The 57,671-nt window shown below is 60.6% G+C and carries 44 protein-coding genes, 2 tRNA genes and 3 rRNA genes (2 of these 49 cut by a window edge); 25 read left to right on the top strand and 24 right to left on the bottom strand.

The window, feature by feature from the left end:
* From HKK53_RS30505 to mrdA, 3 genes are all read right to left on the bottom strand, one after another.
* Positions 1 to 291: the start of an ABC transporter ATP-binding protein gene (locus HKK53_RS30505; RefSeq protein WP_169373819.1), read on the bottom strand. Its footprint begins 1,428 nt before the window's first position; only the first 291 of its 1,719 coding nucleotides appear in the window; the start codon lies at positions 289 to 291; the stop codon falls past the left edge of the window.
* On the bottom strand, positions 291 to 2,195 hold the full coding sequence (locus HKK53_RS30500; protein WP_169373818.1) for a sigma-54-dependent Fis family transcriptional regulator: 1,905 nt from the start codon (positions 2,193 to 2,195) through the stop codon (positions 291 to 293). Before HKK53_RS30500 ends, HKK53_RS30505 begins: the two co-directional genes overlap by 1 nt.
* Before the next feature lie 207 nt (positions 2,196 to 2,402).
* A complete protein-coding gene (gene mrdA, locus HKK53_RS30495) occupies positions 2,403 to 4,295 on the bottom strand; it encodes a penicillin-binding protein 2 (RefSeq protein ID WP_169373817.1) in 1,893 nt (630 codons plus the stop codon).
* A 276-nt stretch (positions 4,296 to 4,571) separates the two neighbouring features.
* On the opposite strand from mrdA, the gene HKK53_RS30490 reads away from it, so the two are divergent.
* On the top strand, positions 4,572 to 5,495 hold the full coding sequence (locus HKK53_RS30490) for a TIGR03571 family LLM class oxidoreductase (protein ID WP_169373816.1): 924 nt from the start codon (positions 4,572 to 4,574) through the stop codon (positions 5,493 to 5,495).
* Positions 5,496 to 5,613: 118 nt separating this feature from the next.
* Here HKK53_RS30490 and rrf read toward each other — a convergent pair.
* The 5 genes from rrf to HKK53_RS30465 form a co-directional block, all read right to left on the bottom strand.
* Positions 5,614 to 5,729, bottom strand: a 5S ribosomal RNA gene (gene rrf, locus HKK53_RS30485).
* 158 nt (positions 5,730 to 5,887) lie between these two features.
* Positions 5,888 to 8,779, bottom strand: a 23S ribosomal RNA gene (locus tag HKK53_RS30480).
* A gap of 234 nt (positions 8,780 to 9,013) precedes the next feature.
* Positions 9,014 to 9,089 (bottom strand) — tRNA-Ala (locus HKK53_RS30475).
* Positions 9,090 to 9,123: 34 nt separating this feature from the next.
* Positions 9,124 to 9,200: transfer RNA gene (locus HKK53_RS30470), tRNA-Ile, on the bottom strand.
* 164 nt (positions 9,201 to 9,364) lie between these two features.
* Positions 9,365 to 10,903: ribosomal RNA gene (locus HKK53_RS30465) — 16S ribosomal RNA — on the bottom strand.
* Together the 16S, 23S and 5S rRNA genes with 2 tRNA genes alongside form the textbook arrangement of a ribosomal RNA operon.
* A 668-nt stretch (positions 10,904 to 11,571) precedes the next feature.
* Here HKK53_RS30465 and rhtA point away from each other — a divergent pair.
* Both rhtA and HKK53_RS30455 read left to right on the top strand, forming a co-directional pair.
* A complete protein-coding gene (gene rhtA, locus HKK53_RS30460) occupies positions 11,572 to 12,459 on the top strand; it encodes a threonine/homoserine exporter RhtA (protein ID WP_169373815.1) in 888 nt (295 codons plus the stop codon).
* Positions 12,460 to 12,629: 170 nt separating this feature from the next.
* Positions 12,630 to 12,911, top strand: a complete 282-nt coding sequence (locus tag HKK53_RS30455) for a hypothetical protein (RefSeq protein ID WP_041069802.1) — start codon at positions 12,630 to 12,632, stop codon at positions 12,909 to 12,911.
* Here HKK53_RS30455 and HKK53_RS30450 read toward each other — a convergent pair.
* Positions 12,898 to 13,476: a TetR/AcrR family transcriptional regulator gene (locus HKK53_RS30450; protein ID WP_169373814.1), complete on the bottom strand. Its 579-nt coding sequence runs from the start codon at positions 13,474 to 13,476 to the stop codon at positions 12,898 to 12,900. The two genes, HKK53_RS30455 and HKK53_RS30450, sit on opposite strands and share 14 nt — an antisense overlap.
* Positions 13,477 to 13,568: 92 nt before the next feature.
* On the opposite strand from HKK53_RS30450, the gene HKK53_RS30445 reads away from it, so the two are divergent.
* Together HKK53_RS30445 and HKK53_RS30440 are read left to right on the top strand one after the other, a co-directional pair.
* Positions 13,569 to 14,297 carry an SDR family oxidoreductase gene (locus HKK53_RS30445; protein WP_169373813.1) on the top strand — a complete coding sequence of 243 codons (729 nt, stop codon included), beginning with the start codon at positions 13,569 to 13,571 and terminating at the stop codon, positions 14,295 to 14,297.
* Positions 14,298 to 14,336: 39 nt separating this feature from the next.
* Positions 14,337 to 14,927, top strand: a complete 591-nt coding sequence (locus HKK53_RS30440; RefSeq protein WP_169373812.1) for a 2-hydroxychromene-2-carboxylate isomerase — start codon at positions 14,337 to 14,339, stop codon at positions 14,925 to 14,927.
* Between the two features lie 45 nt (positions 14,928 to 14,972).
* Here HKK53_RS30440 and HKK53_RS30435 read toward each other — a convergent pair whose 3' ends face one another.
* The 4 genes from HKK53_RS30435 to HKK53_RS30420 form a co-directional block, all read right to left on the bottom strand.
* The gene (locus tag HKK53_RS30435; RefSeq protein WP_169373811.1) at positions 14,973 to 16,781 is read right to left on the bottom strand and encodes an aminopeptidase P family protein; all 1,809 of its coding nucleotides are present in this window, start codon (positions 16,779 to 16,781) and stop codon (positions 14,973 to 14,975) included.
* A gap of 65 nt (positions 16,782 to 16,846) precedes the next feature.
* Positions 16,847 to 18,004, bottom strand: a complete 1,158-nt coding sequence (locus tag HKK53_RS30430; RefSeq protein ID WP_169373810.1) for an aminotransferase class V-fold PLP-dependent enzyme — start codon at positions 18,002 to 18,004, stop codon at positions 16,847 to 16,849.
* Positions 18,005 to 18,167: 163 nt separating this feature from the next.
* Positions 18,168 to 18,782: a LysE family translocator gene (locus HKK53_RS30425; protein WP_169373809.1), complete on the bottom strand. Its 615-nt coding sequence runs from the start codon at positions 18,780 to 18,782 to the stop codon at positions 18,168 to 18,170.
* 101 nt (positions 18,783 to 18,883) lie between these two features.
* A complete protein-coding gene (locus HKK53_RS30420) occupies positions 18,884 to 19,153 on the bottom strand; it encodes a hypothetical protein (RefSeq protein WP_169373808.1) in 270 nt (89 codons plus the stop codon).
* Between the two features lie 387 nt (positions 19,154 to 19,540).
* Between HKK53_RS30420 and msuE the strand changes: the two genes are divergently transcribed.
* The 4 genes from msuE (at position 19,541) to HKK53_RS30400 (ending at position 23,697) form a co-directional block, all read left to right on the top strand.
* The gene (gene msuE, locus HKK53_RS30415) at positions 19,541 to 20,104 is read left to right on the top strand and encodes an FMN reductase (protein WP_169373807.1); all 564 of its coding nucleotides are present in this window, start codon (positions 19,541 to 19,543) and stop codon (positions 20,102 to 20,104) included.
* A 10-nt stretch (positions 20,105 to 20,114) separates the two neighbouring features.
* Positions 20,115 to 21,260 (top strand): FMNH2-dependent alkanesulfonate monooxygenase, encoded by a 1,146-nt coding sequence (gene ssuD, locus HKK53_RS30410; RefSeq protein WP_169373806.1) that lies wholly within the window; start codon positions 20,115 to 20,117, stop codon positions 21,258 to 21,260.
* A gap of 123 nt (positions 21,261 to 21,383) precedes the next feature.
* A complete protein-coding gene (locus HKK53_RS30405) occupies positions 21,384 to 22,571 on the top strand; it encodes an acyl-CoA dehydrogenase family protein (protein WP_169373805.1) in 1,188 nt (395 codons plus the stop codon).
* 22 nt (positions 22,572 to 22,593) lie between these two features.
* Positions 22,594 to 23,697, top strand: coding sequence for a sigma-54 interaction domain-containing protein (locus HKK53_RS30400; RefSeq protein ID WP_133840632.1), 1,104 nt, complete (start codon positions 22,594 to 22,596; stop codon positions 23,695 to 23,697).
* On the opposite strand, the gene HKK53_RS30395 is transcribed toward HKK53_RS30400, so the two are convergent.
* Positions 23,698 to 24,063, bottom strand: coding sequence for an antibiotic biosynthesis monooxygenase (locus HKK53_RS30395; protein WP_169373804.1), 366 nt, complete (start codon positions 24,061 to 24,063; stop codon positions 23,698 to 23,700).
* A gap of 95 nt (positions 24,064 to 24,158) precedes the next feature.
* Here HKK53_RS30395 and soxR point away from each other — a divergent pair, with 95 nt between their 5' ends.
* The 5 genes from soxR (at position 24,159) to HKK53_RS30370 (ending at position 28,911) form a co-directional block, all read left to right on the top strand.
* The gene (gene soxR / locus HKK53_RS30390) at positions 24,159 to 24,608 is read left to right on the top strand and encodes a redox-sensitive transcriptional activator SoxR (RefSeq protein ID WP_169373803.1); all 450 of its coding nucleotides are present in this window, start codon (positions 24,159 to 24,161) and stop codon (positions 24,606 to 24,608) included.
* A gap of 345 nt (positions 24,609 to 24,953) precedes the next feature.
* On the top strand, positions 24,954 to 25,412 hold the full coding sequence (locus HKK53_RS30385; protein ID WP_169373802.1) for a VOC family protein: 459 nt from the start codon (positions 24,954 to 24,956) through the stop codon (positions 25,410 to 25,412).
* 242 nt (positions 25,413 to 25,654) lie between these two features.
* Positions 25,655 to 26,530 carry an alpha/beta fold hydrolase gene (locus HKK53_RS30380; protein WP_169373801.1) on the top strand — a complete coding sequence of 292 codons (876 nt, stop codon included), beginning with the start codon at positions 25,655 to 25,657 and terminating at the stop codon, positions 26,528 to 26,530.
* 111 nt (positions 26,531 to 26,641) lie between these two features.
* Positions 26,642 to 27,940 (top strand): C4-dicarboxylate transporter DctA, encoded by a 1,299-nt coding sequence (gene dctA, locus HKK53_RS30375; protein ID WP_169373800.1) that lies wholly within the window; start codon positions 26,642 to 26,644, stop codon positions 27,938 to 27,940.
* Between the two features lie 20 nt (positions 27,941 to 27,960).
* Complete coding sequence (locus tag HKK53_RS30370) at positions 27,961 to 28,911, top strand: LysR substrate-binding domain-containing protein (protein ID WP_169373799.1); 951 nt, start codon at positions 27,961 to 27,963, stop codon at positions 28,909 to 28,911.
* Positions 28,912 to 29,024: 113 nt separating this feature from the next.
* Here the strand turns inward: HKK53_RS30370 and leuD are convergent, their stop codons facing one another.
* Entirely contained in the window at positions 29,025 to 29,639 is a 615-nt protein-coding gene (gene leuD / locus HKK53_RS30365) for a 3-isopropylmalate dehydratase small subunit (protein ID WP_169373798.1), read from the bottom strand.
* The gene (leuC, locus tag HKK53_RS30360) at positions 29,636 to 31,057 is read right to left on the bottom strand and encodes a 3-isopropylmalate dehydratase large subunit (protein WP_169373797.1); all 1,422 of its coding nucleotides are present in this window, start codon (positions 31,055 to 31,057) and stop codon (positions 29,636 to 29,638) included. Before leuC ends, leuD begins: the two co-directional genes overlap by 4 nt.
* Positions 31,058 to 31,391: 334 nt before the next feature.
* Between leuC and HKK53_RS30355 the strand changes: the two genes are divergently transcribed.
* From HKK53_RS30355 to HKK53_RS30320, 8 genes are read left to right on the top strand one after another with little or no spacing between them, the layout of a single operon-like run.
* On the top strand, positions 31,392 to 32,588 hold the full coding sequence (locus HKK53_RS30355) for a PepSY-associated TM helix domain-containing protein (RefSeq protein WP_169373796.1): 1,197 nt from the start codon (positions 31,392 to 31,394) through the stop codon (positions 32,586 to 32,588).
* Positions 32,585 to 33,127, top strand: a complete 543-nt coding sequence (locus tag HKK53_RS30350) for a thiamine pyrophosphate-binding protein (protein ID WP_169373795.1) — start codon at positions 32,585 to 32,587, stop codon at positions 33,125 to 33,127. Before HKK53_RS30355 ends, HKK53_RS30350 begins: the two co-directional genes overlap by 4 nt.
* Positions 33,124 to 33,453 (top strand): hypothetical protein, encoded by a 330-nt coding sequence (locus HKK53_RS30345; RefSeq protein ID WP_169373794.1) that lies wholly within the window; start codon positions 33,124 to 33,126, stop codon positions 33,451 to 33,453. The genes HKK53_RS30350 and HKK53_RS30345 overlap by 4 nt, the downstream gene beginning before the upstream one ends.
* Positions 33,454 to 33,455: 2 nt before the next feature.
* A complete protein-coding gene (locus tag HKK53_RS30340) occupies positions 33,456 to 34,028 on the top strand; it encodes a DUF6162 family protein (protein WP_169373793.1) in 573 nt (190 codons plus the stop codon).
* A gap of 35 nt (positions 34,029 to 34,063) precedes the next feature.
* Positions 34,064 to 34,990 (top strand): metal ABC transporter substrate-binding protein, encoded by a 927-nt coding sequence (locus HKK53_RS30335; RefSeq protein ID WP_169373792.1) that lies wholly within the window; start codon positions 34,064 to 34,066, stop codon positions 34,988 to 34,990.
* Positions 34,987 to 35,730, top strand: a complete 744-nt coding sequence (locus tag HKK53_RS30330) for a metal ABC transporter ATP-binding protein (RefSeq protein WP_169373791.1) — start codon at positions 34,987 to 34,989, stop codon at positions 35,728 to 35,730. Before HKK53_RS30335 ends, HKK53_RS30330 begins: the two co-directional genes overlap by 4 nt.
* The gene (locus HKK53_RS30325) at positions 35,730 to 36,629 is read left to right on the top strand and encodes a metal ABC transporter permease (RefSeq protein ID WP_169373790.1); all 900 of its coding nucleotides are present in this window, start codon (positions 35,730 to 35,732) and stop codon (positions 36,627 to 36,629) included. Before HKK53_RS30330 ends, HKK53_RS30325 begins: the two co-directional genes overlap by 1 nt.
* Complete coding sequence (locus tag HKK53_RS30320) at positions 36,630 to 37,541, top strand: metal ABC transporter substrate-binding protein (protein WP_169373789.1); 912 nt, start codon at positions 36,630 to 36,632, stop codon at positions 37,539 to 37,541.
* Positions 37,542 to 37,756: 215 nt separating this feature from the next.
* On the opposite strand, the gene HKK53_RS30315 is transcribed toward HKK53_RS30320, so the two are convergent.
* From HKK53_RS30315 to HKK53_RS30295, 5 genes are all read right to left on the bottom strand, one after another.
* The gene (locus HKK53_RS30315) at positions 37,757 to 37,984 is read right to left on the bottom strand and encodes an MbtH family protein (RefSeq protein WP_057713869.1); all 228 of its coding nucleotides are present in this window, start codon (positions 37,982 to 37,984) and stop codon (positions 37,757 to 37,759) included.
* An 82-nt stretch (positions 37,985 to 38,066) separates the two neighbouring features.
* The gene (locus HKK53_RS30310; protein ID WP_169373788.1) at positions 38,067 to 39,479 is read right to left on the bottom strand and encodes an aspartate aminotransferase family protein; all 1,413 of its coding nucleotides are present in this window, start codon (positions 39,477 to 39,479) and stop codon (positions 38,067 to 38,069) included.
* Positions 39,480 to 39,622: 143 nt separating this feature from the next.
* A complete protein-coding gene (locus tag HKK53_RS30305; protein ID WP_169373787.1) occupies positions 39,623 to 40,108 on the bottom strand; it encodes a GNAT family N-acetyltransferase in 486 nt (161 codons plus the stop codon).
* A 211-nt stretch (positions 40,109 to 40,319) separates the two neighbouring features.
* Positions 40,320 to 41,645: an ATP-binding protein gene (locus tag HKK53_RS30300; RefSeq protein WP_169373786.1), complete on the bottom strand. Its 1,326-nt coding sequence runs from the start codon at positions 41,643 to 41,645 to the stop codon at positions 40,320 to 40,322.
* Entirely contained in the window at positions 41,642 to 42,322 is a 681-nt protein-coding gene (locus HKK53_RS30295; RefSeq protein ID WP_169373785.1) for a response regulator, read from the bottom strand. The genes HKK53_RS30300 and HKK53_RS30295 overlap by 4 nt, the downstream gene beginning before the upstream one ends.
* A 152-nt stretch (positions 42,323 to 42,474) precedes the next feature.
* On the opposite strand from HKK53_RS30295, the gene dsbD reads away from it, so the two are divergent.
* Genes dsbD through dsbG form a run of 3 tightly spaced genes read left to right on the top strand, consistent with a single transcriptional unit; the run spans position 42,475 to position 45,808 of the window.
* Entirely contained in the window at positions 42,475 to 44,211 is a 1,737-nt protein-coding gene (dsbD, locus tag HKK53_RS30290) for a protein-disulfide reductase DsbD (RefSeq protein WP_169373784.1), read from the top strand.
* Positions 44,211 to 45,062, top strand: coding sequence for a TlpA disulfide reductase family protein (locus HKK53_RS30285; protein WP_169373783.1), 852 nt, complete (start codon positions 44,211 to 44,213; stop codon positions 45,060 to 45,062). Before dsbD ends, HKK53_RS30285 begins: the two co-directional genes overlap by 1 nt.
* A complete protein-coding gene (dsbG, locus tag HKK53_RS30280) occupies positions 45,038 to 45,808 on the top strand; it encodes a thiol:disulfide interchange protein DsbG (protein ID WP_169373782.1) in 771 nt (256 codons plus the stop codon). Before HKK53_RS30285 ends, dsbG begins: the two co-directional genes overlap by 25 nt.
* 39 nt (positions 45,809 to 45,847) lie before the next feature.
* On the opposite strand, the gene HKK53_RS30275 is transcribed toward dsbG, so the two are convergent.
* From HKK53_RS30275 to HKK53_RS30265, 3 genes are all read right to left on the bottom strand, one after another.
* Positions 45,848 to 46,882 (bottom strand): ParB/Srx family N-terminal domain-containing protein, encoded by a 1,035-nt coding sequence (locus HKK53_RS30275; protein ID WP_169373781.1) that lies wholly within the window; start codon positions 46,880 to 46,882, stop codon positions 45,848 to 45,850.
* A gap of 111 nt (positions 46,883 to 46,993) precedes the next feature.
* The gene (locus HKK53_RS30270; RefSeq protein WP_169373780.1) at positions 46,994 to 47,812 is read right to left on the bottom strand and encodes an alpha/beta fold hydrolase; all 819 of its coding nucleotides are present in this window, start codon (positions 47,810 to 47,812) and stop codon (positions 46,994 to 46,996) included.
* A 196-nt stretch (positions 47,813 to 48,008) separates the two neighbouring features.
* Positions 48,009 to 57,671, bottom strand: the 3' portion of a protein-coding gene (locus HKK53_RS30265) for a non-ribosomal peptide synthetase (RefSeq protein WP_169373779.1). 3,321 nt of this gene lie beyond the right edge of the window; the window shows 9,663 of its 12,984 coding nt (coding positions 3,322–12,984); the start codon falls outside the window, past its right edge — the gene reads right to left on this strand; the stop codon is at positions 48,009 to 48,011.

Genomic DNA, 57,671 nt, shown 5'->3' with positions numbered 1-57,671 from the left:
GTGCAGATAACGGTTGATCCCCGACAACGCGGTGCCGAGCAAACCGGCGACGATCATCAAACCGGCGATCAGCACCAGCACCGGGAAATTGCGCCCCAGCAGGCCATCGTCGATCAGCAGTTTGGTGAGCCACGGTTGCACCAACACCAGCAGCGAAGCGCAGACCGACAACCCGAGCAATCCCGCAATCGCTAGCCGATGGGGCCGCACGAAGCTGTAGAGCCAGCGCAGCGCCGCTTCCAGGGCTTGCGGATTCTGGCTGTCGATCAGCCGCACGATCAGGCGTTGCATCACAGGCGCAACTGTTTGAGTTTGCGGTACAGGGTCGCGCGGCTGATGCCGAGGGCGTCGGCGGCGGCCGAGACGTTGCCCTGGTGTGCGTCCAGGGATTGGCGAATCAGCTCCAGTTCGTTTTCACGAATGCTGCCGGCGTGGGGGCGTTCGGTGGCGGTGAGGTCGTCGAGCATGCTGTCGGGCAAGTGGTCGAGGGTGAGCACGGTGTCGCCCGTTTCGCGCATCGCCAGCGCGGTGCGCAGCACCATCTCCAATTGGCGGATGTTGCCCGGCCAGTGATAGCCGCCGAGCAACTTGCTCAGGTCGTCATGCAGGGTGACCGCTGGCGCATCGAGTTTGGCCAGCAGACGACCGACGAGGTTGCTGAAATCTTCGCGTTCGCGCAGGGCCGGGAGCATCACGCTGATGCCGTTGACCCGGTAAAACAGGTCTTCGCGAAAGTGTTTGTCTTCCACCAGGCGTTTGAGGTCGCGGTGGGTGGCGCAGATCAGGGCGACGTCGATGTCCTGCTCTTCGCCGGCGCCCAACGGGGCGACTTTTCGGTCCTGCAACACCCGCAACAGACGTGCTTGCAGCGCCAGCGGCATGTCGCCGATTTCATCGAGGAACAAGGTACCGCCATGGGCCTGTTGCAGGCGTCCGACCATGCCGCCACGGCGCGAACCGGTGAACGCGCCTTCGCGGTAGCCGAACAGTTCCGACTCGATCAGGCCTTCGGGGATCGCCGCGCAGTTCACCGCGACGAAGGGTTTGTCGCAACGGCTGCCGGCCATGTGCAAGGCACGGGCGATGACTTCCTTGCCGGTGCCGGTTTCGCCGAGCAGCAACACCGGCAGTTCATTGGCCAGGCCTTGGCGGGCCATGCGCAAGGCGCGCGCGTAACGGACATTGCTGCCGGCCAGGGATTCCAGATCGGGTTGGGGTTTGGCGGGTTTGGCCACCGGGCGCGGCGTGGTGCCGACGTTGATCGAACGCTGGGGCGCGCGCAGGGTTTTGTAGAAGAATTCGCCCTTGGCGGTTTGCAGGCTGCCGACGCCGCCCTGTTGCAACCGGGCCAGCAGTTGCAGGCCATCGACGCCGAGAAACTCTTCGCAGCGATGCCCAACCAGCGCCGAGCGCTCGGCGCGCAACAACTGGCAGGCCTGAGCGCTGACCGCGAGAATCTGTCCGCCGAGGCTCACCGCCAACAGGCCCTGCCATGGGGATTCGAGATACTGCCGACGGCTGTGGAACGCCAGGACGATCTGGTCCGGATAGCTCGCATTGAACACCCGGCTTTCGATCTGGCTGACGGCCATGGCCAATAATGCGGTGCTGTCGTGGACGCGGCCGAGCGGGCCTTCGCGGGTCAGGTCGAGGACGCCGAGGATATCGCCTTGGGGGCAGTGAATCGGCACCGAAGTGCAGGAGAAATCGCTCAGGCGATCCAGGTAATGTTCGCCGCAATCGATCAGGGTCGGCCGGGCTTCGACCAGTGCGGTGCCGAGGGCGTTAGTGCCGCGAGCGGCTTCGCTCCAGCAGGCGCCGAGGGTGATGTCTTGCAGGCCGGAACCCTTGAGGCGGTCGGCGCGGCCTTCGACGGCGAGGATGGTCGCGTCGGAATTGGCGAGGATGATCAGCCCTTCTTTACCTTGGCGTTCGGCCAGGTAATCGATGGCCGGCATGGCGGCGTCGATCAGCAATCGATTGCTGGCCAGCAACACTTCAAGGCTGGCGCTCGATTCCAGGGTCAGCTCGTGCTTGCCGTTGAAAGGCACGCCATGGCTGAGGCTGCGCCGCCACGAGGCATCGATTTCCGCACGCAAGACGCCGTTGGGCACTTCGCCTTCCAGGTGCAGTTTTTCCCGGGCCAGCCGGGCTTCCTGATGCGGTTTGGGGTGTGTTGTTTTTATTAGCGTCATCAAGCGCTCCGCAGCGGTCCGCCTGGCGCTTTTTGAGATCAGCGCCCTGGCGTCAATCTTTACGTTAACGTCAGGGCGATGGCAAGAGCCTTACAGCGCTCGCGGTGTATCAGGAGGAGCCCATTATCGTTCTTCGCGGGCAAGCCTTGCTCCTGCGGGGATCGGGGCGAACCGTGGATTCGCCCTTAACCGCGAAGCTTTGGGCACTTAGACGTGAGGATCGCCCGGCGCTTTGGCGGGCGTGGCGTACTGCGGTTTGAGATGGCCGTCCTGATCGAGTAACCAGGCGTCCATGATCTGCCGCACCACGGGACCGGCAACACGACCGCCGGCCTCGCCGTTTTCGATCATCACCGAGATCACAATCTTCGGATGCTCGGCCGGAGCAAAACCGACAAACAAGGCGTTGTCACGGTTACGTTCCAGGGTTTTCGCCCGGTTGTAACGCTCACCCTGCTTGATCGCCACCACCTGCGCGGTACCACTCTTGCCGGCGATACGGTATTGGGCACCCACCGCTGCCGCCCGGGCAATGCCGCGCGCATCGTGCATGACCATTTGCATGCCGTGGTTGACCTGCTCCCAATCACGCGGATCCTTGAGCAGGATGTTCGGCATCGGGTTCTCGTCCACCGGCGCCACGCCATCGACGGTTTTGGCCAGGTGCGGCCGATTCCACACGCCTTTATTGGCAATCAACGCGGTGGCCTGGGCCAGTTGCAGTGGTGTGACTTGCATGTAGCCTTGGCCGATGCCGAGGATCACGGTTTCGCCGGGGAACCATGGCTGACGGCGGGTCGCGCGTTTCCAGGCTTGGGACGGCATCAGACCGGCCGATTCTTCGAACATGTCCAGGGAGACTTTCTCGCCGAGCCCGAACATCGCCATGTAATCGTGCAGCCGATCGATGCCGAGCTTGTGCGCCAAGTCGTAGAAGTAGGTGTCGTTGGAACGCATGATCGCCGCGTCCATGTCCACCCAGCCGTCGCCGCTGTGGTTCCAGTTGCGGTATTTGTGGTCGAAGTCCGGCAACTGGTAATAGCCAGGGTCGAAGACCCGGGTTTGCGGGGTGACCACGCCGGCATCGAGGCCGGCAATCGCCATTTCCGGCTTGATGGTCGAGCCCGGCGCATAGAGGCCGCGCAGGACGCGATTGAACAGCGGCCGGTCGATGGAATCGTGCAGCGCCGCGTATTCCTTGAAGCTGATGCCGGTCACGAACATGTTCGGGTCGAAGCTTGGCTTGCTGACCATGGCCAGCACCTCGCCGGTCGACGGATCCAGGGCAACCACCGAGCCGCGGCGATCACCCAGGGCATCCTCCGCGGCTTCCTGAAGGTGGACGTCGAGGCTCAGAACGATGTTTTTGCCGGGGGTTGGATCGGTGTGCTTGAGCACGCGCAGCACGCGGCCCTGGGCGTTGGTTTCCACTTCTTCGTAACCGACGTGACCGTGCAACTCGGACTCGTAGAATTTTTCGATGCCGGTTTTACCAATGGATTGGGTACCGCGGTATTCCACACCATCCAGTACTTTGGATTCTTTCTCGTTGATGCGACCGACGTAACCGATCGAGTGCGCGAAGTGCGCGCCCATCGGGTAGTGACGGACGAATTGCGGCTCGACATCCAGCCCCGGCAGACGGAATTCGTTGACCGCAAGGACGGCGATCTGCTCCTCGGTGAGTTCGTAGAACAAGGTCACTGGGACGAATGGATGCCGCGCCTGCTTCATCGCCTTGTCGAACAACGTGCGGTCTTCTGACGGCAGGTGCAGGAGGTTGATTACCTCATCCAGCTCTTCTTTGACATCCGCAGCACGTTCGCGGGTGATGGTCAGGTTGAAGCTGGGCCGGTTGTCCGCCAGGACCACGCCGTTGCGGTCATAGATCAGCCCTCGCGTCGGGGTGATCGGCAAAACGTGGACGCGGTTGTTTTCGGAAATCGTCGAGTGGTAATCGAATTCGACCACCTGCAGCACGTACATGCGCACCACCAGCGCGCAGGTAATGGCGACCACAAACAAGGCGCAGGCCATCAGTCTTTTATTGACCAGGCGCGTCTCTTTTTCGTGATCCTTGATCGGTATCGGTTCGGGCATTTCTGCAGCAGCTCTTTGACTATGAAGGGGGTGCCGATCCTCAGCGTTGTCATCAGTCCATTAAAAAACGAGGTGCACCATACCAAAAATGACGCCGGCACTTTAGCGCGATTTCCTCGAACGATTGTCCTTGAGGGCCAAAACGATGGTCGGACGTGCTGGTAGCTGAGTTGAACTCGTGCGTTTTACGCAAGATTGATATTCCCATTCATGCATTTTTCTTGCAGATGAGCCTGTAGATACTGGGTGCATGTCATTCCCTTTCTGGAGTTTTTCATGCACTCACGTTTTCAACGATTATTGGGCCCGAATGGGTTTTCCATTGGCCTGGAACTGCCGCTGGATAATGATTGGTCCAGTGATGGGCAACGGCTGCGAATGGCCGAGGACAGGCCTTTTGGTGTTCCCGATCTGAAGCAGCACGCGGCTATGGCGCGCCTGGCTGATAAATCCGGGTTTCGCGCCCTTTGGGTTCGCGACGTACCGGTTTATGACCCCAATTTCGGCGATGCCGCGCAGGTATTTGAAACGTTTTCGTACCTTGGCTATCTGGCTGGGATCACCGACAACATCATGTTGGGCACCGCCGCGGTTGTGCTGCCGTTGCGTCAGCCGTGGCTGACACTCAAGGCTGCCAACAGTGTCGATGAGTTGAGTGATGGTCGCCTGCTGCTTGGCGTGGCCAGCGGTGATCGGCCGATGGAGTATCCGTTGTTTGGTGTCGACTATGCCCAGCGAGGCGAAATCTTTCGCGATACGGTTGAGTTGTTGCGCAGCCAGGGCGAAGGTCGCTTGCCTGAGGGCGCTCGCCTGTTGCCGGAGCGCGATCAGTCGGTGCCGTTGTTGGTGGCGGGGCTGGGCCAGCAGTCTCCGGCCTGGATTGGTCAGCACATGGACGGATGGCTCGCCTACCCTGGCACGCCGGATGAGCATCGTCGTCGCGTGGGGCTGTGGCGTGAGGTCGGTGGCGATAAACCTTACATCAGCTTTGTTCATCTGGATCTGGAGGCCAATCCGTATGCGCCGATGCGGCGAGTGCGCTTTGGTGGCAGTTGTGGGCGGCTGGCGTTGATTGATGAGCTTCAGGCGTTGCGTGATGCAGGTGTGCAGCATGTGGGCCTGCATATGCGTCGTAGCGAACGCCCGGTGGCAGAGGTCATTGAGGAGATCGCTGAACACGTACTGCCAATGTTTCACTAAGGGTGCGGTTGGTTGTATTCAGGGATAGCCATTGAGCTGTCCCTTTTCTTTGCGCCACTTTCCTTCGGACAAAACAAAACCCCTACCTGCATACGCAGATAGGGGTTTCGGAATTTAATCTTGACGATGACCTACTCTCACATGGGGAAACCCCACACTACCATCGGCGATGCATCGTTTCACTGCTGAGTTCGGGATGGGATCAGGTGGTTCCAATGCTCTATGGTCGTCAAGAAATTCGGTAGCCAGCTCGTTTGCCTTTTCAGGTTCACGCTCCAGCGAATGGGTATGCGATAGATTTGTGTGTTTTTTTGCTGCGAACTTTCGGTTCGTTTCGTCTTCACACACCGCAATCTGGTCTCTCTCGAGTTCACAAATTGCTTGGGTGTTATATGGTCAAGCCTCACGGGCAATTAGTATTGGTTAGCTCAACGCCTCACAGCGCTTACACACCCAACCTATCAACGTCGTAGTCTTCGACGGCCCTTCAGGGGACTCAAGGTCCCAGTGAGATCTCATCTTGAGGCTAGTTTCCCGCTTAGATGCTTTCAGCGGTTATCTATTCCGAACATAGCTACCCGGCAATGCCACTGGCGTGACAACCGGAACACCAGAGGTTCGTCCACTCCGGTCCTCTCGTACTAGGAGCAGCCCCTCTCAAATCTCAAACGTCCACGGCAGATAGGGACCGAACTGTCTCACGACGTTCTAAACCCAGCTCGCGTACCACTTTAAATGGCGAACAGCCATACCCTTGGGACCGGCTTCAGCCCCAGGATGTGATGAGCCGACATCGAGGTGCCAAACACCGCCGTCGATATGAACTCTTGGGCGGTATCAGCCTGTTATCCCCGGAGTACCTTTTATCCGTTGAGCGATGGCCCTTCCATACAGAACCACCGGATCACTAAGACCTACTTTCGTACCTGCTCGACGTGTCTGTCTCGCAGTCAAGCGCGCTTTTGCCTTTATACTCTACGACCGATTTCCGACCGGTCTGAGCGCACCTTCGTACTCCTCCGTTACTCTTTAGGAGGAGACCGCCCCAGTCAAACTACCCACCATACACTGTCCTCGATCCGGATAACGGACCTGAGTTAGAACCTCAAAGTTGCCAGGGTGGTATTTCAAGGTTGGCTCCACGCGAACTGGCGTCCACGCTTCAAAGCCTCCCACCTATCCTACACAAGCAAATTCAAAGTCCAGTGCAAAGCTATAGTAAAGGTTCACGGGGTCTTTCCGTCTAGCCGCGGATACACTGCATCTTCACAGCGATTTCAATTTCACTGAGTCTCGGGTGGAGACAGCGCCGCCATCGTTACGCCATTCGTGCAGGTCGGAACTTACCCGACAAGGAATTTCGCTACCTTAGGACCGTTATAGTTACGGCCGCCGTTTACCGGGGCTTCGATCAAGAGCTTCGCGTTAGCTAACCCCATCAATTAACCTTCCGGCACCGGGCAGGCGTCACACCCTATACGTCCACTTTCGTGTTTGCAGAGTGCTGTGTTTTTAATAAACAGTCGCAGCGGCCTGGTATCTTCGACCGGCATGGGCTTACGCAGTAAATGCTTCACCCTCACCGGCGCACCTTCTCCCGAAGTTACGGTGCCATTTTGCCTAGTTCCTTCACCCGAGTTCTCTCAAGCGCCTTGGTATTCTCTACCCAACCACCTGTGTCGGTTTGGGGTACGGTTCCTGGTTACCTGAAGCTTAGAAGCTTTTCTTGGAAGCATGGCATCAACCACTTCGTGTTCTAAAAGAACACTCGTCATCAGCTCTCGGCCTTAGAATCCCGGATTTACCTAAGATTCCAGCCTACCACCTTAAACTTGGACAACCAACGCCAAGCTGGCCTAGCCTTCTCCGTCCCTCCATCGCAATAACCAGAAGTACAGGAATATTAACCTGTTTTCCATCGACTACGCTTTTCAGCCTCGCCTTAGGGACCGACTAACCCTGCGTCGATTAACGTTGCGCAGGAAACCTTGGTCTTTCGGCGTGGGTGTTTTTCACACCCATTGTCGTTACTCATGTCAGCATTCGCACTTCTGATACCTCCAGCAAGCTTCTCAACTCACCTTCACAGGCTTACAGAACGCTCCTCTACCGCATCACCTAAGTGATACCCGTAGCTTCGGTGTATGGTTTGAGCCCCGTTACATCTTCCGCGCAGGCCGACTCGACTAGTGAGCTATTACGCTTTCTTTAAAGGGTGGCTGCTTCTAAGCCAACCTCCTAGCTGTCTAAGCCTTCCCACATCGTTTCCCACTTAACCATAACTTTGGGACCTTAGCTGACGGTCTGGGTTGTTTCCCTTTTCACGACGGACGTTAGCACCCGCCGTGTGTCTCCCATGCTCGGCACTTGTAGGTATTCGGAGTTTGCATCGGTTTGGTAAGTCGGGATGACCCCCTAGCCGAAACAGTGCTCTACCCCCTACAGTGATACATGAGGCGCTACCTAAATAGCTTTCGAGGAGAACCAGCTATCTCCGAGCTTGATTAGCCTTTCACTCCGATCCACAGGTCATCCGCTAACTTTTCAACGGTAGTCGGTTCGGTCCTCCAGTTAGTGTTACCCAACCTTCAACCTGCCCATGGATAGATCGCCCGGTTTCGGGTCTATTCCCAGCGACTAGACGCCCTATTAAGACTCGCTTTCGCTACGCCTCCCCTATTCGGTTAAGCTCGCCACTGAAAATAAGTCGCTGACCCATTATACAAAAGGTACGCAGTCACCCAACAAAGTGGGCTCCCACTGCTTGTACGCATACGGTTTCAGGATCTATTTCACTCCCCTCTCCGGGGTTCTTTTCGCCTTTCCCTCACGGTACTAGTTCACTATCGGTCAGTCAGTAGTATTTAGCCTTGGAGGATGGTCCCCCCATATTCAGACAAAGTTTCTCGTGCTCCGTCCTACTCGATTTCATGACTAAGAGATTTTCGCGTACAGGGCTATCACCCACTATGGCCGTACTTTCCAGAACGTTCCGCTAATCTCAAAGCCACTTAAGGGCTAGTCCCCGTTCGCTCGCCACTACTAAGGGAATCTCGGTTGATTTCTTTTCCTCAGGGTACTTAGATGTTTCAGTTCCCCTGGTTCGCTTCTTAAGCCTATGTATTCAGCTTAAGATACCTAACTTATGTTAGGTGGGTTCCCCCATTCAGACATCTCCGGATCAAAGTCTGTTTGCCGACTCCCCGAAGCTTTTCGCAGGCTACCACGTCTTTCATCGCCTCTGACTGCCAAGGCATCCACCGTATGCGCTTCTTCACTTGACCATATAACCCCAAGCAATCTGGTTATACTGTGAAGACGACATTCGCCGAAAATTCGCAATTACTCACAAATTTTACCTTAGCCTGATCCGTTACCAGTGAAAGTAACGTTCAGTCTATCTTTCTATCACATACCCAAATTTTTAAAGAACGATCTAATCAAAGACTAGAAATCAACATTCATCACCGTCTTGGTGGAATGCTCATTTCTAAGCTTTCAACAAACAGAAGCAGTAGTGGTGGAGCCAAACGGGATCGAACCGTTGACCTCCTGCGTGCAAGGCAGGCGCTCTCCCAGCTGAGCTATGGCCCCGTATTTCTACAGGCGTTTCCCACACAAGCAAAATTGGTGGGTCTGGGCAGATTCGAACTGCCGACCTCACCCTTATCAGGGGTGCGCTCTAACCAACTGAGCTACAGACCCAATTTCGAGCTATTCAGGCCGACCTCACCCTGCTCTTTACCACAAAGCACGGGGTGCGCTCTAACCAACCAAGCTACAACCTGATACAGGCTGCTTCTTTATCGTCTTCTTCAATGAATCAAGCAATTCGTGTGGGAACTTATGGAGCAGCTGATGTCGTCGATTAAGGAGGTGATCCAGCCGCAGGTTCCCCTACGGCTACCTTGTTACGACTTCACCCCAGTCATGAATCACACCGTGGTAACCGTCCTCCCGAAGGTTAGACTAGCTACTTCTGGTGCAACCCACTCCCATGGTGTGACGGGCGGTGTGTACAAGGCCCGGGAACGTATTCACCGCGACATTCTGATTCGCGATTACTAGCGATTCCGACTTCACGCAGTCGAGTTGCAGACTGCGATCCGGACTACGATCGGTTTTCTGGGATTAGCTCCACCTCGCGGCTTGGCAACCCTCTGTACCGACCATTGTAGCACGTGTGTAGCCCAGGCCGTAAGGGCCATGATGACTTGACGTCATCCCCACCTTCCTCCGGTTTGTCACCGGCAGTCTCCTTAGAGTGCCCACCATAACGTGCTGGTAACTAAGGACAAGGGTTGCGCTCGTTACGGGACTTAACCCAACATCTCACGACACGAGCTGACGACAGCCATGCAGCACCTGTCTCAATGTTCCCGAAGGCACCAATCCATCTCTGGAAAGTTCATTGGATGTCAAGGCCTGGTAAGGTTCTTCGCGTTGCTTCGAATTAAACCACATGCTCCACCGCTTGTGCGGGCCCCCGTCAATTCATTTGAGTTTTAACCTTGCGGCCGTACTCCCCAGGCGGTCAACTTAATGCGTTAGCTGCGCCACTAAGAGCTCAAGGCTCCCAACGGCTAGTTGACATCGTTTACGGCGTGGACTACCAGGGTATCTAATCCTGTTTGCTCCCCACGCTTTCGCACCTCAGTGTCAGTATCAGTCCAGGTGGTCGCCTTCGCCACTGGTGTTCCTTCCTATATCTACGCATTTCACCGCTACACAGGAAATTCCACCACCCTCTACCATACTCTAGCTCGACAGTTTTGAATGCAGTTCCCAGGTTGAGCCCGGGGATTTCACATCCAACTTAACGAACCACCTACGCGCGCTTTACGCCCAGTAATTCCGATTAACGCTTGCACCCTCTGTATTACCGCGGCTGCTGGCACAGAGTTAGCCGGTGCTTATTCTGTCGGTAACGTCAAAACACTTACGTATTAGGTAAATGCCCTTCCTCCCAACTTAAAGTGCTTTACAATCCGAAGACCTTCTTCACACACGCGGCATGGCTGGATCAGGCTTTCGCCCATTGTCCAATATTCCCCACTGCTGCCTCCCGTAGGAGTCTGGACCGTGTCTCAGTTCCAGTGTGACTGATCATCCTCTCAGACCAGTTACGGATCGTCGCCTTGGTGAGCCATTACCTCACCAACTAGCTAATCCGACCTAGGCTCATCTGATAGCGCAAGGCCCGAAGGTCCCCTGCTTTCTCCCGTAGGACGTATGCGGTATTAGCGTCCGTTTCCGAGCGTTATCCCCCACTACCAGGCAGATTCCTAGGCATTACTCACCCGTCCGCCGCTCGCCACCAAGTACAAGTACCCGTGCTGCCGCTCGACTTGCATGTGTTAGGCCTGCCGCCAGCGTTCAATCTGAGCCATGATCAAACTCTTCAGTTCAAACATCTTTGGGTTTTTAAGAAACCCTAAACTTGGCTCAGCAATCGTTGGTTACATCTTTGATTTCTCGCGGAGTAACTTGTGACGCTGATAATCTTGTTGACTATCAGTCTGACGCCACAAGCACCCACACGAATTGCTTGATTCAGTTGTTAAAGAGCGGTGGGTTAAGATCTTTCGTCTCAACCGAGGCGCGCATTCTACAGCAGCGCCAGTTACTGTCAAGCGGTTATTTTCAGAAGTTTTCAAAGTTTCCTTTGCAACTTCAACCACTTGCGCTTCCGATCTCTCGTTAGCGGGAGGCGAATTCTACAGCGTTACTCGCTGCTGTCAACACCTCTTTTGTTCCGCTTTCGACCGAGAAGATCGAACCGTCAATCAAGCCAAACAACGCCGCTCAACCAACTCCTTCTGGGCTTCGATGACCTGAAGCAACTCGCTGTCGAAAACCGCGTAACTCTTTGTTTACCAAGGAGTTTTCCGTTTCGACTGCGCCGGAAGTGGGGCGAATTATAGACTTCCAGAATCTGCCGTCAAGCACTGATTTAGCTTTTCTATCAGCCAGTTGAAAATCACTGCTATATATAGACGCGACCGCAACGAATGCGCAGTATATTGCCCAACACATAAAACAATACTTTTGTTCCTACCTTGGACGATGCCTCGCAATGAATGACCAGCCCCGCAGCCTTGCTTCGACCCTCTTCTCGGTGGGCCTGCTATTAATAGCCATGGCATCGATCCAGTCCGGTGCCTCCCTGGCCAAAAGTATGTTCCCCATTGTTGGCGCTCAGGGGACCACCACTCTGCGACTGATCTTTGCCAGCGTGATCATGCTACTGATCCTGCGCCCATGGCGCGCCAAGCTCACCGCAAAATCCCTGCGCACCGTCATCATTTACGGCATGGCACTGGGCGGCATGAACTTCCTCTTCTATATGTCGTTGCGCACCGTCCCGCTCGGCATCGCCGTAGCCCTTGAGTTCACCGGCCCACTAGCCGTCGCTATCTACGCCTCACGCCGCGCCATCGACTTTCTATGGATCGCGCTCGCAGCGGTGGGTTTGCTGCTATTGATACCGACGGGCGCTACATCGGCCGGAATCGATCTTGTCGGCGCTGGCTATGCACTCGGCGCCGGCGTCTGCTGGGCGCTATACATTCTGTTTGGCCAGAAGGCTGGTGCCGACAATGGTGTAACGACCGCCGCCTTGGGCGTCATGATCGCCGCGCTGTTTGTCGCGCCTATCGGTATCGTTCACGCAGGCGCAGCCCTGCTGACTCCATCACTGATCCCCGTAGCCCTTGGCGTTGCCATTCTTTCCACCGCCCTGCCCTACACCCTGGAGATGGTCGCACTGACCCGGATGCCAGCGCGCACCTTCGGCACGCTGATGAGCATTGAACCGGCGATCGGCGCGCTCTCGGGGCTGCTATTCCTCCATGAGTACCTTTCCTTGTCACAGTGGATGGCCATCCTGTGCATCATCCTGGCTTCCGTCGGCGCAACCATGACCATGGGCAGTGCCGCCAAACCTGCGGTCGCGGCAGATTGATAGCGGATTTGACGAAGCTCTGGTATTTGCCGCTCAATTAGGCCATGTTTAGGCCCGCAATTCAGTGCCACACATGGACTTTTCAGATAGGGACATCGGAGCGCGTCAAGCGGAAGTAAAAGCGAACGCAGCCAGACCCGGGCACAAGATCCGGGCGCTTAAGGACAGTAATGAAACGAATTTTGATACTGATCGCCGTTCTTGCAGTTGCAGGCTGCGCGGCGACTTCGAAAACCCAGGTCAAACACGGCAAGAAAGGGCTGCATATCAACTGCTCAGGGCTCTCGTCCTCTTGGGACAAGTGCTACACCAGCGCCGCCAATTCGTGTGCGCCAAAAGGTTACAAGGTCATTGCCAAATCCGGGGATGCAGTGGAAGAGCCCGGTGATTATCCGTTCGGCCTCAACCCCGCCGGCTACACCAGTCGCAGCATGATCGTCATTTGCAAATAGCTTGCTGGCGCCCGGCAATCTGGCGGCCAATCTCGTCTTGACTGGACTGCAGCACAGTTCGCTGGATATCCGCCGTGGCCAACATGCGCGCCACGACCAGCGCGCCGATGCATTGCGACAGAATCGCCCACGCCAGGCTGTCGCTGTCCAGAATCCGCGCCCAACTTTCCTGAAGCCGACAAATCCAGAGCTCTGCCTGCTGGCGGACCACCAAGTCTGAACGGGCAATCTCTGCCCCTAACGCGGGCAATGCACACCCCGACTCAGCCTGTTCGACATGGGCCATGCTCAGGTAATGCTTGAGACAGCGTTCAAGCCTGGCGTGATCCTGCTCACCATTGCCGCCCAATCGGGCCAGGCTTTGGCACAGTTCTCGCTCGACGATCGCGGCGAACAGCTCATCCTTCGACGAAAAATGACTGTAGAACGCCCCGCCGCTCAAGCCGATCGCCTTCATCAAACCGTCGACGCCGACCGTTGAAAATCCGGACTTCTTGGCTGACACCGCACTGCTTTCCAGCAGTTTTTCTTTGGTTTCCAGCTTGTGATTGGGCGAGTAGCGCATTGCCTTGTCCTCAGGATTGATCGCCTTGACGTTAGCCGGATCGTAGCATAACGTTCGTTCAGTTAACGATCGTTTACCAAAGGAATCTACCTATGAATAACAAGAAGGTCGTACTGGTCGTCGGTGCCGGGGATGCTACCGGCGGCGCTATCGCTAAACGTTTTGCCCAGGAAGGCTTCATTGCTTGCGTCACCCGTCGCAGCGCCGACAAACTCCAGCCGCTGGTGGATGCGATCAAGGCCAGCGGCGGCGAGGCTCACGGTTTCGCCTGTGATGCGCGCAAGGAAGAGGATGTGATTGCACTGGTCGAGCAGATCGAAACCCAGATCGGCCCCATCGAAGCGTTTGTCTTCAATATCGGCGCCAATGTGCCGTGCAGCATTCTCGAAGAAACCGCCCGCAAGTATTTCAAGATCTGGGAAATGGCTTGTTTCTCCGGATTCCTCAACGCTCGGGAAGTGGCCAAGCGTATGGCGAAACGCCAACAAGGGACGATCCTTTTCACCGGCGCTACCGCTGGTCTGCGCGGCGCAGCGGGGTTTGCCGCATTCGCTGGCGCCAAGCACGGCATACGCGCCCTGGCCCAAAGCATGGCCCGGGAACTGGGACCGATGAACATCCACGTCGCCCATGTCGTGGTCGACGGCGCCATCGACACCGACTTCATCCGCAACAGCTTTCCGGAAAAGTACGCGACCAAGGATCAGGACGGTATTCTCAACCCCGAGCACATCGCCGAAAACTACTGGTATTTGCACAGCCAGCCGAGGGACGCCTGGACGTTCGAACTCGACCTGCGCCCCTGGAACGAACGCTGGTAAGCCCTTCCCCACAACAACAATAAGCAGAGCGCATCGACCATGAGCAAAACCGTGGAGTTCTATTTCGACCTGGGTAGCCCCGCCACCTACCTGGCCTACACCCAACTGCCGAAGATCTGCGCACAGACCGACAGTCAGCTGATCTACATTCCCATGCTGCTGGGCGGCGTTTTCAAAGCCACCGGCAACGCCTCACCCGCGACCATCCCGGCCAAGGGTCGCTACATGTTTCAGGATCTGGACCGTTACGCCAAACGCTATGGCGTTCCGCTGAAATTCAACCCACATTTCCCGATCAACACGCTGATGCTGATGCGCGCCGTCATGGGCATACAACTGCGTCATCCGCAGCGTTTCCAGGCATTTATTGATTGTCTGTTCACGGCGCTGTGGGTCGAAGGTCGCAGCCTCGATGACCCAGCGACCGTCGCGGCCGTACTGATGCAGAATGGTTTTGATCCGAACGAGGTGCTGGCTCTGACTGCCGACGAGGAAGTCAAAGCCGCCCTCAAGGACAATACCGAGAAGGCGGTGAAGCGCGGCGTGTTCGGTGCGCCGAGCATGTTTATCGATAATCAACTGTTCTTCGGCCAGGACCGGTTGGACTTCGTCGTTGAAGCCCTGAGCTGAATCGCATGAGCCAGGCGCTCGTTGGAGCGCCTGAACTCAATCCGTTCAGATAGCCGCAGTCCGCGTGTTCAACCACTCCAGCGCAGCACCGTCGAGCAACGGGCTCAAGCGCTGACGTACTTCAGCGTGATAACCGTTGAACCACTGTTTCTCATCATCAGTCAGCAGCGACGGCTCCAGGCAACGCGTGTCGATCGGGCACAGGGTCAGGGTTTCGAATCTGAGGAATTCACCGAACTCGCTTGTCCCCGCCTCGCGGTTCAATACCAAATTTTCGATCCGCACACCCCAACGACCCGGACGATAAGTCCCCGGCTCGATAGAGGTGATCATCCCCGGCTGCATCGCGGTTTGTGGCGCGGCCGCGGCTTGATAGGCAATCACTTGCGGGCCTTCGTGAACATTGAGGAAGTAGCCGACGCCATGCCCGGTGCCGTGACCGTAATCAACGTTTTCAGCCCAGATCGGCGCACGAGCGATGGCGTCCAGCAACGGCGACAAAATCCCTTTTGGAAACTGCGCCCGGGACAAAGCGATCACGCCCTTGAGCACTCGCGTGCAATCGCGTTTTTGCTCGTCGGTTGGCGTACCGACCGGCACCATCCGCGTAATGTCGGTGGTGCCGCCCAGATATTGGCCACCCGAGTCGATTAGCAATAGGCCATCACCCTCGATCACCGCGTGTTCTTCTTCGGTGGCGTGATAGTGCGGCATCGCGCCATTGGCGTTAAACGCGGCAATGGTGTTGAAACTCAGCGACACATAATCCGGGCGTCGCATGCGCGCTGCGGTCAGGTGTTCGTCGATGGTCAGTTCGGTGATGCGCTCGCGGCCCCAGGCCGACTCCAGCCAGGCGAAGAATTCGCACAGCGCCGCGCCGTCCTGCTCCATGGCCTGGCGGATGTGTTCGGCGTCGGCCAGGCTTTTCTGGGATTTGGCCAAGGTGGTCGGGTTCAGGCCTTCCAGCAGTTTCACGCCGCTGTTCAGGTTTTCCAGCAACCCGGCGGTGACGCGGGCCGGATCGACCTGCAGGCTCGCGCCGCTCGGCACGGCGCGCAAGGCATCGGCCACTTCGCTGTAATCGCGCAGGGTCACGCCGTCCTGCTCGAGGATCGCGCGCAGTTCGGCGCTGACTTTGCTCAGCGCCACAAACAGAGTCGCCTGCTGCTGGCTGATCAAGGCGAAGGAGACAAACACCGGGTTGAACGACACATCGCCGCCGCGCAGGTTGAACAGCCAGGCGATGTCATCAAGGGTGGCGATGAAATGCCAGTCGGCACCGCGCTCTTGCAATACCTCACGCAACTTGGCGAGTTTCTCGCCGCGGCTCACGGTCGCTTGCGGCGGCAAGTGTTGATAGATCGGTTCGTTCGGCAAACTTGGGCGATCGCTCCAGACTTCGCTGAGCAGATCGATGTCAGTACGCAGACGAGCGCCGCGCTCTTCGAGCTTGCCCCCCAGCGTGCGCGCCGAGGCCACGGCCATCACTGCACCATCGACAGCGACGACGCCACCTTCAGGGGTTTGTTCGGCCAGCCAGTCCAGCGGGCTCGGTTGACCCGGTTGCAGCTTGACCAATTCGATGCCGCTGCCTTTGAGCTCCTTGCTCGCTTGTTCCCAGTAACGACTGTCAGCCCAGACCCCGGCAAAATCCGGCGTAACGATCAGGGTTCCGACGGAGCCGTGAAAGCCCGACAGCCATTGCCGCCCTTGCCAGTAACCCGGCAGGTATTCGGACAGGTGCGGGTCGGCCGACGGCACCAACAGGGCATGAATGCCCTCCCGGCTCATCAGCTCACGGGTTTGCGCCAAGCGCTGGGATACCAATCCATTGGTCAAAGGCTGCGTACTCATCATGTCTCCTGCTAACCACTTCATCATTATTGTTGAGTGCCGATCTGAGTCGGCGCTTTAACGGCTTATTGCCAGAACGCCGGGGCGCTGGCACAGGCTGCTTTGATCAGCTGAACCGCCTGGTCGATATCCTGCTCGGTGGTGAACCGACCAAGGCTCAAGCGAATGGTGCGGCCGGCCGAGCGGGCGTCGTGCCCCAAGGCTAGCAGCACATGGGAAGGCGCATTGCTGGCGGAATTGCAGGCCGACGTCGCGGAAAACGCGATCGACTGGCCCAATGTCGCGGCATTGAACTCGCCTTCGCCGAAGGTCAGGCTCAGAGTGTGAGGGATGCGTTGGGCTGTGCTGCCGTTGAGGCGCACGCCGGGAATGCTCAATAGCTGTTCGAGCAAGCGCTCGCGCAGATGAACGATGGTGGCTTTCTCGTCATCGAACAAGGTCGCCGCCAACGCAAACGCTTCGCCCATGGCCACGATCTGGTGAGTAGCCAGGGTGCCGGAGCGTAACCCGCCCTCGTGACCGCCCCCGTGGATCTGCGCCTGCAAACGCTGTTGCGCCCGCGGGCCGACATACAGCGCGCCGATGCCTTTGGGCCCGTAGATCTTGTGCGCGGAAAACGACATCAGATCCACCGGCCATTCGGCCAGATCGATCATGACTTTGCCCGCGCCCTGAGCGGCGTCGACGTGAAACAACGCGTCACGATTACGCACCACCTGGCCGATCGCCGGGATGTCGTTGACCGTACCCAATTCGTTATTGACCAGCATCAGCGACACCAGAAAGGTGTCCTCGCGCATGGCTTCGCTGACTGCTTGCGGGGTAATCAGGCCTTCGGCATCCGGCACCAGATAGGTCACCGCCACACCGGCGTCCTGCAATTGTTTCGCGGTGTCGAGAACGGCCTTGTGTTCGATCTGGCTGGTGATGATGTGGCCGCCGGACACGCCTCGGGCCTGGGCGACGCCCTTTAAAGCCAGGTTATTCGATTCGGTAGCGCCGGAGGTCCAGACGATCTGATCCGCCTGGGCACCCACCAGTTCGGCGACTTGCTGGCGCGCCTGCTCGACCGATTGCCGGGCCTGTTGGCCAAACGCATGGGAGCTGGACGCCGGATTGCCGAAATTACCGTTGAAACCCAGACACTCGACCATGACCTTGATGACCCGCTCATCCACCGGCGTGGTGGCGGCGTAGTCGAAATACAACGGACGTTTATTCATAAAAAGGCTCGCAGAGCGTGTTCCGGGATCAGGTGCGCCGGGTGAGGACACCAGCAATACCTGATCGGATGCTGTTAAAGAAATACGACTTCATTTCAAAGTGCGTAGGAACGCTCCTGAAGTCGAGCTTAACAGGCATCGGGCAACCGGTTGAAGCAATGCGTCAGCTAAAGCTTTCGATCAACAACGGATACAGCGAAGCCACCAGCAGCAAGGCCATGCCCCAGTTGAAGATCCGCAACCAGCGGCGATCCTTCAACACATTGCGCAACAAAGTGCCGCAACCGGCCCAGACACCGACGCTCGGCAAGTTGATCAAGGCAAAAACCGCAGCAATCACAATCACGTTGGTGAAATAACCCTGCATCGGCGTGTAGGTACTGATGGCACCGATGGCCATGATCCAGGCCTTGGGATTGACCCACTGAAATGCTGCGGCACTGAGGTAGCTGATCGGTTTGCTCTCGCCCTTTTCGCTCTCGGAGACCGGCCCGGAGTGGGCGATTTTCCACGCCAGGTACAGCAAATAAGCCGCGCCGACGTAACGCAGGACGGTGTAGAGCAACGGATAGGTTTTAAACACCGCGCCCAGGCCAAAACCCACCGCGACCACCAGGACAAAGAAGCCGCAGGTGATGCCAAGCATATGGGGGATGGTGCGGTTAAAGCCGAAGTTCACGCCCGATGCCAGCAACATGGTGTTGTTCGGGCCGGGGGTGATGGAGGTCACAAGGGCAAACAGGGCGAAGCCCAGCAGCAGATCGAACGAGAGCGTCATCGGTGGCAGTCCGTCAGGGTCAGTCAGGTATTGACCCTATCGCACGCCTACCGGGAAACCCACGGACAGTTGCGGAAAAGTTCGAGCAGTACAGTCGCAGCTTAGCTTGGACGACCGTGCAGGTGTACGGCACGTTCGGCGCTCATTTCACCTTGGTTGTCGTAACCGAAAACTTTCTGAGGCTGGCCGAGCAACTCGGCTTTTTTCGCCTGGTATTCATCGAAGGACAAGCCGCGACGATTCAGGGTTTCGAGCGCCAGCTCTTTGGTTTCTTCAGCGGTGTAGGGCCGCAGTTCCGGTGAAACATGGCTGGCACATCCGGCGAGGACGGAGACGGCGAGCAGCAGGGAAACAGCGAGTAAACGTTTCATGGGGAGTGTCCTGACTATCTTGTTTGGCGATGGGTGAAGGCTACGCCCGGCCTGGGTCTGGCAGAAATCAACGCTCTCGATAGTGGGTATCAGGATCAAAACATCACTGCTCGCATATTCATTAAAGATCTATAAATATCTTTTAATGATCTTTTACGGAATAACAGCAAGCCTTTATAACAACGGCATCGCTTCAACCGCTGTTGCCCACGCAACTGTTTGCCAGACAACAGTCATTCAACAAACAGCCCCGCCAATCGCACAGTTTGCGTCAATCACGGCGCTGCAAGGCCCGGAAAACGGGGCTTCGACGGATTGGTACAGGTCTTGCTCAAGCCCAGTGACTCTTCACTGCTCCCTGAGCAACTGTTTAAAAAGGAACTGATCATGTCGCGTCCATTGAAAGTCGTTGCCCTCTCCGGCGGTACCTGGCGTCCGTCCCGCACCTTGGTGCTGACCCAAGCGCTGTTGGCTGAACTCGGTGAACAGTTGCCGATCGAGAGCAAGCTGATCGAACTGGGCGACATCGCCCGACCATTAGGCGCCGCTCTCGCCCGCCAGGAATTGAGCGCCGAAGTCGAAGCCGAGCTGCAGGCCATCGAAAGCGCCGACCTGTTGATCGTCGCCGCGCCGGTTTATCGCGGTTCCTACCCTGGCCTGCTCAAGCATCTGTTCGACCTGATCGATCTCAATGCGCTGATCAACACCCCCGTGCTACTCGCCGCCACCGGTGGCAGCGAACGTCATGCGCTGGTGCTCGATCACCAACTGCGGCCGCTGTTCAGTTTCTTCCAGGCCCTGACCTTGCCGATTGGCGTCTACGCCACCGAAGCCGATTTCTCGAATTACCAAATAACCAGTGAGCCCTTGAAGGCCCGCATTCGTCTTGCTGCAGAACGCGCGGCGCCGTTGTTCGGCGTGCACCCCAAAAATCTGCTGAAAATCGCTTAAGGATCTCTTCATGGATGTTTTCTGGTTTCTGCCGACCCATGGCGACGGCCATTACCTGGGCACCACCCAGGGCGCCCGTCCGGTGACGCTCAACTACCTGAAACAAGTGGCCCAGGCCGCGGACAGCCTCGGCTACCACGGCGTACTGATTCCCACCGGACGCTCCTGCGAAGATTCGTGGGTGATCGCCTCGGCGCTGGTGCCGTTGACCGAACGCCTGAAATACCTGGTGGCGATTCGTCCGGGGATCATCTCGCCGACCGTTTCGGCGCGCATGGCTGCGACGCTGGATCGTCTGTCCAATGGCCGCTTGCTGATCAACGTAGTGACCGGCGGCGACCCGGATGAAAACCGGGGTGACGGGATCTTCCTCGATCACAGTGAACGCTATGAAGTGACCGATGAATTCCTGCGAATCTGGCGCCGGGTGCTGCAAGGCGAGTCCGTCGATTTCGAAGGCAAACATTTGCAAGTGCAGAACGCCAAGGCGTTGTATCCGCCAGTGCAGAAGCCCTATCCGCCGCTGTACTTCGGTGGGTCTTCCGAAGCGGCCCATGAACTCGCCGCCGAGCAAGTGGACGTGTACCTGACCTGGGGCGAGCCACCGGCTGCCGTGGCGGAAAAACTCGCCGACGTGCGAGAGCGTGCCGCGCGTAACGGGCGCACGGTGAAGTTCGGGATTCGCCTGCATGTGATTGTTCGCGAGACGGCCGAAGAGGCGTGGAAAGCCGCGGACAAACTGATCGAGCACATCAGCGACGAGACCATCGCGGCTGCGCAGAAGTCGTTCTCGCGGTTTGATTCCGAAGGCCAGCGGCGCATGGCTGCGCTGCACGACGGGCGTCGCGACAATCTGGAAATCGCCCCCAACCTCTGGGCCGGTGTCGGCCTGGTACGCGGCGGTGCCGGGACCGCACTGGTGGGCGATCCGCAGCAAGTGGCGGCGCGGATCAAGGAGTACGCGGACCTGGGGATCGAGAGCTTTATCTTCTCGGGCTATCCGCACCTTGAAGAAGCGTATCGCTTTGCCGAACTGGTGTTCCCGCTGTTGCCGGAACCGTACGCCAGCCTGGCCGGACGTGGCGTGACCAACCTCACCGGGCCGTTTGGCGAAATGATTGCCAATGACGTGCTGCCCACCAAAGCCACGGCCTGATCCGTACCGCCTGATCGTTCCCACGCTCTGCGTGGGAATGCAGCCCGTGACGCTCCGCATCACTGGACGCGGAGCGTCCCTAGAGGCATTAACGATCAGTCACCAGAAAGAAGGAACCCCCGCGTGACGGCCAAACCACAAAGCGCCCTGCTCTCCCCCTTGCACACTGCCCGCCAATTGGCGGCCGAGTTTGCCCTGACTGCCGTCGAGCGCGATGAACGCGGCGGTACGCCCAAGGCCGAGCGCGATGCCCTGCGCCACAGCGGATTGCTCGCCTTAAGCATTCCCACCCAGTACGGCGGCCTCGGCGCCAGCTGGAGTGAAACCCTGAACATCGTGCGCGAGTTCGCCAAGGTCGACAGTTCGATTGCCCATGTCTTCGGCTTCCATCACCTGATGCTCGCCACCGTGCGCCTGTTCGCCAAACCCGAGCAATGGCAGCCGTGGTTCGAACAAACCGCGCGCAAGAACTGGTTCTGGGGCAACGCCCTCAACCCGCTGGACACCCGCACCGTGGTGAAAAACCTCGGCGGCTGGCGCGAGTTTTCCGGCAAGAAAAGTTTCTGCTCCGGCGCCAGCGATTCGCAAATGCTGATCGCCTCGGCGGTCGACGAAAACGCCGGCGGCAAGCTGTTGATCGCCGCGATCCCCAGCGGTCGCAGCGGCATCACCCTGCACAACGACTGGAACAACATGGGCCAGCGCCAGACCGACAGCGGCAGCGCCACCTTCGAACGGGTGCGGGTCGAGGAGTCGGAACTGCTGCTCGATCCCGGTCCGTTGAGCACACCATTCGCCTGCCTGCGGCCATTGATTGCGCAGTTGACCTTCACCCATATGTTTCTCGGTATCGCCGAAGGTGCCTTTGAAGAAGCGCGGCAATACACCCTCACCGAAACCCGGCCCTGGCATAAATCCAGCGCCCAGGATGTGCGCGAAGACCCGTATGTGCTCAGCCATTACGGCGAATTCTGGGTCGCCCTCGAAGGCGTCCGCTTGCTGGTGGAACGCGCCGCCGACCTGCTCGACAAGGCGTGGGCCAAGGGCCCGAATCTCAGCGCCGAAGAACGCGGGCATCTGGCAACGGCCATCGCCACGGCCAAGGTCGCCGCCACGCGCAATGGCCTGGAGCTGTGTAGCCGTTTGTTCGAAGTGACCGGCGCGCGCTCGACCCATGCCTCGCTGCGCCTGGATCGGCACTGGCGCAACCTGCGCACGCAAACCCTGCACGACCCGGTGGATTACAAACTCCATGAACTGGGTGATTGGGCGTTGAACCAGTCCCTGCCGATTCCGACTTTCTATTCCTGACCTTCTCTTCATGGAGCCTGCCATGCAACTGCTGACCCTACCGCCCTCGCCCGCCCTGGCCACGTCGATCCGTGCCACCGCGCAGGTGTTCGAAGACCCGAAATCCCAGGCCTTGCTCGCGCATTTGCAACAGGTCGCGCCGAGTGAAGCCAGCGTGCTGATCATCGGTGAAACCGGCACCGGCAAAGAGCTGGTAGCGCGGCATATCCACAACCTCAGCGCCCGGCGCAACCGGCCGTTCGTGGCGGTGAACTGCGGCGCGTTCTCCGAATCCCTGGTGGAAGCCGAATTGTTCGGCCACGAAAAAGGCGCGTTCACTGGGGCGTTGAGTGCCAAGGCCGGGTGGTTCGAGGAGGCCGATGGCGGCACTTTGTTCCTCGATGAAATCGGCGATTTGCCGATGGCGATCCAGGTCAAGTTGCTGCGGGTGTTGCAGGAGCGCGAAGTGGTGCGACTGGGTTCGCGCAAGAGCATTCCCATCGACGTGCGGGTGCTGGCGGCGACCAACGTGCAACTGGAAAAAGCCATCAACGCCGGGCATTTCCGCGAGGATCTGTATTACCGACTCGACGTGGTCAGTCTGGAATTGAGTCCGCTGCGCGACCGCCCCGGCGACATCCTGCCGCTGACCCGCCATTTCGTCGAAGCCTACAGCCAGCGCCTCGGCTATGGCACGGTCACCATCAGCAAAGAAGCCGAGCTGAAACTGCGCAGCTACAGTTGGCCGGGCAATATCCGCGAGCTGGAAAACGTCATTCACCACACCTTGCTGATTTGCCGTAACGGCGTGATCGAACGGGACGACCTGCGCCTGTCGAACATGCGCATCGAGCGGCAGGACGATCACCACGGCACGGTCGACGATTCACCGGAAGCGTTGCTTGATCGGGCCTTTCAAAAGCTCTTTGAGGAACAGGCCGGGGCGCTGCACGAAAAGGTCGAAGACGCTTTGTTGCGCGCGGCGTATCGCTTCAGTCATTACAACCAGGTGCACACCGCCGCATTGCTGGGGTTGAGCCGCAACGTGACTCGCACGCGCCTGATCAAGATCGGCGAACTGGCGGTGAACAAGCGCCGGCCAACGGAAAACGTGCAGGGTGAGCGCTTGATGCAGTTGTCGATTTAGTTAGCTCACCAGATTGCAGTGCAGCGCGTCATCGTGACTGCGCTCCAGGCTGTGCAGCACCTGAAATGAACCGAAGGTCACGGTCTTCGCCTGATGGGCGCGGATCAGGTGCCAGAAATCCTGCTCGCCGCTTTCAAAGCGCTGGAACGCGGCTTCCCCGGCCTCGCGGGATTGCCATTGCAGGTAATTCAGCACTCGCCGGCCATCGTCGCTGGCCTGGATGCTCGCGCTGAGGAACCCACTGAAATCCTGGGCCAGGCGCTCGGTCTGTGCCGACAGCGCCGACACCAGCGCCGGTTGTTGATGAGGCTCGATCTCGAATTCGATCAGTTGGGTGAAACTGCGGTTTTTCGCTGACGTTTGCATGAATAGTCCCCACTCACCTGAAAACCGGATCTTGCGATCCGAAGGCCTGCAGGGTAAAACCTCTAGTTAACTAGAGGTCAAGAGGCTTTTTCTAAATGGTCACCTCGGAAAACCTGCACAAGGAACTCACCGTCGGCCAGGTCGCCGCCCGTAGCGGCGTGGCCGTGACCGCCCTGCACTTCTATGAAACCAAAGGCTTGATCAAAAGCCATCGCAATCAGGGCAACCAGCGCCGCTATCCGCGGGAAGTGTTGCGGCGGGTAGCGTTGATCAAGGTCGCGCAGCGGCTGGGGATTCCGCTGGCAGAGATTGCCGAGGCGCTGCAAGCCTTGCCGGACAACCGCGCACCGACGGCGGCGGACTGGCAGGTGTTGTCGGCGCAGTGGAGCAAGGATCTGGATCAGCGGATTCATCAGCTGACGGCGTTGCGGGATCGGCTCAATGGCTGCATCGGCTGTGGGTGTTTGTCGATGGAGGCGTGTCCGTTGCGTAATTTTGGCGATGTGTTGGGGGAGCGTGGGACGGGGGCGCAGCTCCTCGAGTAATGATCGTTCCCACGCTCCGCGTGGGAATGCAGCCCGGGACGCTCCGCGTCCCATTGGAACGCGGAGCGTCCCTTGAGGCGTTCCCACGCAGAGCGTGGGAACGATCATTTAGAACCCCGGCGCAATCTGCCCTTTATAGCGGGTCAGAATGAACTGCCGTTCCGGGGGGTTAAACGGTGTTAAAGGTGGCAAACCCGAGCAATCTGCTGCTTCGCTGTTGATAACTGAACAGTGGCGCTGCTGCTCGTCGGGCACTCGGTATCGGCGGTAGCGCTGACCTATAGTTATCCGACCGGAAACCGGCGAAGGAACACCTTCAACTCACAACAACAAGGGAGAACCGTTATGAGCGTCAAACCCATTCCAGAGGGCTATCACAGCATCACCCCGTATCTCGGCATCCAGAAAGCCGCCGAAGCCATCGACTTCTACAAAAAAGCCTTCAACGCTATCGAGGTGATGCGCCTGAGCATGCCCGACGGCGGTATCGGCCATGCCGAACTGCGTATCGGCGATTGCCCGATCATGCTCGGTACGCCGTGCGATCAAGGGCCATTGAGCAATCCGGACACGTCACCGTCCGTGGGGCTGCACCTGTATGTGACCGATGTCGACAAGTCCTATAAACAGGCGATTGATGCCGGTGGCACGGTGGTGTCCGAGGTCAAGGATCAGTTTTATGGCGACCGCTCGGGGACCTTGAAGGATCCGTATGGGCATTTGTGGTTTTTGGCGACACGCAAGGAGGATCTGACCCAGGAGCAGATTGAGCAGCGGGCGAAGGAGATGTTTCAACAGGGTTGAGCCCCCTGATCGTTCCCACGCTCTGCGTGGGAATGCCTCCACGGACGCTCCGCGTTCGGCTTTGGAGGGACGCGGAGCGTCCCGGGCTGCATTCCCACGCAGAGCGTGGGAACGATTAATCGCGGAGCGTGGGAACGATCTGGCTCAACACACTTCATGAACAACCGCCCCACGCTTTGCGCCTTGCCGTCACCGCCGAACAATTTCAGGATGCAGGCAACTACAACAAGGAGTCATTCCCCATGTTCGCCGGATTCCTGAAAGACCAGCGCCACGTCAACGGCGTGGACATCGCCTACCGCATCGGCGGCACCGGCCCCGGCCTGTTGCTGTTGCACGGTCACCCGCAAACCCACGTCATCTGGCACAAGATCGCCGAGCAACTGGCCGAGCACTTCACCGTGGTCGCCGCCGACCTGCGCGGCTACGGCGACAGCGCCAAACCGCCGGCCAACGATCACCACACCCACTACTCGAAACGGGAAATGGCCAAGGACGGCTTCGAGCTGATGAAGTCGCTGGGCTTCGAGCAATTCTCGGTGCTGGCCCACGACCGTGGCGCCCGGGTCGCCCATCGCCTGGCGCTGGACCATCCCGCGACCGTGCAGCGCATGGTGCTGCTGGATATCGCGCCGACCCTGTCGATGTACGCGCAAACCAACGAAGCGTTCGCCCGCGCCTATTGGCACTGGTTCTTCCTGATCCGCCCGGCGCCGTTGCCGGAAACCCTGATCGAAGCCGATCCCGAAGCGTATCTGCGCAGCGTGATGGGCAGCCGTAGCGCCGGGCTCAAGCCGTTCACCGCCGAAGCCTTCAGCGAATACCTGCGCTGTTTGAAACTGCCCGGCACCGCCGGGGGCATCTGCGAGGACTACCGCGCCAGCGCGAGCATCGACCTCGATCACGACCGCGCCGATCTCGACGCCGGCCGTCATCTGAACTTGCCGCTGCTGGTGCTATGGGGCGCCGAAGGCACGGTCGGCCGCTGTTTCGAGCCACTGAAGGAATGGCAACTCGTCGCCACCGACGTGCGCGGCAAAGCCCTGCCAGCCGGCCATTACATCGCCGAAGAAGCCCCCGAACTGCTGCTCGCCGAGGTCCTGCCTTTCCTGCACTGACAGCCCTGCGCTGACACCCGCAACAACCTGACCTGAATCCACCTCCCACCGCGGGCCGTCACTGGCCTGCGCGGGATCGTCATGTCCAAAAACCGTCTCGAGATAATAAAAATGACAATCAGAAAACTGCTGGGAACCCTCTATGTGCAGGTGCTTATCGCCATCGCGATGGGCATTGTGATCGGGCATTACTGGCCGCAGGTCGGCATCGATCTCAAGCCGTTGGGCGACGGTTTTATCAAGCTGATCAAGATGATCATCGGCCCGATCATCTTCTGCACCGTGGTCTCCGGGATCACCAGCATGCACGACGTGAAACAGGTGGGTCGGGTCGGCGGCAAGGCGCTGTTGTATTTCGAAGTGGTGTCCAGCGTCGCGCTGTTGATCGGCTTGCTCGCCGCCCATGCGCTGCATCCGGGCGCGGGTTTCAACATTGATGTGAAGACCCTCGATTCGACAGCCATCGCCGGTTTCGTCGGTCAGGCGCAACACGGCGAAGGCGTGACCGGGTTTCTGTTGCATGTGATTCCGACCACTTTTTTCGAGGCGTTCTCCCAGGGCGAAATCCTGCCGGTACTGTTCGTTTCGGTGCTGTTCGGGATTGCGCTGGTCATGGTCGGTGAAAAGGGTCGGCCGCTGGTGGGCATCATCAATCAGGCCAGCGAGGTGTTTTTCCGCATCGTCGGCATCATTAGCCGCGTCGCGCCGATTGGCGCCTTCGGCGCGATTGCCTTCACGATCGGCAAGTACGGCCTCGGCTCGTTGTTGCCGCTGCTGAAGTTGATCGGCACCTTCTATCTGACCGCGTTTATTTTCGTTGCCTGCGTGCTGGGCAGCATCGCTCGCTATGCCGGGTTCAGCATTTTCAAACTGTTGGCGTACATCAAGGCTGAGCTGTTGATCGTGCTCGGCACCAGCTCTTCGGAATCGGCGCTGCCGCAGTTGATCCAGAAACTGGAAAGCCTCGGCGCGTCGAAAGGTGTGGTGGGGATCGTGGTGCCGACCGGCTACACCTTTAACCTCGACGGCACCAACATCTATATGACCCTGGCCGTGTTGTTCCTCGCTCAAGCGACCAATATCGACCTGACGCTGGAGCAGCAACTGACCTTGCTGGCGGTGGCGATGCTCACGTCCAAAGGTGCCGGCGCGGTGGTTGGCGCGGGATTCGTTGCACTGGCGGCAAGCCTGGCGGTGGTGCCGACTGTGCCGGTGGCGGCGATGGTGCTGATCCTCGGCGTTGACCGCTTCATGGCGGAATGCCGATCCCTGACCAACATCATCGGCAACGCCGTGGCTGCGTTGGTGGTGGCCGCGTGGGAAGGCGAACTGGACCGCAGCAAAATGGCGCCGATTGCCCTCAAGCGTGGGCGGCATGCCCGGGCCGCAGCCAAGGTCAGCGCTGAATAAACTCTGAAAGCGGCGATGCTATGCTGGCGGCTCATGTCGCCAGTGCCCGTTCTGTCATGACCCTCAAGAAAGACACCGTGCCCCTACCCGAAGACTTGCGAGTCCTGCTCACCGTCATCCGCAAAAGCGGTTTCGCCGCGGCCGCCGATGAACTGGGGCTGTCCCCTGCTTATGTCAGCAAGCGTATCCAGATTCTCGAAACCACCCTCGGTACACGATTGCTACATCGCACCAGTCGGCGCATCGCGCTGACCGAGGATGGCGAGCGAGTGCAGCGCTGGGCCTTGCGCATTCTCGATGACTTCCAGCAACTGCACGACGAACTCTCCGACGCCCACGACAGTCCTCGTGGGCGTTTGCATCTGTGCAGCAGTTTCGGTTTCGGTCGTAACCATGTGGCGCCGGCCGTGTCGCTGCTGGCCGAGCGATATCCGGAACTGGAGATTCGCCTGGATCTGTTTGATCGGGTGGTGGACATCGTCAGTGAAGGTTTTGACTTGGAGATCCGCGTCGGCGATGACATTCCCGGTCAACACATCGGCCGGCGGCTGGTGAGCAATCGGCGGGTGTTGTGCGCGGCTCCCGTTTACCTGCAACGCCATGGCACGCCGAAGACGTTGGCGGATCTGGAGCAGCATCATTGCCTGGTGATCAAGGAGCGCGACAACGCGTTCGGCATCTGGAACCTGGAACGCGACGGGGTTCAGGAAAGCGTGCGGGTCAGTGGGCCGTTGTCGTCCAACAACGGCGAGATCGTTTTGCAGTGGGCACTGGATGGGCGCGGGGTGTTGTTGCGTTCACTGTGGGATGTGAAGCCGTTGCTGGAGCAAGGACGGTTGGTGCAGGTGCTGGCGGATTACACCCAGAGTGCGAATGTGTGGGCGGTGTACCCGACGCGGTTGGCGTATTCCGGGAAGTTACGGGCGTGTGTGGAGTTTTTGCAGGAGCATTTCAAAGGGTTGTCGGTTTGAAGTGGGGTGAATGGTCGGGCCTCTTCGCGGGCAAGCCTCGCTCCTACCGGTACAGTGTTGTTCGCGAATACTGCGCGATCCTGTAGGAGCGAGGCTTGCCCGCGAAAGCGATTTCAGCCCAACCAGGGATTCGCGGCCAGATGCTCACGCTCAAAGGCCTTGATCTGTTCGCGGCGCTGAAGCGTGCTGCCGATGGCATCAAGCCCCAGCAACAACGCGGTCTTGCGCAAGGTGTCGATCTCAAACGGGATGACCTGGCCATCGTTCAAACGAATCTGCTGCGCCTCCAGATCGACGCTGATTCCAGCGCTGTCCGGCTGGCTGACAACCTGCCCGAGCCGCTGCAACAGCGCTTCTTCCAGCGTGATCAACAACACCCCGTTGCGCTGGCAGTTGTCATAAAAGATCCCGGCAAAACTTGAGCCGATCAGCGCCCGAATCCCCATCTGTTTCAAGCCCCAGACCGCGTGCTCGCGGCTCGATCCGCAGCCGAAATTCGGCCCGACCACCATAAAACTCGCTCCCTGCCACGCCGGTTGATTGAGCACGAACTCAGGATTGAGCGAACCGTCCGGCAAAAACCGCAAATCGAAGAACAACCCACGATCCAGCCCCGCGCGGTCGATGCCCTTGAGGAATTGCTTGGGCATGATCACGTCGGTGTCGATGTTGGCCGCGAGCATCGGCGCGGCTTTGCCGCTGACGTGGGTAAAAGGTTGCTGGCTCATGCGCGGTCTCCAAAGTGACGGATATCGGTCAGGCGACCGGTGATCGCCGCTGCCGCGACCATCGCCGGGCTCATCAAATGCGTGCGCGCTCCGGCGCCCTGGCGGCCTTCGAAATTGCGGTTGGTGCTGGAGGCGCAGCGGTCGCCGGGCGCGAGTACGTCGTCGTTCATCGCCAGGCACATCGAGCAGCCGGACTGGCGCCATTCGAACCCGGCCTCGATAAAGATCGCTGCCAGGCCTTCGGCTTCGGCCTGATCGCGCACTTCGGTGGAACCGGGCACGATCATCGCCCGCACATGCTCGGCGACGTGTTTGCCGCGCACCACGCTGGCGGCGTCGCGCAGGTCTTCGATGCGTGCGTTGGTGCAGGAACCGATAAAGGCGTGGCTGATGGTGATTTCGCTCAGCGGCATGCCCGCCTCCAGGCCCATGTAGTTCAAGGCGCGGCGCATGTCCTGGCGCAGGATCAGGTCGCTGACGGCTTGCGGATCCGGGACCCGAGCGCCGATGGGTGAGGCCTGGTCGGGGCTGGTGCCCCAGGTGACCATCGGCTCCAACGTACTGGCATCGACGGAAACCTCACGGTCGAACTGCGCGTCCGGGTCGCTGTGCAGGCTGCGCCACTTCTCGACGGCGCGGTCCCACACCTCACCTTTGGGTGCGCGGGGTTTGTCCTTGAGGTAAGCGAAGACTTTTTCGTCCGGCGCCATAAATGCGCCTCGGGCGCCCGCCTCCACCGCCATGTTGCAGATAGTCATGCGCGCTTCGACGCTCAAGGCATCGATGGTCGAGCCGCGAAACTCGATGGCGTAACCGGTGGCGCCTGACGCGCCGATCTGCCCGATCAGCGCCATGATCACGTCCTTGGAAGTCAGCCCGGTGGCCAGTTCGCCGTCGACGGTCACACGCATGCTTTTCAGGCGTTTGTAGACCAGGGTCTGCGACGCCAGCAGGTGTTCGATTTCCGAGGTGCCGATGCCGAAACCGAAGGCCCCGAGAGCGCCATAAGTGGTGGTGTGGCTGTCGCCGGCGGCGATGACCATGCCCGGCAGGATGAAGCCCTGCTCCGGCGCGATCACGTGTTCGATGCCCTGGCGCTTGTCGAGGATGTCCAGCAACTCAATGCCGAAATCCCGGCAGTTTTCCGCCAGGTACGACACCTGCCGCGCCCCGCCGGCATCCGGCATGGTGGCGATGCGCACCGGGGCCGTGGGGTTGACGTGATCGACCACGGCCAACGCGGTTTCCGGGCGCCAGACATCGCGTTTGGCTTCGCGCAAACCGCTGAAAGCCTGGGGGCTGGTGTATTCGTTGATGACCTGGCGATCGATGTACAACAGGACATGGCCCTGGTCATCGAGGCGACACACCGTGTGGGCATCGATGTGTTTGTCGTAGAGGGTTCTGGCTCGGGTCATGGAGGTGCTCGCTCGGGGGACGGTACGCCGCAGGCGTCTGGGTTCCATCTTAAGGAGCGGGGGGTGGGCATCAATGGCCGGAGAGTGATGGCTTGGAACATGGATCGTGTTGGATCAGGGGCAAAGGCTGCGATCTTTTTCCAAGTCCGTCACATTCCCGGACAGCAATACGAAACATTTACTTTCATATCCGCTTTCGGGATTTCCGTTGCTCATCCGTCTTATCTAGATGCAGTCAGGCCGCGTAGGCAAAAGCCAAGGCCCGGCCTTTCAGGGGTCACCGTGCGACGAAGCCCGTGGCAGAGGCCCTCTCATCGAAACAAGACCTTTAATCATGTCGAAGAAATCCCGTTCCAAACTCTGGTTTCTGGTCCATAGCTGGCTGGCGCTGCCGATCTGGTTTTTTGTGTTGATCGTCTGCGTGACTGGCACCCTGGCCGTCGTCAGCCAGGAAATCGTCTGGCTGGCCAACCCGCAAATGCGCGCCAGCCAACCTTCGGACGACGCGCCGCTGCTCAGCTACGACCAGATCCTCGCGGCCATGAAAAAAGCCGAGCCGCAGACCGTAGTCCAGGCCATCAGCCGTCCCGACGAATCGCATTTCGCCCTCGACGTTGACGTTGCCTATCCCGACGGCCGTTCGGTGACGGTCTACGTCAACCCGTACACCGGGGTGATCCAGGGCGTGGCGCCGGACTTCAACTTCAAGGCTTTCACCCGCGCCTTGCATGGTTGGTGGCTGGTGCCGTTCACCAATGGCTTCAGCTGGGGCTGGTACCTGGTGTCGTTCCTCGGTATTCCGCTGCTGGTTTCACTGATTACCGGGCTGGTGGTCTACAAGAAATTCTGGAAAGGCTTCCTCAAGCCGACCCTGCGCGTCCGTCATGGTGCGCGGATTTTCTGGGGCGACTTTCACCGTCTCAGCGGGATCTGGTCGATCTGGTTTATCGCGGTCATTTCCATCACCGGCATCTGGTTCCTGATTGAAGCCTTGCTGTCCGACAACCAGATTTCCATCTCCAGCGCCCCGATCATTCCGGCCATGGCCCGTGAAGCCGTGCCGCTGTCACCGGACGGCACCCCGCCGCCACGAATCGACCTGGACCGGGCGATTGAAATCGCCATGCAGAAAATCCCGGGGCTGGAAGCGAGCTTCGTCAGCCTGCCGGGCAATGGCTACAGCCATTTGGATATTGGCGGACGGGGTTGGTATCCGCTGATGTACCAGACGGCGACCATCAATCCGTACAACGGTGAAATCGCTGCCTCGCGCCTGCTGTCAGACCGCAACGCACTGGAGTTCGTCACCGAATCCATGCGTCCGCTGCACACCGGGGATTTCGGTGGCCTATGGATCAAGTTGATCTGGTTCTTCTTCGGTCTGGTGCTGAGCATGATGGTGCTCAGCGGCCTGCTGATCTGGACCAAGCGCACCGCCCTCGCCACCGCCAATGCGCTCAAGCGCAGCCACAAGAAACAGCGCAGCGCCACGGCGCCTGTCAACCGCGAAACTTCGGAGGCCAGCCTGTGAGCAAAATCACTGTCGCCCCAACCCCCTCGCGCCTGAGCGTGCTGTGGCACAAATGGCGTTTCCACTTGAACATCCTGTTGCTGCTGATCCCGCTGGGTTTCATGCCCAAATACTTCAGTGACGCCGCGTTGTTTCGTGGCGATGTCGGCCTCGGCGAACGGGAAATCGGCGAAATCCAGGTCGGCCCCTGGAGCCTGCGCCTGGCCGAGTTGCGCAATGAAGCACCGCGCCCGGACGGCCCGGCCGGTTACCTCAAAGGCTTCAATGGCGCCCTGTGCAACACCTGCGTCGAACAGGTCAAGGCCACTTACTTGCGCATCGGCAAACCTCGCAGCCTGCGCGCCGCCGGGGTGATTTTCTTCGGCACGCCGTATCGCATGGGCGCTTCGTTGCCAGTGCCGGAAAAAACCAAAGCCGACGCCGAGCTGTGGATCACCATGGAAGGCTGGGACGGCAGCATGCACCAGGCCTCGATCCCGCTGAGCCAGGCATCCCCGGCCACCATCGCCTGGCTGAACAAACAAGGAGGCAAACCATGATCAACGCTTTTCGCCCGCTCAGCGCCGCGTTACTGGTGCTGTGCGCCGGTTTCAGCGCCAGCGCCCTCGCCCACAACCCGATGTGCGAGTGCAAGGCCATCGACGCCGAGCAGATCAAATGCACCGGCGGTTTCTCCGACGGCAGCGGCGCACCGGGGGTGACCCTGGATGTGATCGGCTACGACGAAACCATTCTTGTGCCGGGCAAGCTTGGCACCGATTCGACCCTGACCTTCAAGAAGCCCGGCGCGGAGTTCTACGTGCTGTTTGACGCCGGTCCCGGCCACGTGGTCGAGATCGACCAAGCCGACATTGAGGCACCTTGAACATGAGTACGCCCACCACCCACGTCGTGCGCCCGGCCGGCGCCGGTCATGAAACCCTCTATGTGTTGCTGTTGTGCCTGATGATCCTTGCGGTTGCCGGGTCTGTCGTTGCCTGGCGCCACGAGTCCCAGGAAACGAGCAGCGTCAGTAGCCATCAACTGGATGCCCGCCGCGACTTGAGCGCCTCCGAACAAGGCATCTACGCCGATCTGCGGGTGACCCTGGACGAGATTCACTTGCTGCGCCAGGAGCAAACCACGCTGCCGACTCCCGAAGCCCTGGCCGATGAAGGCTTTGCACCGTTTGCCCAGGATGCCAGCTCGGTCAGTCGCGGCGGCCATGCCTGGCAGTTGCTGGCGGCCAAGGCCTACTTCGGCCAAAGCCAGGCACCGAACGTGGCCGGCTCGTTTTTGATGCGCTTGACCGCTGACGATGATGCACCGGACGTCTGGCTCAACCGCAGCAAGGCGCTCGCCGCCCCGACCGATCTTGCCGACGCCGCGCTCGAAAGCGCCGGCTGGCAGCAGATCGTCGCGCAATTCGATGCCGGCGTGACCCGCCAGCACCGGCACTGAACCCTCGCCTTCACCCGAGAGAAGACCGCTTTCCCATGCCTATTTCATCGCTACGTTCTTTCTCGCGCCTGATAGTGGTTGGCGTGCTGGCTTGCCTGCTGACACCACTGGCCAGCGCCGATCAGGCCAAGCGCCTGCGCATCGGCATCACCCTGCACCCTTATTACAGCTATGTGGCCAACATCGTCGGCGACAAGGCCGAAGTGGTGCCGCTGATTCCGGCCGGTTTCAATCCCCACGCCTATGAGCCGCGCGCCGAAGACATCAAGCGCATCAGTGGGCTGGACGTGGTCGTGCTCAACGGCGTCGGCCATGACGACTTCGCCGACCGCATGATCGCCGCCAGCGAAACCCCGAACGTCCCGGTGATCGAAGCCAACGAAAACGTGCCGTTGCTGGCCGCGACCGGCACCGCCGCCCGTGGCGCCGGCAAAGTGGTCAACCCCCACACTTTCCTGTCGATCAGCGCCTCGATCGCCCAGGTCAACAACATCGCCCGGGAACTGGGCAAGCTCGACCCGGACAACGCCAAGACTTACACCCAGAACGCCCGCGCCTACGGCAAACGCCTGCGGCAGATGCGTGCCGACGCCCTGGCCAAACTGACCCAGGCGCCGAACGCCGAACTGCGGGTGGCCACGGTCCACGCGGCCTACGACTACCTGCTGCGCGAGTTCGGCCTGGAAGTGACCGCGGTGGTCGAACCGGCCCACGGCATCGAGCCGAGCCCGAGCCAGTTGAAGAAGACCATCGATCAACTGCGCGAACTCGACGTGAAAGTGATCTTCTCCGAGATGGATTTCCCCTCCTCCTACGTCGACACCATCCAGCGTGAATCCGGGGTGAAGTTGTATCCGCTGTCGCACATTTCCTATGGCGAATACACCGCCGACAAATATGAAAAGGAAATGACCGGCAACCTCAACACCGTGGTGCGGGCGATTCAGGAGTCGGGCGCATGACCGCTCAAGAAAACCTGGCCGTCCAAAGCGCCGGCCCGACCCTGGATTTCGCCGATGTCAGCCTGACCCTCGGGCGCACTACGATTCTCGACAAGGTGACTTTCCAGGTCCAGCCCGGCAGCGTGCATGCGCTGGTCGGCCCCAACGGTGGCGGCAAGAGTTCGTTGATCAAGACCTTGCTCGGGCAAATGCCGCATCAGGGTCGCTTGAGCCTGCAATGGCCCGGCGAGCCCGGCACCATCGGCTACGTGCCGCAAGCGCTGGAGTTCGACCGGGGCTTGCCGATGACCGTCGACGATTTCATGGCCGCGATGTGTCAGCGACGTCCGGCGTTCCTGGGTTTGAGCAAGCATTACGCGGCGGCGATTGGCGAAGCCCTGGAACGAGTCGGCATGCAGGACAAACGCAAGCGGCGCATGGGCGCGCTGTCCGGTGGTGAACGCCAGCGGGTGTTGCTGGCCCAGGGGCTGATCCCGGCGCCGCAATTGCTGGTGCTCGACGAACCGATGTCGGCCCTCGATGAAGCCGGCATCCGGGTGTTCGAACGGTTGCTGGGCGACTGGCGCCAGAGCGGCATCACCGTGCTGTGGATCGAGCATGATCTGGAAGCCGTCGGGCGCCTGGCGGATCGGGTCACCGGGCTCAATCGCCGGGTGCTGTTCGACGCCACGCCGAAACAGGCACTGACCCCGGAGCGCTTGCTGACCCTGTTTTCGACCCATCCACGGAGCGCTGCCTGATGAGTTATGAAGCCTTTCGCTTGATGGTCCAGGGCTGGGCCTCTGCCGGTTATCTGCCGGAAGCACTGGCCTACGGATTCGTGGTCAACGCGCTGCTCGCCGGGCTGTTGATCGGCCCGGTGCTGGGTGGGTTGGGCACGCTGGTGGTGGTCAAGCGCTTCGCGTTTTTCTCTGAGGCGGTGGGTCACGCGGCGCTGACCGGCGTGGCCATCGGCATTCTACTCGGCGAACCTTATACGGGGCCGTATGGCAGCCTGTTCGGTTATTGCCTGTTGTTCGGCATCCTGCTCAATTACCTGCGCAATCGCACCGGCCTGGCGCCGGACACGCTGATCGGCGTGTTCCTCTCCGTGTCGCTGGCACTGGGAGCGAGCCTGCTGTTGATTCTGGCGGGCAAGATCAACGTGCACATTCTGGAAAACGTGTTGTTCGGTTCGGTGTTGACGGTTAATGGCAACGACTTGCTGGTGTTGGCCATCGTCGGTTCGCTGGTGATGGCCCTGGCCTTGCCGCTGTACAACCGCATCATGCTGGCCAGTTTCAACCCGCAACTGGCGGCGGTGCGCGGCGTGGCGGTGAAGACCCTGGATTACCTGTTCGTGATTCTGGTGACCCTGATTACCGTCGCCGCAGTGAAAGTCATCGGCGCCATTCTGGTGGGTGCCTTGCTGGTGATTCCGGCGGCGGCCGCGCGGTTGCTCAGCCAGTCGCTGAAAGGGTTTTTCTGGTGCTCGGTGTTGATCGCCACGGTCAGCACGCTGTGCGGCATTCTGGCGCCGATCGTGTTCGACCTGCCGATCCCGTCCGGTGCCGCGATCATTCTGGTGGCCGGTATCGCCTTCGCCCTGTCCGCCATTGCGCGCGGTGTCGTCCCCAGCCTTAAAGGGAATCTCGGATAAATGTCTTTTTCTCTGCGTCAACTGACCCTGACCATGGCCCTGTGTGGGGCGGTCGCGACATCTTTTGCGGCTGAAAATGCCAAGCCACTGCGTGTGCTGGCGTCCTTGCCGATTACTTACGGTCTGGGCGAGGTCTTGCTCAAAGGCACCGACGTCAGCCTCGAACGGGCGGCACCGGACAATCTGCCCGGCAGCCGCCAGACCGCTTACTTCACCGGGCGGGGCGCCCCGGCGCTGGCCAAACTGGCGACCGACGCCGATGCGGTGATCGGCCTGCGCTCGCTGTGGGCGGATGACCCGCTCTACCCCATCGCCCGGCGCAGCAATATCCGCATTGTCGAAGTCGATGCCGCGCGCCCAGTGGACGGCGCCCTGCCCGGCATCGCCGTGCAACCGGGGAACAAGGTCGATGGCTTGAACAGTCAGCCATGGTTTTCCAGCAACAACATGGGGCGCATGGCGGACGTGATGGCCGCTGACCTGGTGCGCCTGGCGCCCACGGCCAAGCCGAAAATCGAAGCCAACCTGGCCGCGCTCAAGCAGCGTTTGCTCAAGTTCAGCGCCGACAGCGAAGCGCGCCTGGCCAGTGCCGACAACCTCACGGTAATGAGCCTGAGTGATCACTTCGGCTACCTGATCGGCGGGCTCAACCTGGAACTGGTCGGCCTCGATGCGCGGCCAGATGCCGAGTGGACGCCCGAAGCGCTCAAGCAATTGGGCGCGACGCTCAAGGAAAATGACGTGGCGGTGGTGCTGCATCATCGCCAGCCGTCGGACGCGTTGAAAGCGGTGATCAGCGCGGCCGGGAGTCGGTTGGTGGTATTAAGCACGGACGCGGCGGACCCGGTGGCGGAGTTGGAGGGGAATGTGGATTTGGTGATCAAGGGGCTGAGCGACGGGCCTTCGGCCTAAGATCGTTCCCACGCTCCGCGTGGGAATGAAGCCCGGGACGCTCCGCGTTCCAAAGCGGACGCAGAGCGTCCGTTGAGGCATTCCCACGCAGAGCGTGGGAACGATCAATTCCAGAACATGAAAAAGCCCGCTGACCTTATCGGTTCAGCGGGCTTCTCGTTCCCACGCTCTGCGTGGGAATGCAGCCAGAGACGCTCCGCGTCTCACTCAATAGCTCAGTGAGCCACAGCCGCCTGCTCGTCCATCTTCTGCCGCAAGCTCAGCGGACGCATATCCGTCCAGGTTTCTTCGATGTAGGCCAGGCATTCTTTCTTCAGGCCACTCTTGCCCACGGTACGCCAGCCTTGTGGCACGGCTTTGTAGTCGGGCCAGATCGAGTATTGCTCTTCGTGGTTGACCACGACCTGAAAGAGGATGTCCTCGCGGTCGAATACTGACGTCATGGTGTGTCTCCATCGCTGTAGGGGTGGGCTGCACGGCGTGTGCAGCCGGTATGTAGAAGGAACGTTCGAGTTGCTCGGAAATTTAGAGCGTGGCAGTAGCCGCCGCCAACGCCCGGCCAAAAATCTCCGCGACGCGGTCGATTTCTGCGGCGGTGATCACCAGCGGCGGCAGGAAGCGCACCACCGCACCGTGGCGGCCGCCCAGTTCCAGGATCAAGCCGCGCTTGAGGCATTCGCGTTGCACCAGCGGCGCCAGGCGACCGAACGCCGGTGGATGGCCTTGCACGTCCGGGGTGCCGTTCGGGTCGACCAGTTCGACGCCCAGCATCAGGCCGCGACCGCGAATATCACCGAGCTGCGGGAAGTCCCGTTGCAGAATGCGCAGGTGTTCGCTCAGACGTTCGCCCATGGCGGCAGCGTGGGCGCAGACGTTGTTGTCTTTGAGGTAGCGCATCACCGCCGAACCAGCGGCCATGGCCATCTGATTGCCACGGAACGTCCCGGCATGAGCCCCCGGCAGCCAGGTGTCGAGCCAGTCGCGATAGACCACCACCGCCAACGGCAGGCTGCCGCCGATGGCTTTAGACAGGACGACTACGTCCGGAATGATCCCGGCGTGTTCGAAAGCGAACATCTTGCCGGTGCGGGCAAAACCGCTCTGGATTTCATCGACGATCAGCGCCACGCCGGCCTGCTCGGTGATACGTCGCAAGCCGCGCAACCAGTCGAGATCCGCCGGAATCACCCCGCCCTCGCCCTGCACCACTTCGACGATTACCGCCGCCGGCAATTGCACGCCAGCCTCGGGGTCGTTGAGCAGGTTTTCCAGGTAGTTGAGGTTAACCTGCACCCCTTGCGCGCCGCCGAGCCCGAACGGGCAGCGGTAATCGTAAGGGTACGGCATGAACTGCACGCCGCTGCTGAGCAAGGCGCCCAAGGGCTTTTTCGGCCCCAGGCTGCCCATCAGGCTCAGCGCGCCCTGGCTCATGCCGTGGTAACCGCCCTGGAACGACAACACGGTGCTGCGTCCGGTGGCGGTGCGCACCAGTTTCAGCGCGGCTTCCACGGCATCGGTGCCGGTGGGGCCGCAGAACTGGATTTTCGCTTCCGCGGCCAGGGCTGGCGGCAGCAGGCCAAACAGGTCCTGAACGAATTGATCCTTGACCGGAGTCGTCAGGTCGAGGGTGTGCAGTGGCAGTTCATCGGTCAGCACTTGCTGGATCGCTTCGATCACCACCGGGTGGTTGTGCCCCAGCGCCAGGGTGCCGGCGCCGGCCAGGCAATCGATAAAACTGCGGCCCTCGACGTCTTCGACATAAATGCCCTTGGCCCGCTTGAGCGCCAGGGGAATGCGTCGCGGATAACTGCGGGCATTGGATTCCTGCTGGTTCTGACGGGCCAGCAACGGCGATTCGTTGAACTGGTAAAGCGTCTCGGCAGGCACTGGGGCAACCCGGGCCGGCTGATCTTCGATAAGGCTGGTAGCGACTGACATCTCTCGACCCCTCAATACGCTGTGGATAGTGACCAAAACTGCACACCGGGCAGGTGCGCATTCCGTTCACGGGGCGCACTTGCAGGTTTTCCTGTTCTGGAAACGCATCAGGGGCTTGGGGATTTAGACCCGCGAACAGCTTTCTATGAAGGTGGCGTCAGTGCCTTGTGCATTGGAATGGCGTGAAGCCCCGCCACGCTGAAGGTTTCAGCACTGATGCGGTAACCCAGGCGTTGATAAAAGGCTTCGCTGGTACGGGTGCTGTTGAGGCGTGCCTGGCGCAAGCCCCGGTCGAGCATCCAGGCTTCCAGGTCATGGATCAAGGCCTGTCCGGCGCCGCGACGAAACCATTCTGGTTGCACGTAACAGAAGGCAACCTGGCCACTGTTCGCCGCCATGGCGACGCCGATTGGTTTGTCCTGAAGCAGGGCGATGTTCAGGTACAACCGCTGGTCGGTCAGCCAGGTGTGTACGTGTTCGATGGATTTGTTGTGGGTCCAGGCGGCGACGATTTTCGCGTCGTTGCGGTGGTCGAGTGCGCAACCGATCCGGATCGAACGATCGACGATCCGGCTGATTATGCTGGCGTCGGCAGGCGTTGCGTTGCAGATGTGCAGGGGTGCATCCATGGCGCTGTTACCTCAATCCATTGAGTCAAAGCTGCGGGGGAAGATAGCCCTGTCGGCGCCTGGATGGCTAATGGAGAGAAGTTACATTTGATGTGCAACACCGATTCCTTGTAGGAGCGAAGCTTGCTCGCGAAAGCAGTGTGTCAGGCGACGACGATGTTGAATGACGTACCGCTTTCGCGAGCAAGCTTCGCTCCTACAGGGGGTAGTGTCAGATGGTTTGCAACGGCATGGTCAGCTCGACCCGCAACCCGTCCGGCCGACTGTCGAAATGAAGGGTACAAGCACACCGCTGAACAATCGCCTGAACAATCGCCAACCCCAGCCCGCAACCGGTGCTCTGGCCATTACGCCAGAAGCGTTGAGTCAGGTGCTGCAGGTCATCTTCGGCAATCCCTGGCCCATGGTCGCGGACCACGAAGCGCACGCGATTACCGGTGGTTTCCAGGCTCAACTCCACGGCGCCGTCGCTCGGGGTATGGCGCAAGGCGTTATCCAGCAGGTTACGCAGCGCGGCAATCGACAGCACCGCGGGCATTTGCACCGGGGCGGCCGAGCACTTCGTCGGCGGTTGGAACTTGATGCGCTGGCGATCACCGCTGGCGGCATCCTGAATCGCCAGTTTCGCCACCTGCTCGGCGCTGCATTGCACGCCGTCATCGAACGACAGGCTGCCCTCGACCCGCGCCAGCAACAGCAATTGTTCAAGGGTGCGGTGCAGGCGGTCGGCGCCCTCTTCAGCCCGGGCCAGGGATTGATCCCGGGCCGCGCCGTCGGTCATGCGCGCCACTTGCAGGTGGGTCTTGATCGCGGTCAGCGGGCTGCGCAATTCGTGGGCGGCGTCACCGGTCAGGCGCCGTTCGCGTTCGATGGTCCGGCCGATGCGCTGGAACAACTGATTCTGGGTGTCCAGCAACGGTTGCAGTTCGCTGGGCAGCGGCTGGATCTGCAACGGTTCGAGGGAATCGGCACTGCGGCGCATCAAGGCATCGCGCATGCGATTGAGCGGCGCCAACCCCTGGCCGATGCCCAGCCAGAGCAGGCACAGGCAACCGAGCAACGCCACGCCTACCGGCACCGAGGCGGCCAGCAGGATCGACATGTTCAGGGCTTCGCGTTCGATCTGCCGATCTGCCGTGGTGATCCGCAGATCACCCCGCGCCAGGGTGAAACTGCGCCATGGCGCGCCGTCGATCATCTGGTCGTGGAAGCCCATTTTCTCGGCTTCGAGGGTTTGTTGCGGGTCGGTATGACTGCGGGCAAGGATTTCGCCGCGCAACGAACTGACCTGACAGGCCATGCCACCGGGGACATTCAATTGTTCAGCGCTGAAATGGGTGCCCTCGCCTTTGGTCGGCAGGGCCGGCAATTGCTCCATCAGGCCGGCGACCATGCGCGCCGACGCCACCAGTCGCTGGTCAAGGGAAAACATCATCTGGTTACGCAGGTCGCTGAGCATCCAGGCTGCCGCCAGCGCCCAGATCAGCGCAAACGCGGCGCCGAGGGTCAGGCTCAGGCGCAAACGCAGGCTCATCACTTCGATTGATCTCCGCCGTCCGCCGGCCCCAGGCGATAGCCCAGGCCGCGCACCGTCTCGACGATGCCATTCCCGAGTTTACGCCGCAGGTGATGGATATGAACGTTGAGCGCATTACTTTCCAGCTCATCGTTGAAGCCATAGACGCTGTCCTTCAACTGCTCGGTGGACAGCACCCGGCCACGGTTGTGCAACAAGGCCTGCAACAGCGATTGCTCGCGGCGCGACAGGTCTACCGGTTGGCCGGCGAGCATGGTTTCGCGACTGCTCGGATCGTAAGTCAGCGCGCCGTGTTCGATCAGGTTGACGCTACGTCCGGCCACCCGCCGCAACAAAGTGTGCAGGCGCGCCGCGAGTTCACGCAGGTCGAAGGGTTTGAGCAGGTAATCGTCAGCACCGGCTTGCAGGCCATCGACCCGGTCAGTGACCGCATCCCGGGCGGTGAGAATCAGCACCGGAATCTCCAGGCCGTTGTGGCGCAACTGCTGCAACAGCTTGAGGCCGTCTTCGTCGGGCAGACCGAGGTCGAGCACCATGACGTCGAATTCGGCGACCTTGAGTATCGCCCGGGCCGATGACGCCGTGGCCACGTGCTCCACGGTCAGGCCCTGGGCGGTGAGGCCGGCGACGATGCCGCTGGCGATCAGCTCATCGTCTTCGCAAACCAGTACGTGCATGGAAAGCCCCTAGAAAAAAGCTGATTAGGCCGGTGGTCGATTAAGCGGACATTATGCCCCGATTGCCGGCGCCACAAGGCCGTGACGGTTAATCATCGGTTAATCGCCGCCCACCATTGTGCACCTCACTTGCACAGGGATAAGGCCTACCCATGCGTCAACTGTTGTTCCTCTTTGCTCTCTTGATCTCGGGTCTGGCCCAGGCCGGGACCAATCCGTTCGAGACCAAGCCCGATTTTCTCCCCGTCGAACAGGCATTTGTCTTTACCTCCGAACGCCTTGAATCCGGTGAAACCCAGCTGTTCTGGCAAATCGCCGACGGTTATTACCTGTATCAGAAACGCCTGAAATTCGATGGCCTGGCCCCGGAGCACACACCAGCATTACCTGAAGGCGAGTCGCACAGCGATGAGTTCTTCGGCGAACAGCCGGTCTATCGCCAAGGCCTGGAACTGAAGATCCCGGCCGGGGCTACCGGGAAGGTCAAGGTTGGGTTCCAGGGTTGTGCCGACGCAGGTTTGTGCTATCCACCGCAAACCCAGGTCGTCGATCTGGGCGGCGCTGCCGCGATACCCGCTGCCAACGAAGCACCGGACCAGGCCCTGGCCAGCAACCTGCAACAGCGGGCGCTGGGCTGGAGTTTGCTGGTGTTCTTTGGATTGGGTCTGTTGCTGGCTTTCACCCCTTGCACGTTGCCAATGCTGCCGATCCTCGCCGGTTTGATCGTCGGTAGCGGCGCTTCGCCCAAACGCGGTTTCGCCCTGGCCACCAGCTATGTGATTTGCATGGCGCTGGTGTATGCGGCGATGGGCGTGTTGGCGTCGCTGCTGGGCGCCAACCTGCAAGCGCTGCTGCAAAATCCCTGGCTGTTGGGCAGTTTCGCAGCGGTGTTCGTGTTGCTCGCCTTGCCGATGTTCGGCTTCTTCGAATTGCAATTGCCGGTGGCGGTGCGTGATCGCCTGGAAAACGTTTCGCGCAATCAACGCGGCGGCAGCCTGATCGGTGCCGGTGTGCTGGGGGCCTTGTCCGGTCTGTTGGTCGGCCCGTGCATGACCGCGCCACTGGCCGGTGCCCTGCTTTATATCGCCCAGAGCGGCAATGCCGTGCACGGCGGGTTGATCCTGTTCGCCATGGGTATTGGCATGGGTATTCCGCTGTTGTTGCTGGTGACCGTCGGCAACCGTTTCCTGCCCAAGCCCGGCGCGTGGATGAATTTGCTCAAGGGTGTGTTCGGTTTCCTGTTCCTCGCCACTGCGCTGCTGATGCTGCGTCCGGTGCTGGATCAGTCCTTGTGGATCGGCTTGTGCGGCGCCCTGCTGTTGATCGCTGCCTACAGCGCCTGGAAGCAGTCGGAAGGTTTCGCTCGCATCGCCCATGTGTTCGGCGCCAGCTCGCTGTTGCTCGGCGTCTGGGGCAGCCTGCTGCTGATCGGCGCAGCGGGTGGCAGCGATGATCTGTTCAAGCCGTTGCAGGTTTATGCCGCTTCAAACGCCAGCAATGCTGCTAACCCTGTCGGCCATGAAGCCTTCACCACGATCAAGGACCCCGCCGCCCTGCAACGGGAACTCGATGCGGCGCAGGCCCAGGGCCAGTGGGTGCTGCTGGACTACTACGCCGACTGGTGCGTGTCGTGCAAAGTCATGGAAAAACAGGTCTTCGCCAAACCGCAGGTATTGGACGCATTAAAAGACGTGCGCTTGCTACGGCTGGACGTGACCGCCGACAATGCCGCCAGTCGCGAACTGCTTGGCCGCTACAAAGTGCCGGGGCCGCCCAGTTTGCTGTGGATCGGTGCCGACGGCAGCGAGCGCCGCAGCCAGCGCATCACCGGTGAGGTGGATGCCGAGACCTTCCTGCAACGCTGGAACACTACCCGAGAAGCCCGTTAATGCTGACCTTTACCCTCGGCACCTTTGCCATCGCGCTTAACCACCTGCTGCTGATCAGTGCCCTGGCACTGGCCACCTTCGTCGGCTGGCGGGTGGCCAAGCGCGGTGGGGAGAATCCCGAGTCGGTGTTGTTCAGCCTGTTCCTGCTGGGCATGTTGGCGGCGCGGATCAGTTTCGTGATCGCCTACTGGGCGCAATATCGCAACGACCCGTGGCAGATCATCGACCTGCGCGATGGCGGTTTTCTGGCCTGGCCGGGAGTGATCGTGCTGATCCTCGCAGCGCTGTATCGCGGCTGGCGTCGACCGGGTTTGCGCCGGCCACTGGGTTTCGGGGTGGGCACTGGCCTGCTGTTCTGGTTGCTGGCGACCTTCTCCCTGACGATCTACGAACAAGGCACACGCCTGCCGGACATCACGTTGCGCAATGCCGCCGGCGAAACCGTGCAACTGGCCGACTACCAGGGTGGCCCGCTGGTCATCAACCTCTGGGCCACCTGGTGCCCGCCGTGTCGCCGGGAGATGCCCGTGCTGGAAAACGCCCAGCAACAGCGCCCGGACCTGACCTTCCTGTTCGTCAACCAGGCCGAAAGCATGCAGAGCGTCGCCACCTTCCTGGAAACCCAGGGCCTGAGCCTGTCCAACGTGCTGTTCGACGGCAGTGGCCGCCTGGGCCAGGCCGTCGGTTCCATGGCCTTGCCGACTACGCTGTTCTATAGCAACGACGGTCGCCTGCTGGGCAGCCATCTGGGCGAATTGTCGGAAGCCAGCCTGGCCCGCGCCCTGGAAAACTTCGACGCCCCCAATCCCGCCACAAGGAAACTGCCATGCCCCGCCTCCGCCACCTGCTGACCCTGACCCTGGGCGCAGCCCTGCTGCACTTGCCGTCGGCGCAGGCTGCTGAAGAATTGCCCGAAGCGATCAAGAAGATCGAAGCCAAGGGCGCGAAAATCGTCGGCCAGTTCGATGCACCGGACGGTTTGCGCGGTTATGCGGCGCAATACCAGAACCGTGGCATGGCGCTGTACCTGACGCCCGATGGCAAGCACGTATTGCTCGGCAATCTGTACGACGCCGACGGCAACGACCTGAGCAGCGCGCCATTGCAGAAACTGGTGTACGCGCCGATGTCCAAGGAAGTCTGGGGCAAGATGGAAGCGAGCAACTGGATCGGTGACGGCAACAAGGACGCACCGCGCGTCGTCTATCTGTTCAGCGACCCGAACTGCCCTTACTGCAATATGTTCTGGGAACAGGCGCGGCCATGGGTCAAGTCGGGCAAGGTGCAGCTGCGGCACATCATGGTCGGCATCATCCGCGAAGACAGCCCGGGCAAATCCGCCGCGCTGCTGGCCGCCAAGGACCCGAGCAAAGCCCTGGCAGAACACGAAAAGGCCGGCAAGGAAAGCGCACTCAAAGCCATGAAAGACGTGCCACCGGCGATCCAGGCGAAACTGGCGGCGAACATGCAGTTGATGGAAGACCTGGAATTGCAGGCGACCCCGGCGATTTTCTACATGGACGACAAGGGCGAGTTGCAGCAACAGCAAGGCGCACCATCGCCGGACAAATTGTTGAAGATTCTCGGGCCGAAGTAACCGCAGGCTTGCAGCTCCCACGCCAGCGCGCGGGAGCAATCACTCTTCCCAGCGTTGGCATCGCCCGAGGATGTCCTCCAGATCATCCGTCGCCCCCTGATCCTCCAAGAACCGTGTGACCTCATCGCGCCACTCCTGGTCTGACGCAATGCCGGCCCAAGTGTGGGTTCCCGGCCAGTGGCCCGGCCGGTCATCGAAGGTGTTGATCAACGCCTGATTCAATGTCCGCACGTCAAAACCCGGGTTCTTCTCGCTTTGCAGCATCAACGAACTCAGCACCCGCTGTTGCGCATCGACGGACAGTTTGACCGGTTTGGTCTCGGTAGAACTCAACACAATAAACGCTGGCTGGACGTTCTCGGCGAGCGCTGCCTGCAAGCGATAGTGCCCATCGATGATCACGTAGGAGCACATACCGCCGACGTACCACAGCAGGATTGGCGGCAAGCTGCCTTCTCGCGCCTTCTTGCGCCACCATTTCAGACGCCCGGCGAGCAGATCCACCGTGTGCAAACCGATCACCGGCCCCAAGTCCCAATCGAGCCACTTCGCCGGTGAGGGCTGCACATTATCGAGAATGCCAGCGCCGCGCGCCGACCACTGTGGCAAATGGCACGACACTTCCTCCTGCGTCGAGAAATACCAGCCGCTCAGGCGCTCGCCCCGGTGGCCGCGCGCAATGGGCAACATTGGCCGCGCTACCCAATGGCCGGGATAGAGGAAGTCCGCCTGATGCGCCATCAACTGAGTGATGAAGTACCGGCTCCAGGCCTTGATGCGCTGCTCGGGCGGCAAGTGGGCGTGGTGCTCGACGTCCGCGGAGCTGATGGCAGGCACCGGCAGCAAGTCCAGTTGCACCGGCTGAGGGTTGCGCACCAGCCACGCACCGTAATACGAGGTGGCAATGGTGGCCCAGAGCAACGGGGTGTCGTTGAGCATCAACTTCAGCCGGCAGTTGTTGCCACTGAGCAGGTGCAGCGGCGGTTTGCCTTGCCTCGGGCGGTTGACCTCGATGCTCAGGCCGGCCCACTGTCCCTGTTGATCTTCAAGATCGCGCCAGAAGAATTGCTCCACGGTAGTCCCTTAGTGTCCAAGCTAAACAAGATCAAAAGATCGCAGCCTTCGGCAGCTACGGTACGCATTCCAACGTAGGAGATGCCGAAGGCTGCGATATTTTTTCAAACACTACGCGAGATTCTGCTCGGACAAAAACGCCAACAACGCCTGCGTCACAAACCCCGGATTCTCCAGATTGGAAATATGCCCCGCCTCCGGCACCAGCACACACGGGCAACCGATCAATTCAGCCATCTCCCGCGCTTCGGTTGGCGGTCGCGGCTTGTCCTGATCGCCGCACATCACCAGGGTGGTTTCAGGATTCAATTCTGCTAAACGCGGCAACAGATCATCCCGCCCGAACGTAATCCTCCCCATCGGCACAATGCTCTCGCGCAGACGCTCTGCCGGCAACGCGGCCAAAGATGCGCGGAAGTCCTGATACAGCGCCGACTGCGGATCGATGCCCGGACGGAAGAAGATCGGCACCACGATGTCCAGCAACTGCGGCGCGATCAGGCCGCTGTCTTCAATCTGTTTGAACAGCGAGAAATAGTACTGGCGAGTCGGCTCGGGCTCGACACCGACGTAAGTGTCCATCAGCACCAGGCCGTTGAGCCGCTGCGGTGCCGACAGCGCCAGACGCACGCCCCACATGCCACCCACCGACAACCCGACCAGGGTGACGCGATCGATGTCCAGATGATCGAGCAGTGCCAAGGCCTGGCGTGCGATGTCATCCAGCGAGGTCGTGCCTTCGGGGAGTTTTCCGGATTGACCGTGGCCCCAGAGGTCCAGGGCGATCACCCGGTACTGCTGCGACAACGCGGCAATCTGCGGCGCCCACATGGCCTGGTCCCACAGATAGCTGCCGGCCAGCAGCACGGCGGGGCCGGTGCCTTGGTCGGTGTAATGCAGGGGTTGTCCGTCTATTGTTGCGAAGGGCATCAGCTGTCTCCTCACCAAAATGGAGCAGGAAGACTGGGCTGGTGTGGCTTGGCAGTCAACCTTGCAGTGCCTGAGCTGACGCCTTCGCGGGCAAGCCTCGCTCCTACAGGTCGGAGTCGGCCCCGATATCGAGACCGACATAAATTCCGTAGGAGCGAGGCTTGCCCGCGAAGAGGCCATAACGGACGCTAGAGAATCAAAGCCCTTCCAACTCCGCCATCAGGTCATTCAACCGATCGACCTTCTCCTCGGTGATATCACTCGCCGCCAACCCTTCGATGTACTCCGCCAACTCCTCCACCGAACTGCACTCGAACATCGCCCGCAGCGGCACATTGCGTTGCAGGGCTTTTTGCACCCGCGAAGCAATCTGTGTCGCCAGCAGCGAATGGCCGCCCAGTTCGAAGAAGTTGTCGCGAACACCGACCTGCTCCACCTTCAGCACCTCAGCCCAGATATCCGCCAGGGTCTGCTCCAGTTCATTGCGCGGCGCCAGGTAATCCTGGCTCTGCAACTGACCGATTTCCAGCGCCGGCAGGGCCTTGCGATCAAGTTTGCCGTTGGCATTGAGCGGCATTTTGTCCAGCCACAACCAGTGCAGCGGCACCATGTATTCCGGCAGCTCGGCGCGCAGGCGTTGCTTGATGCGTTCCAGGCGTTCGCTCGGGTTAAGCGCCGAATCCGCCGCCACCAGATAGCCGACCAGATGCTTGCCGTTGACGCCTTCCTGCACACCCACCGCCGCATCGCGGACTTCCGGTTGTTCGTGCAGACGTGCTTCGATTTCCCCCAACTCGATGCGGTAACCGCGAATCTTTACCTGATGGTCGATCCGGCCGACGTATTCCAGCACGCCATCGCTGCGCCGACGAGCCAGATCGCCAGTGCGATACAGACGATCCCCCGGTTCGCCAAACGGGTTCGGTACAAACACCTGGGCGGTGCGCAGCGGATCGCTGACATAACCGCGTCCAACACCGGTGCCGGCGACACACAACTCACCCACCGCACCCAGCGGCACCAGTTCCAGCGCGCCATCGAGCAGGTACAAACGGTTGTTGTCGGTGGGCGTACCAATTGGCAAATAGCTGCCGCGGGTCGACGCCACGTCGACGCGGAAGAACGCCACATCATCCGAGCATTCCGCCGGGCCATAAGCATTGACCAGCCCGATCTCCGGGTAGCGCAGCAGCCATTGGTGCGCCAGTTCCGGCGGCATCGCTTCACCGGTCGGCAGCATCCAGCGCAGGCCGTCGAGGCTCATGCGCTCCTGGGCGAGCATGCCCTGGATGAGCGACGGCACGCTTTCCAGCACGGTGATGCCCTGGCTCTGCACGTGAGCCAGCAAACCCTGTGGATCGTGGGCGATGGTGTTCGGCACGATGTCCACCCGCGCGCCGAACAGCGGCGCGGCGAGGAACTGCCAGACCGAAATATCGAAGCTTTGCGAAGCAGTTTGCGCGATCACATCGGCGGCGCTCAGGTTCAGGTACGGCACCTTGCTCAATTGGTTATTCAACATGCCGCGCTGTTCAACCATCACGCCTTTCGGCAACCCGGTGGAGCCCGAGGTGTAGATCACGTAGGCCAGGTTATCCGGGGCGCTGTAGATGCCCGGGTTTTGCACCGAGGCCTCGCTCGCTTGCACCTCTTCCCAGACCAGCAACTTCGGTCGATGAGCGCAACCGAACTCTTCCAGCAATGTGACCGCTTGCTCACGACAGGCCTGAGTGCAGACCAGCAATGGCGTACGGCTCATGTCGATGATGCGGCTCAGGCGCTGACTCGGCAGACCCGGGTCCAACGGCAGGTAACCGGCGCCCGCCTTGAAGCTGCCAATGATCATGCCCAGCAGATCGAGATTCCGTTCCGCCAGCAACGCCACCGGTTGATCGAGCCCGACGCCCGCTGCGATTAACGCATGACCGAGACGGTTACTGCGCTGGTTCAGCTCGACATAACTGTGCAGCCGGTCGAGGCAACTGGCGGCGATCCGCTGCGGATGCTGCGCGACCTGGGCTTCGAACAACTCGACGTAGCTTTTTTCCAGCGGATACTCGTGTTCGCTCTGGTTGCAGCCATGCACCAGGAAGTCCTGCTCCTCGGCGCCCAGCAGCGGCAGGTCGGCCATGTCGCCATGGAACCCTTCGACCAAGGCCAGCAGCAAACGCTTGAACTCACCGAGCATGCGCTCGACCGTGGATTCGTCGAAATAGCGCTGGTCGTAGGACAGGTGCAAACCCAGGTCATCGCCCGGATAGCACACCGCCGTCAACGGGAAGTTGGTGTGGGTGCGGCCCGAATCCGAGGTGGCGTTGAGGCTTTGCGCCCGGTCCAGCACCGAGACTTCCACTGGGGCGTTTTCGAACACGAACAGGCTGTCGAACAGCGGCTGGCCTTTGGGCAGTTCGCTGTTTTCCTGAATGGTCACCAGCGGCAGGTATTCGTACTCGCGCAGTTGCATGTTGCTGTCGAGCAAACCGCTGAGCCACTGGCGCACGCTGACACGCTGGTCGTCTTCGGGCATTTTCACCCGCAGCGCGATGCTGTTGATAAACAGCCCGACGGTGCGTTGCATCTCCGGCATGTCCACCGGACGTCCGGCGACGGTGACGCCGAACAGTACGTCGCGATCACCGCTCAAGCGCCGCAGGACCAGGGCCCACGCCGCCTGGGCGAAGGTGTTGATGGTCAGCTGATGAGCCTGGGCCAGTTCACGCAATTGCGCACCATCACGGGCATCGAGCCGGGTGTAGCGGTCGCCGACGACCATGCCGCCGCTGTCGCCCGCATGTTCACGCAGGAACGGACGGTCGCTTGGAATCGGCGTGGTCCGCTCGAAGCCTTGCAGGTTGGTTCTCCACCACTGCCGCGCCTCGGCCAGGCTCTGGCGTTGCAGCCAGCCGATGTAGTCGCGATAACGTGGCGGCACGGCCAATTGCGCGTCCCGGCCTTCGCCGAGGGCCATGTAGATTTCGAAGAAATCGTTCATCAGCAGCGAGCGGCACCAGGCATCGATCAGGATGTGATGGTTGCTCATCATGAACCAGTAGCGCGCCGCGCCGACCTTGATCAGGCGCAGGTGGAACGGCGCCTGGTTGAGCAGATCGAACCCGGCTTCGCGCTCGGTTTTCAGCAGCGTTTGCAGCTTCGGTTCTTGCTCGGCGTCAGCAATCGCGGTCCAGTCGAGGTACTCGATCGGCGTGCTGCCCGGTTTGTGGATCACTTGCAGCATGTCTTCGCCGACGTTCCAGCAGAACGACGCGCGCAGGGCTTCATGACGGGCGATCACCGCTTGCCAGGCCTGGGCGAAACGCTCGGGGTCGAGTTCGCTGTTGATGCGGTAGCGATCCTGCATGAAGTACAGGCCGGTGCCCGGTTCCAGCAAGGTGTGCAACAGCATGCCTTCCTGCATCGGCGTCAGCGGGTAGACATCTTCAATGACGGCGGCCGGAATCGGCAGCGCATCGAGTTGCGGTTGGGTCAGTCGGGCCAGCGGGAAGTCTGACGGCGTCAGGCCACCAGCCTCGTCGTGCAGGCAATGTTCGATCAGGCTTTGCAGCTCGCCCAGGTAAGCATCCGCCAGATCACTGATGGTCTGCGGGTCGTGGCGTTCGGCGCTGAAGGTCCAGCGCAGCACCAGTTCGCCGCCGTAGACCTGGCTGTCGATGCTCAACTCATTCGGCAGCGGCGCATGAGGATCATGGGCGGCACCGACCGGCTCATCGAGGGGACGGAACAACGCGTCCGCGCCGAAGCTCTGGTCGAACTGGCCGAGGTAGTTGAAGGTGATCGGCGCCACTGGCAACGCGACCATGGTCTGGCGGCACAGGTCATCGGCGAGGTAACGCAGCACGCCATAACCCAGACCTTTATGCGGCACGGCGCGCAGTTGTTCCTTGATCGCTTTGATCGAGGCGCCCCGCTCAACCGTTGGGATCAAACGCAGCGGATAAGCGCTGGTGAACCAACCCACGGTGCGGGTCAGGTCGATCTCGTCGAACAGGGTTTCGCGGCCGTGGCCTTCGAGTTGAATCAACGCCGATTCGTGGCCGCTCCAGCGGCACATCACACGGGCCAATGCGGTCAGCAACAGGTCGTTGACCTGGGTGCGATAGGCGCTCGGCGCCTGTTGCAGCAATTGCCGGGTGCGCTCGGCATCCAGGCGTACGCTGACGGTTTGTGCATGACGATTTTGCTGGCCACCTTGCGGACGAGCGCACGGCAGCTCGGCACTTGGACCGGCCAGTTGCGTTTGCCACCAGCTCAATTCTTCGCGCAGGGATTCGCTGCCGGCATAGGCCTGCAAGCGTGCCGTCCAGTCCTTGAAGGCGCTGGTTTTGGCCGGCAGTTTGACGCCTTGTTGAGCGTCCAGTTGACGGTAGACCGTTTGCAGATCGTCCAGCAGCACCCGCCAGGAAACACCGTCGACCACCAAGTGGTGAATGGCGATGAACAGGCGTTGTTGACCTTCAGGACCATCGACCAACAGCACCCGCAGCAGCGGCCCTTGTTCAAGGTCGAGACTGCGCTGGGCATCGGCGAACAGCGCCGCGCATTTTTCCATGGACGAGACGCGTACCTGCCACAACACCGGGGTGTCATTAATCGCTTGGTGCTCAGCGTGCCATTTCGCGTCCACTTCAGTGAAGCGCAGGCGCAAGGCATCGTGTTGCTCGATCACCGCCAGCAGCGCTTGCTCCAGACGATGGGGTTCCAGGGCCTCGGTCGGCTCCAGCAGCAACGCCTGGTTCCAGTGCTGACGCTCGGGGATGTCAGTGTCGAAGAACCAGTGCTGGATCGGTGTCAACACCGATGTGCCGGTGAGCAAACCTTGCTCGGCGGCGACCTGCTCGGTGCGGGTCGCCACGGCGGCGAGGGTTTGCACGGTCTGGTGCTGGAACAAGTCGCGAGGGCTGAAGTGAATGCCCTGCTGCCGTGCGCGGCTGACCACTTGGATGGACAGGATCGAGTCGCCGCCCAGTTCGAAGAAGTTGTCGTTGAGGCCGACCTGCGCGACGTTCAGCACGTCGCACCAGATGCCGGCCAGGGTCAGCTCCAGTTCATTGCTCGGCACCACGTAGTGCTGACGGTTCAGCTCCGGGTCCGGCGCTGGCAGTGCGCGGCGGTCGAGTTTGCCGTTGGCGGTCAGCGGCATGCTGGCCAGCAGGATCAGGTGCGTCGGCACCATGTAGTCCGGCAGTTGTGATTTGAGGTGCGATTTCAGCGCTTCGCGCAGGGCGGCTTGTTGGGCTTCGTCCTGTTCCGCGACTTCGGTCACCAGATAGCCAACCAGTTGTTTGCCGCTCGGAGCGTCCAGCGCCAGGACAACGGCTTCGCGGATCGATTCATGCTCCAGCAGACGGGTTTCAATCTCGCCCAGTTCAATGCGGAAACCACGGATTTTCACTTGATGGTCGATACGCCCGAGGTATTCCACCAGGCCATCAGCGCGCTGACGCACCAGATCGCCCGTGCGGTAGATACGCCCGCCATGGTCGGCAAACGGGTCCGCGACAAAACGCTCCGCCGTCATCCCTGCCCGTTCGTGATAACCCTGGGCCAGGCCGGCACCACCGACGTACAACTCGCCGGTCGCGCCTTGCGGCACCAGTGCCAAATCGGCGTCGAGGATGTATGCCACGCGCGCACCGATCACGCTGCCGATCGGCACACTGCCCAGGCCTTCTTCCAACACCTCCGGCGCCAGACTGGCCAGCGGCATAACCACCGTTTCGGTCGGCCCGTAAGCGTTAAAGAACAGGCTCGGTGTGAACGCCGCGCGAATCCGCGACAGGTGTTCGCCAGTCAAGGCTTCGCCGCCGGTGATGATCATGCGCACCGGCAGGATTTCGCCCTGGGTCGCCAGCCATTGCGCCAACTGGCTGCCGTAGCTGGGGGTGAAACCGAGAATGTTGATCTGGTGCTGGCGAATCAGGCTGCAGATTTCTTCAGCGTCCCACTGACCTTGAGCGCGCAACACCACCTGGGCACCGCTCAACAACGGCACCAGCAGACGTTCGGTGGCGGCGTCGAAGTTGATCGAATAGAAGTGCAGTTCGCAATCGTCCGCACGCATGCCGAAGCGCTCGATTACCGCTTGGCAGTGCATGGCGATTTCACCGTGGGACACCACCACGCCTTTCGGTTTGCCGGTGGAGCCGGAGGTGTAAATCAGGTACGCCTGATGCTGCGGCAGGCTGATAAACGGCAGCTCCGTGGCCGGGTAATTGGCCAGCTCGGCGGCGTCATCCTCCAGGCACCAGCGGGCTACGGTCGAGGGCATTTCACCGAGGGCGTTGAACATGGCTTTGTCACTGAGCAGCAGACCAATGCCGCTGTCTTCGATCATATAGTGCAGGCGATCGAGCGGGTATTCCGGGTCCAGCGGCACGTAGGCGCCGCCGGCCTTGAGAATCGCCAGCAGGCCGACGACCATTTCCAGCGACCGTTCCAGCGCCAGGCCCACGCGGACCTGCGGGCCGACACCCCGCTCGCGCAGCACCCAGGCCAGGCGATTGGCGCGGCTGTCGAGTTCGGCGTAGCTCAGGGTTTGCCCGGCGAAGGTCAGGGCCGGCGCGTCTTTGCGCGCCAGCGCTTGCTCGCTGAACAGGTGATGGATGCACTGGTCCAGACGATGTTCACCCGGCTCGATGCCGAGGCTGTCGAGCAGGTTTTGCTGCTCCGTGGTTTCGAGCAACGGCAACTCGCTGAGGCGCTGTTGCGGACCAGCCAGCAGCGCTTCCAGCAGATTGCGCCAATGCCCGGCCATGCGCGCAATGCGCGGTTCGTCGAACAGGTCGGTGCTGTACGTCAGGCAGCAACCCAGGCGATGGTCGAGGTCGGTGACTTCCAGGTTGAGGTCGAACTTGGTGGCGCGGGCATCGTTGGCCAGGTATTCGACGGTCATGCCGGCCAAGGTGCGGCTCTGCTGGAATTCCCAGCGCTGGACGTTGCACATCACCTGGAACAACGGGTTGTACGCGGCGCTGCGCGGTGGCTGCAAGGCTTCCACCAGATGATCGAACGGCAGGTCCTGATGGGACTGGCCTTCGATCACCGTGTGACGAACCTGCTCGAACAACTCGCCCACGGACATCTGCCCGTCGAGTTGGCAACGCAATACCTGGGTGTTGAGGAAGGCGCCAATCAGCCCTTCGCTTTCCGGACGAATGCGGTTGGCCACTGGCGCACCGATACGCAGATCGGTCTGGCCGCTGTAGCGGTAAAGCAGCACGGCCAGGGCGGCAGTCATGGTCATGAACAGGGTCAGACCGTTTTGCGCATTGAAGGCACGGACCCGGGCGGCGAGGTCATCGCTGAGGTCGAAACGGAACAGTTCACCCTGATGGCTTTGCACCGGTGGACGCGGACGGTCGGCCGGCAATTCCAGCAGCGGATGTTCGCGGCCCAGTTGCGCGGTCCAGTAGTCGAGCTGGCGTTGACGCTCACCGGATTCCAGCCACTGGCGCTGCCAGACGCTGTAATCCAGGTATTGCACCGGCAGCGGTTGCAGCGGCGACTCGCGATCATCGACGAAGGCTTCGTAGAGCGCACTCAGTTCCCGGGCGAAGATGTCCATCGCCCAGCCTTCGGTGACGATGTGGTGCAGGGTCAGCACCAGGTAGTGTTCCTGCTCGGCGGTCTTGACCAGGCAAGCGCGCAGCAGCGGACCGGTTTCCAGATCGAACGGTTTGTGCGCCTCATCGTCGGCCAGTTGCTGGACCTGCCACTCGCGGCCGTCGGCGTCCAGCGCGGTGAAATCCTTCCAATCCATGCGCAGGCCGTTGTCGGCGTGCACCTGTTGCCGGGCCACGCCATCGACGCTCGGGAACGTGGTGCGCAGGGTTTCGTGGCGGATGATCAGCGCTTGCAACGCTGCTTCGAAACGCCCGACATCCAGCACCCCGCGCAATCGCGCCATACCGCCGACGTTATAGGCCGGGCTGTCCGGCTCCATTTGCCAGAGAAACCACATGCGCTGTTGGGAATAGGACAGCGGCACCGCTTGGTTGCGATCGACTTTTTCGATCGGCGGCTGCTGGTTGGTCTTGCCGCTGGCCTGGATCAGGCGAACCTGTTCGGCGAAGGCACCGAGCTCACTGTTTTCGAACAACGCGCGCAACGGCAACTCGACGTCGCAGGCCTGGCGGGTGCGGGAGATGATTTGCGTGGCCAGCAGCGAATGACCGCCGAGGGCGAAGAAATCGTCGCGCAGACCGATTTGCTTCTGGCCCAGCACTTCGCGCCAGATAGCGGCGATTTGTTGCTCCAGCGCGGTGACCGGTTCGACGTGTTCGCGAACCTGCCATTGCGGTTCCGGCAAGGCGCGACGGTCGAGTTTGCCGCTCGGGCTCAGGGGCATCGCATCCAGGCGCATCAACTGCGCCGGGACCATGTAGTCCGGCAGCTCGGCAGCCAATGCGGTTTTCAGGCGCGTGGTTTGCGCGTCTTCAGTTTCGGTGGAGTCAGTGGCGGTGTAGTAACCGATCAACTGGCCGCCAGCGGCCGTTTCACGCACCAGCACCACGGCTTGGGCCACGCCGTCCTGGGCCAGCAGCCGCGCTTCGATTTCTTCCGGTTCGACGCGGAAGCCACGCAGCTTGACTTGCTGATCGAGGCGACCGAGGTATTCGATCACGCCATCAGCGCTCCAGCGCGCACGGTCGCCGGTGCGATACAGCCGCGTGCCCTGCCCGCCCAGTGGATCGACGACAAAGCGTTCGGCGGTCAGGCTCGGGCGACCGAGGTAGCCGCGGGCCAGACCGATGCCGCTGATGCACAGTTCCCCCGGCACACCGGCCGGCACTGGATTGAGATCGCTGTCGAGCACGCGGCAGACCACGTTGCCCAACGGCCGGCCAATCGGCGAACGCTCGCCATCAGCCGTGGTGCAATGCCAATGGGTGACGTTGATCGCGGTTTCGGTCGGGCCGTAGCGGTTGTGCAGTTGCACGGCTGGCAGTTGCTCCAGCACGCGATTGCGCAACTCGGCAGGCAAGGCTTCGCCGCCGGAGAACACCCGGCGCAGGCTGGTGCATTCGGCGGTCAGCGGTTCTTCGATAAACAGCGCCAACAGCGGCGGCACGAAGTGCAGCGTGGTCACGCCGTATTGCTGGACCAGTTGCGCAATGCGATGGGGATCGCGGTGCTCGCCGGGGCCGGCAATCAGCAAGCGTGCGCCGGTGATCAGCGGCCAGAAGCATTCCCACACCGACACGTCGAAACTGATCGGCGCTTTTTGCATCAGCACGTCGGTTTCGTCGAGGTGATAAGTGTTCTGCATCCATTGCAGCCGCTCAGCGAGGGCGGCGTGGGTGTTGCCGACGCCCTTCGGCTGACCGGTAGAGCCGGAGGTGTAAATCACGTAGGCCAGGTTGTCGCCGTGCAGGTGCAGACCCGGTGCCTGGCTCGGCCAGTTTTCCAGGTGCAAGGCGTCCATGGCGATCACGCTGACGCCGTCGGTGGCCGGCAAGCGGTCGAGCAGTTCGGTCTGGGTCAGGAGCAATTCGACGCCGCTGTCGCTGAGCATGTAGGCCAGGCGTTCGGCTGGGTAATCCGGGTCCAGCGGCACGTAGGCGCCGCCGGCCTTGATGATCGCCAGCAGGCCGATCAGCAGTTGCGGCGAACGCTCGGTGGCGATGGCCACGCACACGTCCGGGCCGACGCCTTTGTCGCGCAGGTAATGGGCCAGGCGGTTGGCTTGGGCATGCAGCTCGGCGAAGTCCAGTTGGCCGCCGTCCCAGATCAGTGCGGTGCGTTCCGGGGTCTGGCGCAGTTGTTCATTGAGCCGTTCTGGCAGCCATTGGCTGGCGGGTGTACACGGAGCAATGCTCCACGACGCTTGTTGATCGTGCTC

Origin of the sequence: Pseudomonas sp. ADAK7, assembly GCF_012935675.1 — a bacterium.
Lineage (GTDB): Bacteria > Pseudomonadota > Gammaproteobacteria > Pseudomonadales > Pseudomonadaceae > Aquipseudomonas.
The sequence above is the reverse complement of the archived record's forward strand: the minus strand, read 5'-3'. Positions and strand labels throughout refer to the sequence as shown.

What these genes read in the sequence shown, in the direction of transcription:
- HKK53_RS30500 (WP_169373818.1), bottom strand. Translation starts at nt 2,195, where the DNA reads ATGACGCTAATAAAAACAACACACCCCAAACCGCATCAGGAAGCCCGG.
- mrdA (WP_169373817.1), bottom strand. Translation starts at nt 4,295, where the DNA reads ATGCCCGAACCGATACCGATCAAGGATCACGAAAAAGAGACGCGCCTG.
- HKK53_RS30490 (WP_169373816.1), top strand. Translation starts at nt 4,572, where the DNA reads ATGCACTCACGTTTTCAACGATTATTGGGCCCGAATGGGTTTTCCATT.
- rhtA (WP_169373815.1), top strand. Translation starts at nt 11,572, where the DNA reads ATGAATGACCAGCCCCGCAGCCTTGCTTCGACCCTCTTCTCGGTGGGC.
- HKK53_RS30455 (WP_041069802.1), top strand. Translation starts at nt 12,630, where the DNA reads ATGAAACGAATTTTGATACTGATCGCCGTTCTTGCAGTTGCAGGCTGC.
- HKK53_RS30450 (WP_169373814.1), bottom strand. Translation starts at nt 13,476, where the DNA reads ATGCGCTACTCGCCCAATCACAAGCTGGAAACCAAAGAAAAACTGCTG.
- HKK53_RS30445 (WP_169373813.1), top strand. Translation starts at nt 13,569, where the DNA reads ATGAATAACAAGAAGGTCGTACTGGTCGTCGGTGCCGGGGATGCTACC.
- HKK53_RS30440 (WP_169373812.1), top strand. Translation starts at nt 14,337, where the DNA reads ATGAGCAAAACCGTGGAGTTCTATTTCGACCTGGGTAGCCCCGCCACC.
- HKK53_RS30435 (WP_169373811.1), bottom strand. Translation starts at nt 16,781, where the DNA reads ATGAGTACGCAGCCTTTGACCAATGGATTGGTATCCCAGCGCTTGGCG.
- HKK53_RS30430 (WP_169373810.1), bottom strand. Translation starts at nt 18,004, where the DNA reads ATGAATAAACGTCCGTTGTATTTCGACTACGCCGCCACCACGCCGGTG.
- HKK53_RS30425 (WP_169373809.1), bottom strand. Translation starts at nt 18,782, where the DNA reads ATGACGCTCTCGTTCGATCTGCTGCTGGGCTTCGCCCTGTTTGCCCTT.
- HKK53_RS30420 (WP_169373808.1), bottom strand. Translation starts at nt 19,153, where the DNA reads ATGAAACGTTTACTCGCTGTTTCCCTGCTGCTCGCCGTCTCCGTCCTC.
- msuE (WP_169373807.1), top strand. Translation starts at nt 19,541, where the DNA reads ATGTCGCGTCCATTGAAAGTCGTTGCCCTCTCCGGCGGTACCTGGCGT.
- ssuD (WP_169373806.1), top strand. Translation starts at nt 20,115, where the DNA reads ATGGATGTTTTCTGGTTTCTGCCGACCCATGGCGACGGCCATTACCTG.
- HKK53_RS30400 (WP_133840632.1), top strand. Translation starts at nt 22,594, where the DNA reads ATGCAACTGCTGACCCTACCGCCCTCGCCCGCCCTGGCCACGTCGATC.
- HKK53_RS30395 (WP_169373804.1), bottom strand. Translation starts at nt 24,063, where the DNA reads ATGCAAACGTCAGCGAAAAACCGCAGTTTCACCCAACTGATCGAATTC.
- soxR (WP_169373803.1), top strand. Translation starts at nt 24,159, where the DNA reads ATGGTCACCTCGGAAAACCTGCACAAGGAACTCACCGTCGGCCAGGTC.
- HKK53_RS30385 (WP_169373802.1), top strand. Translation starts at nt 24,954, where the DNA reads ATGAGCGTCAAACCCATTCCAGAGGGCTATCACAGCATCACCCCGTAT.
- HKK53_RS30380 (WP_169373801.1), top strand. Translation starts at nt 25,655, where the DNA reads ATGTTCGCCGGATTCCTGAAAGACCAGCGCCACGTCAACGGCGTGGAC.
- dctA (WP_169373800.1), top strand. Translation starts at nt 26,642, where the DNA reads ATGACAATCAGAAAACTGCTGGGAACCCTCTATGTGCAGGTGCTTATC.
- HKK53_RS30370 (WP_169373799.1), top strand. Translation starts at nt 27,961, where the DNA reads ATGCTGGCGGCTCATGTCGCCAGTGCCCGTTCTGTCATGACCCTCAAG.
- leuD (WP_169373798.1), bottom strand. Translation starts at nt 29,639, where the DNA reads ATGAGCCAGCAACCTTTTACCCACGTCAGCGGCAAAGCCGCGCCGATG.
- leuC (WP_169373797.1), bottom strand. Translation starts at nt 31,057, where the DNA reads ATGACCCGAGCCAGAACCCTCTACGACAAACACATCGATGCCCACACG.
- HKK53_RS30355 (WP_169373796.1), top strand. Translation starts at nt 31,392, where the DNA reads ATGTCGAAGAAATCCCGTTCCAAACTCTGGTTTCTGGTCCATAGCTGG.
- HKK53_RS30345 (WP_169373794.1), top strand. Translation starts at nt 33,124, where the DNA reads ATGATCAACGCTTTTCGCCCGCTCAGCGCCGCGTTACTGGTGCTGTGC.
- HKK53_RS30340 (WP_169373793.1), top strand. Translation starts at nt 33,456, where the DNA reads ATGAGTACGCCCACCACCCACGTCGTGCGCCCGGCCGGCGCCGGTCAT.
- HKK53_RS30335 (WP_169373792.1), top strand. Translation starts at nt 34,064, where the DNA reads ATGCCTATTTCATCGCTACGTTCTTTCTCGCGCCTGATAGTGGTTGGC.
- HKK53_RS30330 (WP_169373791.1), top strand. Translation starts at nt 34,987, where the DNA reads ATGACCGCTCAAGAAAACCTGGCCGTCCAAAGCGCCGGCCCGACCCTG.
- HKK53_RS30325 (WP_169373790.1), top strand. Translation starts at nt 35,730, where the DNA reads ATGAGTTATGAAGCCTTTCGCTTGATGGTCCAGGGCTGGGCCTCTGCC.
- HKK53_RS30320 (WP_169373789.1), top strand. Translation starts at nt 36,630, where the DNA reads ATGTCTTTTTCTCTGCGTCAACTGACCCTGACCATGGCCCTGTGTGGG.
- HKK53_RS30315 (WP_057713869.1), bottom strand. Translation starts at nt 37,984, where the DNA reads ATGACGTCAGTATTCGACCGCGAGGACATCCTCTTTCAGGTCGTGGTC.
- HKK53_RS30310 (WP_169373788.1), bottom strand. Translation starts at nt 39,479, where the DNA reads ATGTCAGTCGCTACCAGCCTTATCGAAGATCAGCCGGCCCGGGTTGCC.
- HKK53_RS30305 (WP_169373787.1), bottom strand. Translation starts at nt 40,108, where the DNA reads ATGGATGCACCCCTGCACATCTGCAACGCAACGCCTGCCGACGCCAGC.
- HKK53_RS30295 (WP_169373785.1), bottom strand. Translation starts at nt 42,322, where the DNA reads ATGCACGTACTGGTTTGCGAAGACGATGAGCTGATCGCCAGCGGCATC.
- dsbD (WP_169373784.1), top strand. Translation starts at nt 42,475, where the DNA reads ATGCGTCAACTGTTGTTCCTCTTTGCTCTCTTGATCTCGGGTCTGGCC.
- HKK53_RS30285 (WP_169373783.1), top strand. Translation starts at nt 44,211, where the DNA reads ATGCTGACCTTTACCCTCGGCACCTTTGCCATCGCGCTTAACCACCTG.
- dsbG (WP_169373782.1), top strand. Translation starts at nt 45,038, where the DNA reads ATGCCCCGCCTCCGCCACCTGCTGACCCTGACCCTGGGCGCAGCCCTG.
- HKK53_RS30270 (WP_169373780.1), bottom strand. Translation starts at nt 47,812, where the DNA reads ATGCCCTTCGCAACAATAGACGGACAACCCCTGCATTACACCGACCAA.